The organism is Methylocapsa aurea, assembly GCF_000746085.1.
GTDB classification, from domain to species: Bacteria; Pseudomonadota; Alphaproteobacteria; order Rhizobiales; family Beijerinckiaceae; genus Methylocapsa; species Methylocapsa aurea.
On record NZ_JQKO01000018.1, the window covers coordinates 1 to 57,671 of the forward strand.

A 57,671-nucleotide genomic window follows, 5' to 3' on the forward strand; every position below is an offset into this window, starting at 1 on the left:
CGCCGTCCGCTTCTGCTTGCGCGATTTGACTGCTTCCTGCCGCAGCCAACCCGCCAGCTTCTCGGCGAATGGGTCCAATTTGCTTGGCCGATCGGGAACCTTGAACTTTGGCTCAACCGCGTCCGCCCGCAGGTATTTGCGGATCGTGTTCCGGGACAATCCCGTCCGCCGCTCGATCTCCCGGATCGGGACGTCCTGCCGGAAATGCCAGCGCCGGATTACGCTCAATAACGCCATGTCGATCACTCCTGGATCCCCCGACAAATCAGCCAGGGGGAGGTCAAAACATGGGTCAGTTCTCAGTGAAAAACTCTGGCCTTCCAGGGTCACATCTCAGTGGAAATCAACACCTTGAGCATTCGCGTCCCGAGCGTCATGCGGGGCATTTCCGAACAAAGCCGCTTTTGGCCCGCGGCCAACGATGACCGGCCGGTAAATGTCTGCGGGCCGGCCTGATTTGGGCCTGCCCGCGAGTTACCAAGGTGTTGGAAGCTGCAGACCGAACCGGCCAAACCGAATATTGCGCGGAGCTATTCTGGCAGCGGCACATAGCCCCCAGCCGTGAGCGCCATAGGCGCATTGGCCGACTCTTCCGGCAGCGGCGGGCGGCCGAGCGCGGCGCGGGCCTCGTTAATGGTCAAGATGCCTTTCGACGTATAGTTCGAAAGGATGGTCTCCTGTGTCAACGGATCGGATTCACGGCCCGGCGTCCAGATGAATTCAAGGTCGGCCGCATCGAATTCGCTCGCCAGAATGTCGTCGATGAGCCCTTTGGCCCAGGATAGGATGGGCGCCAGTCCCTCTTCCTCCGCAAGCTCTTTTTGGGTCTCGACCGTGGACCGATTCATCGTCTGCGTAAGCGCCTGCGGCGAGATTGAGAAGGCGAAACAGACGATCCGCGCAAGCCACTCATCAAAGGGGCTCTTGAGTTCCGGCTCCTTGGTCTGAATGAAGGTCTTCGCCACACCGCCAGGAACGAATTTCGCCCGGCGCCGGCGTGCAAGGTCGCCATCGAAATAGGCGTCCCAATATTTCTGGTAAGAGGCGATCTGATCGGGCGTCCAGTTTTCCGGCACGCCAATTAAGCTATCGGGAATATTGCCCTCAGAAAAATAGTCGAGCAGGAACATCTGCCGGCGCAGCGCGATATTCACCGTCGTGACGATCTGTTCGACGGGACCATATCCGTAGACACGGTTCACTCGCAGATTGCGCGGCCGGTAGATCAAGTCCCGCATCGAATAATCGATGGCCGGACACCCTTTCAGAATCTGCTGATAGGCCACCGGATAGACAAGTTGGCCGGCCTCCATATAGGGCTGCGGCGTGCGGCCCCAGGCATCGATGATAGGCTTGATCGTCGCTCCATCGATCGGCAGAAGCGCCTTGAGGCGTCCGGCGCGATCCCGACTCATATAGAGCGCGGCGGCGTCGGTGACAAAAACCTCTTCGAGCAACAGCCGAAGCCAGTCAGCGAAGCAATGGTTGCCGTCGGGCCGCGCGAAGAAGGCTTTCACCGCGGCGACGCGCTCTGCATCAACAGCGGAGCCCGCCTTGTCGCGCGCTGCGATGGTCCAGGTTTGGCCGGCGGCCTGATCCTTGCGCGTCTCGATGACGATGCGCAGAAGATCGTAACCATCCGCGAGCCCACGCAAAGTCGTGAAGGTGACGGGCTCATAGGGTCGGGCGAGCGTCGAGAGATTATAGCCCGAAGGATAGTCCCATTGCCGACCCATGCTTTCGGGCGGCGCAATCGGCGTCATGGGCGTCAAGGGGCCGAACCAGTTCGCCGCTTCGCCCGCTCTTGTTGCGCTCTCGAAGCTTATATTGACCTGATAGGGACTTAGCGACCAGCTTCTCTGCCCTGTGCTACGATCGGCCATGCTGCATCCTTCGCGTATCCAGATTGATTAGCTGCGTACAGCGCCCCCATAGGGTCGAGGCTTGCATCACGCACCGTTGCGGCCTTCGGCTTCGCGGCGGTAGAATTCAATAATGCCCGTGCCATCGTCATTACCGAAAAGATGCGTCAACGCCCAGATCGCGGCGTCCGCGTGATCAGGGCTGCCTCCGCCGCCATAGCCAGCGGCGGAAAACCCGCAGAGCTGATCCTCGAGTTTGCCGAAGCGGCCGGCGTGGTGGATCTGCCCTTGCGCATAGCGCACCGAAATCGGCTCAGCTCGGACCGCCTTGCCGCGACTCGCGGTGACGAGGCGCACCGGCACGTTTTGGTCCGCGGCCTTGATGGTCGCCCGAACCATTTCGCCGCCGAAATTGCTTTCCGCCACAATGCAGTCCGCCCGATATTCATGAAAGGCGATAACCGCGCGCCGGCCCCAAACCACCGGCGCCTCGCGGCAGGAGCGATCGGCGAGGATGTAGCCATCGCCGTCAAATCCTTTCGCAGCGACGATGATCCCGATCTCATCCGCGCCAAGATCGTCGCGACCCGCCGCCCCCGACGGATCGACCGCGACAACCACCGCGGCGCGACTGCGTTCCGGAATATCCTCCAACGCGCAACGGTTGGCCTCAATCGCCTGATAGTTCCAAAGCGCGCCATCGACCTCGTCGACATAGACGCCTTCATAAAAGCGCTTGCGCTGCTTTTCTGGAAGATTGGCGAGACTGTTCAAGAACTCCGCCGAAAGATTTGCGATATTGTCCGGCGGATTCAAGAACGCCCGCCGATAGCTTTGCGGATCCTTGAGCGGCTGCAATGAAATCGGATCGCGTTTGTCGCCGAAGAGGACATTTGTCCAATGAGTCTTGCCAACCGGATTAAGGTCGACGAAAGCCTGTTGGCGGAGGTTGGGCGCGACTTGCGCCAGTCGCGTAAAGGCGATCAGCGCCGACGAATACGGGATTTGCGATGCTTCATTCAGGAACACGGTCGAATATTCTAGCCCAAGAATTTTTTCCACCCTATCCTTGTCGTCAAGACCGCCAATCCAAATTCGGGAGCCGTTCGAAAGCTCAAAAAAGCCGTCCTGACGCCGCTCCTTCAACAGCGCATCAGGAAAGCAGTGACGCATGACTTGAGGAAGGGTATCGAGGGCGATCGAGGCGCGCGCCGCATTGGCGTGGAAGCGCAAGATAGCATGGCGAGATCCCCCGGCTTGAAGCGCGCGCATGACTATGGCGCGGACAATGAGAAAGGTCTTTCCCGAGCGCGTGCCGCCGGCAAGACAGGTGTAACGCTGCGTCCCCTCCAGAAGGCGGCGCGCCGCATCCTGGCCTGCGCTGAATGTCGCCATGCACGGTCCTGTTTATGATGATGACTAACGGCGAGTCGAAGCCTCTGTTCCTATAGAGATTCTTACTTCAATGGTCGGTCGGAATGGCGAAAGCTCTTTCGGCGAATTTGCGGGGAGGCTGCGGCCGTTCAGAGTCCAAAGGACGCGAGCGCCATAAGCCCGGCGAGTTTAGCGCGCGCGGCCTCAGGCTTGGAGCGTATCAGAAAATATGAAAGAACGGCGCAATTCGCGCACTGCATACGCGCATATAGCGTTCACAATTCGTTGCAAGTCAACGCATCCAAACCGCGCCAATTTGCGCATTCTTACAAGATCGACAGCAGCATTCTTACAAAATCGGCGAAGGCGATCCACAAGCGCGCCGCTCGATCGTATCGTGGACATGAAGGACTGGTGAAGCCAGCGCGCAGGCTGCTTTGCTTGGGCCCCTGATCCTATTCTCCGATCATCCGGCGCCGACGTCTTTGATCGCGCCATGCGACCACAGGGTTCGTCAGTGAGCGCTGCCGTTGACGATGCAAGGGGTGAGAAGCAAGTGCGCAATTCGCGCACTGCATACGCGCATATAGCGCTCGCAATCTATTGCAAGTCAACGCGTCAAAGCGACATCGATTTACGCATTCGTACAAGATTGCAAGTAGCGATTTCGATATTAGCAAAAAGGACCCAGAAGCCCGCCGTCCGAAACCATCATGGACAGGAAGGGGCCGGTAGAACCCATGCGCAGATTGGCTGGCTACGCGTCGGCGACGCTATGCTCCTATCAGCTTGAGCCGACGCTTCAGAGGCGCGCCGCAAAGCAAATTGGCCGCTCAGCGAGCGTAGGCATTGATGATGATGCACAGGGCGAAGCAAGCGCGCAGTTCGCGCACTGCATACGCGCATATAGCGCTCACAATTCGTTGCTAGTCAACATGGACGGCCCATACATATTCGCGCATTTACACCGCTCGCGAGAGCAAAACTCTGTTCGCTTTCGCCAGCGCATTCTTATGCCGCTTGCAGCGCATTTTTGAGCATAGGGCGGCGGGTCCCGCACGGTTTACAGCCTCGCGTAAGTTTCTTGTCATCTGATACCGACGATGCAAACAATCGCCAATTCAATCATGCTCGCAAGACGGCAGGCCGACGTGACTCAGAACATCAACACTGCCATCGATCAGGCTATCGCCTGCCTCAATGCCGGTGCGGTCGGCGACGCGCTCGCCCGCCTACGCATGTTCAATGCCAAGCGCGAGACAAGCCCGGTCAGATCGAACCTCATCGGGCTGATTTATTTGAGCGCCAAGAACAGTCTGGATGCGCTCGATTGGTTTGAGCAGGCCGTGCGACTCGATCCCGCCTATCCAGAGACCTTGTCGAATCGCGGCGTCACCCTGCAAGAGCTCGGCCGCGGCGCGGAGGCCCTTGCTTCCTATGAGGCGGCATTGCGCCTTGGTCTGGCCGATCCGGCGCTCTTCTACAATCGCGGCAATTTGCTGCGCGAAGCCGGGCGCCTTGAGGAGGCGATTGCATCCTTCGACATGGCCCTGAAGCTCAATCCCACCTATGTGGAGGCTTTCCGGGTTGGCGGAATGATTCTGCGCGATCTGGGCCGGCCGCAGGCGGCGCTAGAATTCTTCGATGAGGCCATCAGGCTCCAGCCAGCCTTTATCGACGCCCTGCTCGATCGAGGCAATCTTCTGCAAGAACTCGATCGATCCGAGGAGGCAGTCGCCTGCTACGACGCTGCGCTGGCGAAAGAGCCGCGCCATGCCGGCCTCTTGAACAATCGCGGTTCGGCCCTGCATGCCATAGGGCGCTTGCAGGAAGCCCTTGCGGACTTCGACGCGGCTTTGCAGTTAAGTCCCTATGTTCCTCAAGCCTGGTTCAATCGCGGCAGTCTTCTCCTGACGCTCGAACGCCCCGAGGCAGCGCTTGTCTCCTATGATAGAGCCTTATCGCTTCGACCTCGTCATGTCGAAACTCTCTGCGGTCGCGCCATAGCGCTCAAGCAGCTGGGTCGCTTTGACGACGCCCTGGCCAGTTTCGAAGCGGCCTTGAAGGAAGATCCGACATCCGCGCATGTCAAGAACAACAAGGCGGTCTTGCTACTCCTCGGCGGTAAACTGGAGGAGGGCTGGGATCTCTATGAATATCGCTGGATCCTTGGTCAAACGCCCAAGCATGCGTTGAAACTTCCGATACCGGAATGGAATGGAGAACCGCTCGCCGGCCGAAGCATCATCGTGCTCGACGAACAAGGCCTCGGCGATGCGATTCAATTTGCGCGCTACTTGTTGATCTTGGGCGAGCAGGGAGCCGAGATCACCTTTTGTTGTCGCGGCGGACTGCATCGGCTGTTCAAGGGACTGGAGCAGCCGGTCCGGCTGGTCGATCGTTTCGACCCACTGGAGCATTATGATTACCAGATCGCTCTCTCCAGCCTGCCGCGCGCGTTCAAAACGCGGCTCGATTCCATCCCTACGCGCGCTTCATATCTTCGCGCTGAAGAGCCCCTCGCGCAAAAATGGGCGGCGCGGATCGGATCGCCTGGCTTCAAGATCGGCATTTGCTGGCGCGGCAACGCCAATATCAAGGGCGACCCCGCCCGCTCGATCCCGCTGGCTTGCTTCGCGCCGCTCGCCGAAATAGACGGCGTGCGGCTGATCAGCATCCAAAAAGGGGGCGACGAAAGCCTGGGCGATGATCCCGCGTTCTTCCCCAGGTGCGAAAACTTGGGTGGGAATTTTGACGCTGGCGCGGACCATTTCATCGATGCCGCAGCGGCTATGCAGAGCCTCGACTTGGTCGTCACCTGCGACACATCGATCGCTCATCTCGCGGGCGCGCTAGGCCGTCCAGTCTGGGTTGTCCTGAAGCGCGCGGCTGACTGGCGCTGGCTCCTCGATCGCGAGGATTCCCCTTGGTATCCATCAATGCGTCTGTTTCGGCAAAACCGGCGCGGCGATTGGCCCGAGGTTTTCGGCCGCATCGCTCAGGCCTTGCAGGCCCAAACCGAAGGCGCGAGGCTCCCTGAAGGCCGGCCTTCAAGCAACCTCACGACGATGCCTTGAAGTTCGCGATCCGCCGAATATCGCCAACCATGCTGAATATGCGGCTCGAGTCTTGGCGCGATTTACCCAACAACGAAGGCCTCTTCCGGATAGGCTCCAGCGTCATTCTGGCCGATCGGCGGCCATGATGTAATTGATGTCCATGTCGCGCCAGAGCCGCCATTGATCGCTCAAGGGGTCAAACACGACCCCCGTTTCGTCAATGATATGTAGCCCGGCGGCGCGCGACGCCTTGGCCAATTCCTGCGGCGTGACAAACTGGCTCCAGCGGTGGGTGCCCACGGGGGCCCAACGCAAGACATATTCGGCGCCGACGATCGCGAAGGCGAAACTTTTCAAGGTCCGGTTGAGCGTCGCCGCGACGAGGAGTCCGCCAGGCCGGACCATCGCGCCCGCATGTTGGAGGAAGGCTGGAACATCGCGCACATGTTCGATGACCTCCATCGCCAGGACGACATCGAAGAGAGCGCCCTCGGCGCTAAGGTCCTCGGCGCTCGTACAAAGATACTCGATTGTAAGGTGGGCGCGCGCGGCATGGTCCCGCGCCACCGCGATATTGCCGCGCGCGGGATCGATCGAAGTCATCTGCGCCCCAAGTCGCGCCAGCGGCTCGGAGAGAATGCCGCCGCCGCACCCGATATCGAGGACCTTTAGTCCGCGCAGCGGCTCGGGCGCCCGGCGATCGCGCGGCTTGCCTTCGACCGGAAAATGACGGCAGAGCAAATCGCACAAATAGCTCAAACGGACCGGGTTGAACTTATGCAGGGCGCGCATGGGTCCGTCCGGATTCCACCATTCGGCGCCGATCCGGTCGAACCTTTCCACTTCCTCTGGATCGATCGTCGTCCCGCGCCGGAGACTTTCCTGGCCGGCCATGACTTGTATCCTTCCCGATGAGCAGGCTAAGGTGGCGCTGCTCCAAACCTCTTGACTTGCATTGCCGAGATTCGCATGTATACGCGCCGCAAGGGCGCGGCGCGAGCGATCTGGTCCCGGCCTCCACCATTTTCACAGAAGTTTCTCAAAATTTGCCCAGAGGGGGCCTTTTTCGACCCGATGTCCCGTCTTGTGATGAAATTTGGCGGCACCTCGGTCGCAGACATAGAGCGAATCCGCAACGTGGCAAGGCACGTCGAGCGCGAGCGCAAGGCGGGCAACGACATCGCTGTCGTGGTTTCCGCCATGTCGGGCAAGACCAATGAACTGGTCCGTTGGTGCGAGGAAGCCTCTGGGCTTTGCGACCAGCGCGAATATGACGCGGTCGTCGCCTCCGGCGAACAGGTGACCGCTGGCCTGCTGGCCATCGTCTTGCAGGAAATTGGGATCCCGGCGCGCTCGTGGCAAGGTTGGCAGGTCCCGATCCTGACGTCAAACTCGCATGGCTCCGCGCGGATCGCGCATGTCGAGGGCCGAGCGATCCTCGAAGGTTTTTCCGCCCGCGGCGAAGTTGCCGTCGTCGCTGGCTTTCAGGGCTTGAATAAGGAAACCGGCCGAATTGCAACGCTTGGGCGCGGCGGCTCGGACACCAGCGCGGTGGCGATCGCGGCAGCGATCGGAGCCAGCCGCTGCGACATCTATACCGATGTCGACGGGGTCTATACCACCGATCCGCGCATCGTCCCAAAAGCGAAGCGCCTCGATCGCGTCGCCTTCGAGGAAATGCTGGAAATGGCCTCGCTTGGAGCCAAGGTTCTCCAGGTGCGCTCGGTCGAGCTCGCGATGGCGCACAAAGTCAAGACTTTCGTGCGCTCCTCATTCGACGATCCGCGGGACCCGAAACCAGGCACCTTGATTTGCGACGAGGAGGATATCGTGGAGCAGCAGGTCGTCACCGGCATCGCATTTTCCAGGGACGAGGCGCAAATCACCTTGCGTCAGGTCGCCGACCATCCAGGCGTCGCCGCCGCCATTTTCATGCCTCTCGCCGAGGCGAATATCAATGTGGACATGATCGTCCAGGTTGCATCCGAGGATTCGGGGGCGACAGACATGACATTCACCGTCTCGACGGCGGATTTCGAGCGAACTAAGGCCATCCTGCAAAAGGCCCAGCCGCAAATCGGGTTCCAGAGCCTCAACGGGGCGAGCGATGTGGTGAAGATTTCGGCCATTGGCGTTGGCATGCGCAGCCACGCTGGAGTCGCGGCGCGCGCATTCAAGGCGCTTGCAGAAAAAGGCATCAATATCAGGGCGATAACGACATCTGAGATCAAATTCTCGGTTTTGATCGAGGCGGCCTACACAGAGCTGGCGGTCCGCACGCTGCACTCGCTTTACGGCTTGGATAAAGCCTGACGCCAGTTGCGCCGCGAATTTTACGACGGAAGCTTCCGGGAAGCGGACCGTTCGGCGATGCTAAAATATGACACCATAAGACCTTGGAGCGATTTCAACTTATGTTGAATTACCCTAGCCTTTATCTTTGCTTAATGCTTAGGCGCTGCCCCACCCAAAAAGCATAGTTCAACTGAAGTTGAAAATGCTCTAATTTTCCTCATCACTCTTGCGGTCCGGAGTTTGCACTGGTTAAACGGGCGGAAGGCGAAAAAAGATCGAAGCCATCGGCCCGCGCTGCGCTCCCTTGGACTTTCCGGCCTGCCAATGCAAGATTATGAGGCCTTCAGGCCTGAACAGGAAACGCCCATGTATGGCGCTCATGGCGGACCCCGTCTGCTGCTGAGGCGGCTTCGCGAAGTCATGGCGGAGCCGGTCAGCCCTCAGGCTCGGCTCGACAAAATTGTCGTCCATATCGCCGTGAACATGGTCGCGGAAGTCTGTTCCGTTTATGTCTTGCGGGCCGACGGCTGGCTTGAGCTTTACGCTACGGAGGGATTGAATCGCGAGGCGGTTCACTTGACGATGATGCGCTCCGGCGAAGGTCTGGTCGGTCGGATTGCCGAGACGGCCGAACCGCTCGCGCTACCCAACGCGCAACAGCATCCCTCATTTTCCTATCGGCCCGAAACCGGCGAGGAAATCTACTCCTCCTTCCTGGGGGTGCCGATTCTGCGCGGCGGCAATACGCTCGGCGTTCTCGTCGTCCAGAATAAGGCCCGCCGCAACTATTCAGAGGAAGAAGTCGAGGTCCTTCAGACGACGGCTATGCTGCTCGCCGAGATGATCGCCTCCGGCGAATTGCAGTCCCTCGTCCTGCCCGGCATCGACATCGCCTTGCGCCGGCCGCTCGCCTTGAAGGGGACCCCGATCGCCGACGGCGTTGGACTTGGCCACGTCGTCCTGCACGAACCGCGCATCATCATCAAGCAGCTTATCGCCGAAGATACGATGCTGGAGATGGAGCGGCTTGACAGAGCGATCGGCGCGATGCGCGAATCGATCGACGCCCTGATCGAAAGCCGGAACATGGGACCGGGCGAGCATCGCGACGTGCTCGAAACCTTCCGGATGTTCGCGCATGATCGCGGCTGGCTTCGCCGGTTGCGCGAGGCGGTGTCGACCGGCCTCACTGCGGAAGCCGCGGTCGAACGTGTGCAAAACGACGCCCGCGCCAAATTGCAGCGCCGCACCGAACCCTTCATGCGCGAGCGATTGCATGATCTCGACGATCTCGCCAACCGGCTCCTGCATCAGTTGACCGGCCAGAGTTTCGTGACGGCGCATGAAGATCTGCCTGATAATGCGATCATCGTCGCGCGAACGATGGGGCCGGCGGCGCTTCTCGAATATGACCGCTCGAAAGTGCGCGGCCTCGTAATCGAGGATGGAGGCGCGGGAAGCCATGTCGCCATCGTCGCCCGAGCGCTCGGCATTGCGGCGGCCGGCGATGTCGCCAATATCATCGACTTTGTCGAACCGGGCGACGCCTTGATCGTCGACGGCGGATCCGGCGACGTTCACGTGCGCCCGCCGCCGGACGTTCAACACGCCTATGCCGAAAAGGCGCGGATGCGCGCCCGCCGTCAGGAGCAATATCTCAAATTACGCGACGTGCCTGCCGTCACCAGGGACGGCGTCCCGATCGATTTGCATATGAACGCGGGCCTTCTTGTCGATCTCGAGCATGTGGAGGAAACCGGAGCGGCGTCGATCGGACTGTTCCGCACCGAACTTCAGTTCATGCTCGCCCCGCGATTTCCGAGGATGAGCGAGCAGGAGGCGCTTTACCGGTCCGCCCTCGATTCTGTCCAAGGAAAGCCGATTACCTTCCGAACGCTCGATATTGGCTCCGACAAAATTCTCCCCTACATGACCCAGGTCGACGAGGAAAACCCGGCCCTTGGCTGGCGGGCGATCCGCATCGGCCTCGACCGGCCAGGGCTGTTGCGCTCGCAATTGCGCGGCCTGCTGCGCGCCGGCGCCGGGCGCGAATTGCGAATCATGTTTCCGATGATCGCGATGCTCGAGGAGTTTGAAACCGCAAAGGCATTGGTCAAGCGTGAGCTTGATCTTTTGGTGCGCAATAATCGCCAACCCCCGTCCGACCTTAAACTGGGCATCATGGTCGAGGTGCCGTCCTTGCTGTGGCAACTCGATGAAATTTGCCAGCAGGTTGATTTTCTTTCGGTCGGCTCCAATGATCTCGTGCAATATCTCTATGCCGCCGATCGCGACAATAAGCGCGTGTCGGAGCGTTTCGACCCCTTATCGGCGCCAATTCTTCGCGTATTGAAATTCATCGCTGAGAAAGCGGACGCGGCGGGAACGCCGGTGACGCTGTGCGGTGAAATCGGCGGCAGGCCGCTCGAGGCGATGGCCTTGCTGGCGCTCGGATTTCGCGGGCTTTCGATGTCCGCCGCCGCGATCGGTCCGGTTAAGGCGATGGTGCTGGCGACCCACCTTGGCGAGGTCGAGGCTTTCGTCGCGGACTTGATCGCCAGAGAAACGGGTGGTCATTCCTTGCGCGACACGTTACGCAAGTTTGGCAAGGCGCGCGGCATTCCGGTTTAGAAGCGCGGTCGCCGGCCCTGCTCGCCCAGCCCACTCTGCTCGAAAGCCTCCTAGAACCCAAACCCATGTTGCCGCAAGACAAGCTCGACCTCATCCTGCGCCGCCACGAGGAAATCTCGGCCCGCCTCACGCAAGCGCCCGAAGCGAGCGTTTTCGTCGCCTTGTCGCGGGAACTCGCCAGCCTAGAGGAAGTCGCCGAGGCGATTCGTGACTTTCGCGCGCAAACGCAAGAGGTCGCGGGACTCGAGGCTATGCTGGCCGATCCCTCAATCGACGCGGACATGCGAGATCTAGCCGAGGAGGAACTGCGCGCGGCGCAAGCAAGGCTCGCCGAAGTTGAACAAGGTTTGAAGATCGCCCTCTTGCCCAAGGATGCCGCGGACGAGAAAAGCGCCATCCTCGAAGTGCGGGCCGGCACTGGCGGCGACGAGGCGGCGTTGTTCGCCGGCGATCTGTTCCGAATGTATCAACGCTACGCTGAGGCCAAGGGCTGGAGCGTCGAGATCATGTCGGCGAGCGAGGGAACCGCTGGCGGCTACAAGGAAATCATCGCCGAAATCGCCGGTCGGGGCGTTTTCGCGCGGCTGAAATTCGAATCCGGCGCACACCGGGTCCAACGCGTGCCAGACACTGAAACGCAAGGCCGCATCCATACGTCGGCGGCGACCGTCGCGGTGCTTCCGCAAGCGGAGGACGTCGATGTCGACATCAACGAAGCGGATCTGAAGATCGACACGATGCGGGCCCAAGGCGCCGGCGGCCAGCACGTCAACAAGACCGAATCCGCGATCCGCATAACCCATGTTCCGACCGGCACCATTATCTTCGTGCAAGACGAACGCTCGCAGCACAAGAACAGGGCCCGCGCAATGTCCCTGTTGCGCTCCCGCATCTATGATATGGAGCGCCAGAAGCTTGACGCCGAACGCGCCGCCGACCGGCGCTCGCAGGTCGGCTCGGGCGATCGCTCGGAACGGATTCGCACCTATAATTTCCCGCAAGGCCGCCTGACCGATCATCGGATCAATCTGACGCTCTACAAGCTCGACAAAATAATGACCGGAGAGGCTTTGGACGAAGTCATCGACGCCCTCGTGACGCATCATCAGGCGGCCCAACTCGCCGCCAGCGAAGAGGGCGTTCACTGACGTCTTAGGACTGTGGCGCGCGCAAGCTTGGCCGCATCTTCTTTTCCAAAGATCTATCGGTTGCGACGCACTGTCCGTCGCCGACAAAACCTGCCGTTCATCGCCCCCGCCGTCTGCAAGCCTCGCTCCCATAGCGCCCTTGCGAGGGAACCAACCCCAGCCCCAACTGTTTCAGCGGACCGCGTCCTGCAACAGGGCCATCACAAGCTAAAACCGAACAACTTGGCATTTCACCAGGCGAAGCTGCGGCTTGCGGCGCCAAAAGCCGCAGCCAATGCACGCCGCCAAAGTGTCGATGGCGGCGATAAGCTACGAAGTTGGATCTGATAATGCTTATACGATATGGCTATGAAATTACCTTTTCTTGCGCCCAACCGACCTTGATGGTCTGCCTCCTCGACGCCCATCGCGAGCGCTCGCAGGAATTGCGCTTTGAAACCCCGCCGTTAACAATCCCTTCGATTCCGACAACCACTTATCTCGATCTCTACGGCAATACAGTGCGAAGATTCATCGCGCCGGCCGGCGATCTCACGATTACATCCGACGCCATTATAGAGGACAGCGGCCTGCCAGATCCGATCGAACTCGACGCCAACGAGGCGCCAGTCGAGCTATTGCCGAACGAAACCCTGATTTTCCTTCTCGGCAGCCGGTATTGCGAAACCGACAAGCTCGCGGACATCGCTTGGGGGCTTTTCGGATCGACGCCGCGAGGCTGGCGCCGGGTTCAGGCGATCTGCGATTTCGTCTGCGATCATTTGACCTTCGGCTACGAACATGCCCGCGCGAGCCGCACCGCTTTCGAGGCCTATCAAGAGCGCGTCGGCGTCTGCCGCGATTTCGCGCATCTCGCGGTGACGTTCTGCCGCTGCATGAATATTCCAGCGCGCTACGCAAATGGGTTCCTCGGCGACATCGGCGTCCCGCCTGACCCGGCGCCGATGGACTATAACGCCTGGTTCGAGGTCTTTCTCGATGGCCGCTGGATCACCTTTGACGCGCGCCACAATACGCCGCGCATTGGCCGGATTACCGTCGCCCGCGGCCGCGACGCCATGGATATTCCGCTGGCGACTTCTTTTGGCCCTCACGTGTTGAAGACCTTCCGGGTCTGGACCGAAGAAGTGGATGCAGGAGTGTTGCGCGACCTTGAGCGGCGCACCGCTTGAGGCGGCGGCGTCGCCAGGCTCGGCCTCAACTCCATGGAACGACCCTTACCTTGACGTTAAACGCCTACTAAGGTTTATGCTGGCAGATGCTTAATGCATCGCCGTCGCGTCCTTTCGCTTTGGCGAAGGGTGTTGCGCCTTACGGCCGCCAGCGAGTAGGTCTCGATGCGTCAATTGATCTCGAAAGCCCGCTCTCGCCGGCGCCCAGCTCTCTGTCGCGAAGGGGCCGCTCGCTCAGGCGCGCGCTTTTGCAGCGGGTCGCTGATAATTCTGTCGGCGCTAAGCCTTGCCGCCTGCTCCAGCAACATCAAGGGATTTCTCGCCCCCGTGGCCGATGGCGCTCCCGGCGCGACTCCTGTCGAGATGGTGGTCGCGACGACGCGCATGAAAGCCGGTTCGCCAGGGGAAATGTTTTCCGGCGCGCGGGGTCCAACGCCAAGCTTCGCTGATATCGTCGTGTCGATTCCGCCCGATGGCGTTCATAAGGTCGGCGACGTCGAATGGCCAAAGCAAGTTCCCGGCAATCCAGCCTCCGATTTCGTCACGCTTAAAGCCGACGTCATCGACAGGGACCAGGCCATCGCGACATTTTCGAGGATACTCCAGAAATCGCCGAAACGGCAGGCTCTCATTTTCGTCCATGGCTTCAACAACCGCTTCGACGACGCGGTTTTCCGCTTCGCGCAGATCGTCCACGACTCGGGCTCGGGAACCGACTTCGCGCCGGTTCTGTTTACTTGGCCCTCGCAGGGCAGCGCTTTCGCCTATGGGTATGACCGCGAAAGCGCAAATTACTCCCGCGACGCGCTGGAAAATCTGTTGCGTTGGCTTGCGAAAAATCCTCAAGTCACCGAAATTTCCATTCTCGCCCATTCGATGGGCAATTGGGTGACGCTGGAAGCCCTTCGCCAGATGGCGATCCGCGACGGGAAGGTCGCCCCGAAAATCCGCACCGTTCTGCTCGCGGCGCCCGATGTCGACGTCGATATTGCGCGCGAACAGATCGCCACAATGGGCGCGGTGCGGCCGAATTTCACGCTGTTCCTCTCCGAGGACGATCGCGCCCTCGCCCTTTCGCGCCAGGTTTGGGGCGGCCCGCGGCTGGGCGCCATCGATCCCGATATCGAGCCTTACAGGACCGACCTCGCGCGGGAAAAAATCGAAGTCGTCAACCTGACGAAATTGAAATCTTCGGATGAATTCAACCACGGTAAATTCGCGGAAAATCCCAAGGCCGTCGAGATTATCGGGCGAAGCCTGGCGAGCGGCCAGACCCTGACGGATTCACGCGTTGGCCTTGGCGAAAGAATCATGGCGACGACGGCGGGCGCCGCGACTTCCATTGGTCACGCGGCTGGCCTCGTGGTGACGGCGCCGCTCGCCGTCGTCGATCCGCTGACCCGAGAACATTATGGCGACCAAGTCGACGCCTTCAGCCGGTCGGTCCATGATGCGGCGGCGCCCAAATAGGCTTCTGTCCAACGTCGGCGTTTGCATCCGTTGTTCGGGCGCGAGCCCATCCAAAAGCGCTACAACTTTTTGAGATTATACAGAGTCGCTTAGGCTGCGCAGGACAGCCTGACCGCGACGCCAGTGGCGAGAATCCGGTTGAGGCTCACGCCCGTTTCTTCGACTGGAACGAAGCCATCGGTTTCATAATCGAGGCCGATAATCGCGTCGGCGTCGATGTCTTCGGCCCTACGGATCAATTCGCGCAGGGCAAGTTCGCGCCAGTCGCCTTGAAGCGGGGCGCCGTTTGCCGCATGCCAAGCCGAGGCAGCCTTGATCTTGCCGATCGCATAAAGGATGCGGCCGCCCTCGATGCCGTTGGTGGAACTGATGCGCATGACGCGTCCTCCGATGCCTTCTCAAAACCCTGGACCAGGAAGGTTTCCCATCGCTTAATGACGGCGGGAAATGTCCCTTTCGAAGCTAAGGGTCGCAGTTTTAAGATGAACGGGAGGTGACGCGCCGCACGCGGTGGTCATTGGCTCAGTGTCGAAAGTGCCGCACGCCAGTGAGCACCATGGCGAGGCCCGCCGCATCGGCGGCCTTGACGATTTCATCGTCCCGCACGGATCCGCCGGGCTGGATAATGGCGCTGGCGCCGGCTTGCGCCGCGGCGAGCAAACCGTCGGCGAATGGAAAAAACGCGTCCGAAGCGACGACCGATCCTTTTGCAAGGCTTTCGCTCAATCCCAAGGCCTTGGCCGCGTCGGCCGCCTTCATGGCCGCGATCCTTGCGGAATCGACGCGGCTCATCTGACCGGCGCCAATGCCGACGGTTGCGCTGTCCTTGGCGTAGACGATCGCGTTCGACTTCACATGTTTGGCGACGCGGAAAGCGAATTTAAGGTCCCGATATTCCGCCTCGGTCGGCGCGCGTTTGGTGACGACGCGCAAATCCATGTCGTCAACAACGGCGTTGTCGCGGCTCTGCACGAGCAGGCCGCCGGCGACGGGGCGGAACGTCAGGCTGGCGGCGCGCGGATCGGGCAGGCCGCCGGTCAGGAGCAGCCGCAAGTTCTTCTTGGCGGCAACGATTTCGATCGCCTCCGGATCGGCCTCCGGCGCGATGATGACTTCGGTAAAAATCTTGACAATCTCGAGCGCGGTCTCGGCGTCGAGCCTGCGGTTCAGGGCGATGATGCCGCCGAAAGCCGAAACCGGATCACAGCGCAGCGCCAGTTCATAGGCCTCCTTAAGGCTGGACGCCTCGGCGACGCCGCAAGGGTTGGCGTGTTTGATGATGGCGACGGCGGCGGTTCGATGGGCGTCGAACTCGGCGACGAGTTCGAACGCCGCATCGGTGTCGCCGACATTATTGTAGGAGAGTTGCTTGCCTTGCGCCTGCCGCGCCGTCGCGACGCCATAGCGGTGCTCCGGCAGAGCGTAGAATCCAGCGACCTGATGCGGATTTTCTCCATAGCGCAGGCTAACGGCGAGCTTGCCGCCGAAGGCGCGATAGGCCGGCGTCGCCTCGCCGATCTCAGCCGCGAACCAATTTGAAATCGTGGAATCATAGGCGGCGGTGCGCGCGAACGCCTTTTGCGCAAGGCTTTGACGCAGTTCCTTGGTGGTGGAGCCGGCATGCGTCTTCAATTCATCGAGGATAAGGGCGTAATCCTCGACATCTACAACGACTGCGACATCGCTGAAATTTTTCGCCGCGCCGCGGATCATCGCTGGACCGCCGACATCGATATTTTCGATGCAATCGGCGAAATCCGCGGCTCCGCCGATCGTCGCCTCGAAAGGATAGAGATTCACGACAAGGAGATCAATCGGCGCGATGCCATGCGCGAGCATCGCCGCTTCGTGCGCCGGATTCTTGCGGATCGCCAGAAGTCCGCCATGCACCTTCGGATGCAAGGTCTTGACGCGGCCGTCCATGAGTTCTGGAAATCCGGTCACGTCGGCGACGTCGCGGACCGCGAGACCCGCATCCTCCAGCGCCTTGCGCGTGCCTCCGGTCGAAATCAGTTCTATGCCCAGGGCCAGGAGGCCGCGCGCGAAATCGACGAGGCCGGTCTTGTCGGAAACGGAAATCAGCGCCCGCACGGCGCGGCGAAGCTCGGTTGGCATGGCTTTATCCGGCTCTCATCAAAGAGTTTAAGCATGATGTCGTCCGAAAACCGGTTTCCGCTTTTCGGCATCATGCTCTAGGGCTCGATTGACCCGCGCTTAGCACGAAGCCGCCGCCGCTCCTACCCTCTATGGATGCGCGCCCGCTCGGGGCCGGCGGGCGCGGCTCCCTATTCCGCCGACGCCTGCCGCAATCCGTCCTCCGCGCCAAGCCCGGCGCTCCTGCGCAAGGGGGAGGCAAACCGGCGCAGCCGGAGCGCGTTGGAGACGACGAAGACGGAGGAAAACGCCATCGCGCCAGCGGCCAGCACCGGCGACAGGAGGATGCCGAAGGCCGGGTAAAGCGCTCCCGCGGCGACCGGGATCAGGACGATGTTATAGGCGAAGGCCCAAAACAGATTCTGCTTGATGTTGCGCATCGTGACCCGGCTCAGCGCTACCGCCGTCGCGGCGGCGCCAAGGTCGCCCCCCATCAGCACGACATCGGCGGCCTCGATCGCAACATCCGTCCCGGCGCCGATCGCCAGACCGACATCGGCTTCGGCCAGGGCCGGAGCATCATTGATGCCGTCGCCGACAAAAGCGATGGCGCGATGGCGCGCGCGCAGCTCTCGCAGCGCCGCAAGCTTGCCCTCCGGCAGAACCTCGGCGACGACCCCGTCGATCCCCACCGCCTTGGCGACGGCTTCGGCCGTCCGGCGATTGTCGCCCGTCACCATGATTACTTCGAGCCCCTGCCCGCGCAAGGCTTCGACCGCGCGCCGCGCCGTCGGCGCAATCGGGTCGGCAATCACGATGAGGCCGGCGAGCTTTCGATCGATCGCCGCATAGAGCGGAGACTTTCCCTCCTCGCCAAACCGTTTCGCCGCATCGGCAAAGGCGCCAACATCGACGCCCAGCGCGGCCATGAAGCGATCCGCGCCAACCGCGACATGACGCCCCTCGACGTCGGCTTCGGCGCCAAGGCCCGGCTTTGCGGCGAAGTTGAGCGCCCGCCCGCCGGTCGCCCCCGTCTGCTCGGCAGTCCCGGCCGAGTCCTCGACGCCCCCCGAGCGCTTGGACCAGGATAACAACGTCCGCCAAGGCGAACCACCGCGCGGCGCGCCGGGGTCCAGCTCGGCGGAAAAGCTGACAGCCTGCTTGCTCAGCGCCCCGGCCTCCTTCGCGGCGGCGACGATGGCGGCGGCGATCGGATGCTCGGACCGCGCCTCCACAGCCGCGACAAAGCCAAGAACCTCAGCCCGGTCGAACCCCGGCGCGGCAAGAAAATCGGTCAGTTCGGGGCTTCCCTTTGTAATCGTTCCAGTCTTGTCCAAGGCGATCGCGGTCACTCTCGCGAGGCTCTGCAAGGCGTCTCCCTTGCGAAAGAGGACTCCCAATTCGGCGCCTCGCCCGGTGCCGACCATGATCGAGGTCGGCGTGGCGAGACCCATCGCGCAGGGGCAAGCAATGATCAGCACGGCGACCATCTGGATCAGCGCATAGCTCAAGGCCGGCGCCGGCCCGAGCCATAGCCAGAGCGCGAAGGTCACAGCCGCAACTCCGATCACGGCCGGCACGAACCATGCCGTCACCTTGTCGGCCAGCGCCTGAATCGGCAATTTGGCGCCCTGCGCCCGCTCGACCATGCGAATGATCTGGGCCAGCACCGTGTCGGCGCCGGTCTTAGTCACCCTGAAGGAGAAGCTTCCCGTCTTATTGATGGTTCCCCCCACCACATTGGCGCCAACGCCCTTGGTCACAGGCCCCGGCTCCCCGGTCAGCATCGATTCGTCGACGAAGGAAGAGCCTTCGACCACCGCTCCATCGACCGGCACTTTGTCGCCCGGCTTGACGAGGACGATGTCGCCCACGGCGACCTCCTCCAGGGCGACGTCAACCGGCGCTCCATCGCGCAGGACGCGCGCGGTCTTGGGCTTCAAGCCGATCAGATGTTCGATGGCCGCGCCGGTGCGTCCCTTGGCCCGCGCCTCCAAGCTCCGCCCAAGCAGGATCAATGTCACGATCACAGCGGCGGATTCGAAATAGACATGGGAGGTTCCGGCCGGGAACAGGCCAGGCGCGAAAGTGACCAAGGCGGAATAGGTAAAGGCGGCGCCGGCGCCGAGCGCAACGAGGGCGTTCATGTCCGGCGCGCCGCGCCACAGCGCCGGAAACCCGGTCTTGAAAAAGCGCAGGCCCGGCCCGAACAGAACCAGCGCGGTCAGAACGAACTGGATAACCCGACTCGCCGGCATGCCGATCGCATCCATCACGAACATGTGGACGGCCGGCACCATATGGGAGCCCATCTCGAGCGCGAAGACAGGCGCCGTCAGGACCGCAGCAACCAGAAGCGCGCGAGAGAGCTCTTGCGTTTCCTTGTCGCGCCGGTCGGCCAGCGACGTCGCGGGCGCGTCCGGCTTGATCTCGCGCGTCGGATAGCCGGCGGCGGTCGCGGCGGTCGCGAGAGCGGCGGCGTTTGTCGCGCCGGGGGCAAAGCGCACCGTCCCGGTCCGGGCCGCGAGATTGACATTGGCCTCGATCACGCCTGGAACGGTCTTGAACGCCTTCTCGACGTGGTTCACGCAAGAGGCGCAGCTCATTTTATCGATTTCGAACCGCGCCGTTTCAATCGTCGCGCCATAACCAGCCTTGCTGATTGCGGCGACGACGCCGGCAATGTCCGGCGCTCCCGAAAACACCACCTCGGCGCGCCGCGTCGCGAGATTGACCGAGGCCGAAGCAACGCCTGGGGCCGTCGAAATGGCCTTTTCGACTCGCGCAACGCAGGAGGCGCAGGCCAAACCTTCAACTCCGAGGCTGAAGGCCGCCGCTTGTTTGGGATGCTCGGGGCGTGAAGGCATCGGCGTTTTCCTTTATAGAGATAGAGAACTGACGGCTTCCCCGCTCGTAAATCATCGGCGTCGAGCCGGAAAACAAGGGAGGCCGACGGGAAACAAGACCGGCGGGCATTCGCCGATGCGCCTCAGCGCCCTTTCAGCAGCAGCCGAAAATGTTTACATGCGGAATATCTAGAGCATATTCCGAACAGATTGGTTCGATCTGTTCGACGAGAATATGCTCAGACTTTTTTGACACTGGAGCGATTTCTGATCGATCGAATGGAGTCATTCGATCGGAAAGCGCTTATTTTCAAAGGGTTGGAGCATGTTCTGATCGAAAAAGTCGATCAACTTTTTTCGGAACATGCTCTAGAGCCGGATGATTTTGGACGGAATCGCAAGGCGATCTCGTCCAAAATCTTAAATCCGCCTCTCATCAAAGAGTTAGAGCATGATGTCGTCCGAAAACCGGTTTCCACTTTTCGGCATCATGCTCTAGGGTGGAGCTTGGAGCAGCGCTATGTCGAAATCAATCGTCATTACATTGCCGCATGATCTCGGGGCCGAGGCGGCGAAAAAGCGGGTCACGGAGCGGATCGACCTGCTGCGGCGAGACTACGTCGATAAGTTGGCCTATTCCGAAGTCACATGGAGCGGCGACAGGGCCGATTTGCGGGTTGTGGCCTTCGGCCAGACGACCACTGCTCAACTCGACGTTATGCCGGACGCCCTGCGAATTGAGGTGCAGCTGCCTTGGATCCTCGCCGCTCTCTCCGGCAAGATTCAAGGAGTCTTGACCAGCAACGCACAGGATTCCTTGCGTATCGGGCGCACGCAGCCAAAACCGTGATATGTTTCTTGGCGCGGCGAGGCGCCAAGAAGGGGGATTCATCCAATAGCCGCCCGGCTTCAGGGCGGCGCGGCGCTAAACCTAATCGACGGCGACCATGACATCCGACGACTTGATGATGGCGTGAGCCTTCTTGCCCTTGGCGAGTCCAAGCTCGTCAACGGATTCATTGGTGATCGAAGCTGTGACGATCGCGCCGCCGGCCAGCTCGATTTCGACATGCGCCGTGGTTGCGCCCTTATGGATCTCTTTAATCGTGCCTTCGAGCGCGTTGCGAGCGGAGATTTTCATGGCGTTTCCTTTCCAAAAAAGAAAGCCCGACGCAGAGAAGCCGAGCCTAGGGTCTATAGCCGCGAGTTGCGACTTTTTGTATATAGGTGCATTGAAGCTGTAACGCTAGGGGCAGCGCGTTTTCGAAGCGCCGTTGAGCGCGATTGCGCTCCCAATCGGATAGCATCCAATCAAAAAATCTCTCAGATGCTCCCGGCGATCGCAAAAATTCAATAAGTCTGTCGTTTGCCATTCAAACACGAGCAGGAGCCCATCCTTGAACTTGCCGACATTGCCGGATTCCTTGCTCGATCAATTTTTGGCTGACGACGCGCCTTTTCTCGATCTCACCACGCATTTTCTCGGCCTTGGCGGCAAAACTGGCCGCATGAGCTTCGCGGCGCGCGAGGCCATGGTCCTCGCCTGCGCCGAAGAGGCCGCCCGGATCGTTGAGCGCGCTGGAGCGACTGTGATCCTGCATGCCGCTTCCGGAGCGGCGCTGGAGCCCGGTTCGCCGATCCTCACCGCCACCGGATCCGCCGCAACGCTTCTGCGCGCCTGGAAAATAGCGCAAAATCTCATTGAGGTCGCCTCGGGCATCGCGACCGCGACCCGAAGCATCGTTTCCGCCGCGCGCGCCGTCTCGCCGCAAATTGCAATCACATGCACGCGCAAGAACGCGCCCGGAACGAAGCTCTTGTCGCTGAAGGCGATCCTCGCCGGCGGGGCCATGCCGCATCGTCTGGGCCTTAGCGAAACCATTTTAATTTTCGCCGAGCATCGGGCCTTTCTCTCTGGCATGAGCGAGAAGGAGATGATCGCCCTGGCGCGTCGCGACGCCGCTGAAAAAAAAATCGTCGTCGAGGTTGGATCGCTGGCCGAAGCCCTCGCCTGGGGAGATGCGGGCGCCGATGTAATTCAGGCGGAAAAATTTCCGCCGCAGGAAATCGCCGCCCTCGTCGCGGCGCTGGAGCCGCGCATCCCACGCCCGCTGATCGCGGCGGCGGGCGGCGTCAATGCAGGCAATGCGGCCCAATACGCGGCAGCCGGCGCCGATATTCTCGTGACATCGGCGCCCTATTGGGGCAAACCCCTCGACGTCGCGGTTCGCGTCGAGGCGGCATAAAACATGCTCCGGAATACAGTTGACAGATTCCTTTTCGACAAGGATCTGGTTCTGCTTTTCGATTTTTGAGCTCAATCCCCGCCGATCCGATCGGGCGAGGCCACAGGCTCCGGCGAAGAAAATGTTGGAAGTTCCCAAACTGCGACCGGCCCGGCCCCTTCTCAAAACGGCGCTCTCGGCGCGCGTGCTGCACCATGATCGCGAAATGGCATTGACGACGCTGTTTTTCGAGGATGGAGAGCTGCGGGTGCCGCTGATCGATTATCCTGCCAGCTCCGGCGTCACGATCCGGATCGACGCGCGGGATGTTTCAATCGCGCTCTCGCGGCCGATGGATGTGTCGATCACCAATCGCCTGCCCGGCGAGATCGCCGAACTTTCCTATCTCACGCCGCCCTATGTCAAGGTGACTTTCAATCTTGGAAAGACCCGTCTCCATGCGCTCGTGACCAGCGAGTCAGTGGAGCGCCTGGCCCTCGCGCCGGGACTTCGCGCCTGGGTGATGATCAAGGCGGTGGCGATTTCAGGCCATGAACTCAAGCCGGATCGCGCGCCGCGGCCGAGACCCTGGCCTTTGGATCGAAAGACCAGTCCAACGAAGCCGTGAGTTCGTCGAGGGACTTCTTCGCTGAATTCGACGCATGGCGTTCGATCGAGCGATAGAGCGCGACGAGCCGCTCGCCGAATTGGGTGATCTCGGCGCCGCCGCCGCGCCGCCCCGGAAAGGTTGCGACAACCGGGCTTTCGAACGTGCGGTTCAAGGCGTCTACGCTGAGCCAGCATTTCCGGTAGGAAAGCTGTAGGGCGCGGCTTGCGCCGATAATCGAACGCTCGATGCGAATCATATCGATCAGCGCCAAATCTTCGGGTCCAAACGCGCCGCCATTCGGCAGATTGAGGTAAATGGAGATAGAAGCGGTTTGCGGCTTGCTCTTTGCCATGGACTTTCCTTGTGCCCGAAATGCATTTCTCGGGCGAAACGGACGCCTATCAGCATCCGCGCACGAAACAAAATGTGAGAATATAGCATTCTGAGATAAAGTGAGCGCGGCGAAGTAAGCGCGGGGTCAGCGCGGTTCCTTTGAGCATGAAGACAAAAATCAGATGGTTCGATCGGCGGCCGGATAAGCTTCCCGCGGCTTTTGGAAAATCATTCGTTAAAAAAATTTGATGCAGGACAGGGCCGTTTCCGAGCCGGGAGATCGCCCTCTAAGACCCGTTCGGCCTCGCAAAGCATGATCGCCCGCACGACCGCCTCGGCGATTCCCCGCGCGCGCTCGTCGATGCCGGTCCATTTGGAGGCGCGGCCGCGCGGATCGATCTCGATCAGCTTGACGCCGGCCGGAATTTCGATCCCATCGCGCGCGAGGCCGCGCAAGATCCCGTCGATCGGGGCTTTGACCGCCGCGCCGCCGTGATGACCGACGATGACGCCTCTGAAGATGCGCGCGCCTATATCCAGCGCGGTGCGCCAACGACCCGGCGCCTTGGAGTAGACGAAGCGCTCGGCGCCGATTCCGCCGAGGAGGCTTGGGAGGGCGGCTACGGGTTCGGTTGTTCCCTCGCGCAAGACAAGGCCGGCGCGATCCGGCCGCGTCTCAATCGCCACGTCGCAATTGCCGCGCGCTGTAAACCCCGGACCAAGACCGATCGTGAGCCCCGCCAATCCGCGCAGGCGCGGCATGATCGAGCGCTTATGCATCCTTGCGTCGACGATGATGTCTGGCTGGCCGAGAACGAGCAAATCGGTCAGGCCGAGACTCGTCACCGCGACGCGATCCCTCAGGGCGGCGACGTCGAAAAGCTCGCTTACGCTATCGATTCGCATCGCCGCGATCGTCTCGACCAGACGTTCGTCATCGTAGAGCGCATCGTAGAACGCCATCCCGCGCCGGATCACCGGCGCCAAGGGGTCATGCGACAGGACAACGGCGCGCCCGAATCGGCGCAGAAAAACCGCGATCGCAGACGCGATTTCGTTGGTGCCGAGCACGACGGCAAACCGCGGACTTGCGGGTGGCGCCGCCGAGATAGCATCGCGCCGCGCGTTAGGATCGTCTATCTGATGCATGATCTGTTTCGCATAAACGGACCGACTTCGGAGCTATCCTATATACGTTAGTATATCGATACTGGCAAGTCAAGGCGCGGGCTCTTTCGCGTCGCATCCAGCGACGGGGCGGCCGCGGCGAGGATCGCCCTCACGCCTTGGCAATTGAGCGAGGTCAATGCGAAAGCGCGAGAAACTGGTAGGCCAGCCTCCGGCGTCTCGTGGGCGCTGAAACAAGGGAGATCCGCCGAGATCGCACGGATCATCAAGCGGGATGACCTTGACGGGCCAAGCGGGTCTGAGTCTAACGCCCAAGACAAGTCGGCAGTCATTTCTGCGTGATATTTTTCTGCTAGCAATTAATAAAGTGGTTAATTTCAACTAAATAACTCATGACGAATACTTGTTCATATGTTCTATGAACTAAATCATTAATGTATTCCGGCAAGAAACTGACAATATATGAAGCCCTACGCTTGAGTTTTGATCATGAGTTTATTAGTATCGCCGTGATGCTTTGCGGCTTGTCTGAAACTCTACACGATGTTCGGCGTTCAAGCAGTAGTGTCTTAAAACCTTGTAGGAGGAAACCATGCAGCGTCGTGAATTCATAGCCGCCGTCGGAACAGTCGCCGCGGTGGCCGCAGCCTCCGCCCAGCCGGCATTTGCCGAAATGGGCGCCGACACCATGATGCACGCGCCGAAGTTCAAGGCCCTGCAGGAAGCAGCCGGCAAATGCGTGTCGACCGGCAATGATTGCATGAGGCATTGCCTCGGCATGTTCGCGATGAAAGACACGAGCATGACCGAATGCGCCGATTCGACCTTCCAATTGATCGCGGCTTGTGGCGCGCTCCAGACCTTGGCCGCGGTCAACTCGGAGCATACCGGACATTTCGCCAAGGTGGTGGAGATGATCTGCGCCGATTGCCAGAAAGAATGCGAGAAATTCCCCAAGATAGCTGAATGCAAAGCCTGCGGCGACGCTTGCAAGGCTTGCGCTGAAGAGTGCCGCAAATACTCCTGAGCCGCCCCTTCAGGCAGTTGCGGGGGAGTTCTGGAAGCAATCCCGCCGCTGGTTGTCTCGGCTTCTCTTCGACAATGAAAGCGTTGGCGAAGCTTGCGCCAACGCCCCTGCCCGGCCCATAATAGACTATGCAGCCGCGCCGCCCTTTTTTCTCATATTCTTTCCTGGATTTTGATCGCCGCGTCGCCGACCGGCGCAACTTGGCGTCGGGCGAAAGATGAGCCAGGCATGCGCCTCTTATGGCGCCTGGGTTTCCCCGGTGAGCGTCGAACTCATGACCGGCGCCGCGGTTGGGCTCAGTTCCCTCGCAGTCGATGGACCGACGCTTTATTGGCTGGAAGCCAGGCCGGCCGAAAGCGGACGCACAGTTTTGTGCCGGCGCCGGGCCAATGGCCAGATCGAGGAACTAACTCTCGCCCCGTCCAATGTCGGCAGCCGCGTCCATGAATATGGCGGCGGCGCCTATGCGGTCGCAGATGGCGTCGCAGTCTATAGCGAGCGCAAGGATGGGTCCGTTTGGCTCATCGAAGCCGACGCCTCGCCGCGCCAAATCGCTACGCCGGAAGGCTGCCGCTACGCAGATTTCGAGTTGGATTTGCGGCGCCGTCGCGTGTTGGCTATTCGCGAGGATCATCGCGAGCGGCCGCCGACCGATCCAAAGGCCGCGATCGTCGCCCTGCCGCTCGATTCGGATGGGTCCGAAGAGGTGCTGGTCGAGGGGCCCGATTTCCTGAGTTCGCCGCGCCTCTCGCCGAGCGGCGACTGGATCGCCTGGATTGCCTGGGATCATCCCGACATGCCTTGGGATCGGACCAGGCTTTTCATCGCCGGACTTATGCCGGACGGTATGCTCGGCCCGTCAAATCTGGTCGCTGGGCAAGCGCCGGAATCGATCGTGCAACCGGAATGGTCAGCCGGCGATATCCTGCATTTTTGCTCGGACCGGACAGGCTGGTGGAACCTTTACGCACTGCGCGGCGGCGCCGCGACGCCGGTGGCCCCGGTGGAGGCTGAAATCGGCGGTCCTCATTGGGTCTTTCGCCAGCGCTATTATGCTTTCCTTCCCGATGGGCGAATTGTCGTCGCGATCGTGCGGGATGGAATCAGATCCGCCGGCATGATCGCGGAGGGAGCCATTGCGCCGCTCGATATTGGGCAGGTTCTCGACACTCCGCAACCTCTCGGGGATGGCCTCGCCTATATTGCGACGCCCCCCACAGCGCCGCCGGCCGTCACTTTGACGCCCGGGAGCGTTGGCGGCGCGCCGCAGATTGTGCGCGCCGCTGCGCCGTCCGTGCTGGCCCCCGAGACGATCTCGCTTGGCGAGGCGATCGATTTCCCCGCGCGCGGCGGGAGCGGACACGCCTTCTGGTTTCCGCCGAAAAATCAGGAGTTCAAAGGCCCCCCAGGGGAATTGCCGCCGCTCGTCGTCCTCTCCCATGGCGGACCGACCAGCATGACGACGAATAGTTTCAACTTGAATATCCAATGGTGGACCAGTCGCGGCATCGGCGTCGTCGATGTCAATTATGGCGGATCGACCGGATTTGGCCGCGACTATCGCCGCCGCCTCAATGGGCAATGGGGCGTGGTCGACGTCGAGGACTGCGCGGCGGCGGCAAACTATCTTGTCGAACGCGGCCTCGTCGACGGCGCAAGGCTCGCGATCCGAGGCGGCAGCGCCGGCGGCTTCACCACGCTCAAGGCGCTGACCTCCTCCACGCTTTTCAAGGCGGGGGCCAGTCTCTATGGCGTCGCCGATTTGATGCTGCTGGCCAGGGACACGCATAAATTCGAGTCCCGCTATCTCGACGCTCTGATCGGCCCGCTTCCGGAGCGCCAAGACCTCTATCTCGAACGCTCGCCGATTCACCACCTTGATCGGCTTGCCTGCCCGGTGATTTTTTTCCAGGGCGAGGACGATAAAACCGTCCCGCCCAATCAAGCGCGGACCATGGTCGAGGCAATGTCGGCGCGCCGCCTTCCGGTCGCCTTTTATGTCTTCGAAGGCGAAGGCCACGGGTTTCGCAAGGCCGAGACCCTGCGCCGCGTCCTTGAGCTCGAACTGGATTTTTACGGCCGCATCTTCGGCTTCGCGGCGCCGGGCTTGAGCGAACACGTGACGATCGCGAATATGGACGAGAGATAGTCAAAACGGGCGCGAGCAATGTTCCCGGCATGCGCCGCCCCGCGATTGGCTTGACGCTTGCTATAAAACAATGAGCTTGAGCGCTTTCCGATCGAATGGAGTCATTCGATCGATCAGAAATCGCTCCAGTGTTAAAGAGCCTGAGCATATTCCGCGAATTTGAGAGCGCATTCGAAGCGCAGGTTCAGCGAACCCGATCGAGGAGCAAAAATGGCAAGCGATTACGCGTTCATTCGCGCCTATGGCAAGTTTACCGAGGCCAAAGAATCCTATGTCGACGACCAAGTCCGGCGCGCGCGCCGGGAAAATGCCCCAAATGACGCTTTTGCCTATGATGACGAAAACAAACGCTGGAAATTATTCGCGGAGCTTGAAGAGATAGCGGCGAACGGCGATGCCGCCACAGCCGAAACGGTCAAGACAATCCGCGCCATTATGCGCTGACGCCCCTTCAAGCGTCGGCCGGACTGGGCGATGTCTTGAGCCGGGGCTCGGGGCGCGCTTAAAGCGTCTTGCCCTCGCTCCCCGGATAGCTGCAACGCCATTTCACGACCTGGCTGTTCGGGTGGCCGTCCGCCCATTGCGCGATCTTCGGCGGGGCCTGGAGCATGCATTGCATCAGCGAGCCCTGATCGATCAAGGACAGCTGCCGCTCTTCGCATGCGCTCGGTTGGGCGAGGCTGCAAACCGTGAGGATCAATTCAATAAGGCCCATTGCCCTCTCCACGCCCGAACCATCTTGTCGTCGGCGCGGCCGGCGCTTCCAGCATTCGCGAAACGCCCGCCTCACGCCTCATGCTTGACGTAGGCGAACCGCTGGTCCCCCACCGGAGTTCCCTCCAAGGCGCCGCCCTCTTTGCCAGGTTGCCAGAGTATGACATCTTCGATTTTTTTCGCCAGTTCGAAATCCTTGTCCGTTATGCCCTTTGCCGTGTGGGTTTGCAGGCGAACCTCGACCCAGGCATAAGAGGCGGTGAGATCGGGATGGTGCCAGGCAGCCTCCGCGAGGTGGCCGACCGCATTGATCACCATCAACGTGCCTTTCCAGCTTGCGGTCTTGTAGGTGCGGCGAATCCAGCCGCCCTCCAACCGCCAGTGGGGCAGCTCACGTTCGAGCCGCGCCTTGATTTCACTCTCGCTATAGGTCTTTTCCTTGGCAGCTTCGCTCATGATCAAAATCCTTGCCTTGGCGGCGCGACCTTCTGAAAACTCGTCAGCGCAATGCGCCCAATCGTATCTAGAGCTTTTTAGAGCGAAGTGGATACCGGTGTGCGTTAAGAAAATGCGACAAAACAAAGACCTAGAGCTGCCTTCTGATTCCGCCGAAATTGAAGGCGCTTTAGAGCGCTTCGCCGTGAAAGGGAATTTTTTGCGCGCGACGCCCATCAAAGAAAATGCGACGGGGCGCAGGGTCATCAGAAGATGCCGCGATCGACGGTTTGCGGCGGCCGGCGCCTTTGTCGGTCTCATGGCGGCGCTTCACGCCCCGGGCGCTTTCGCGCAGCAAGCAGGGCCGGTGAAATCCGATGGCGACTGGCCTTGCCGGCAAATTTTGGTTGGCCGGATTTCCTTGGCCGCGGTGTGGTCAGGCCCGTCCATCGAGGGCGCGATCTGGCGCGGCGACGCGGCGCTTGAGGATCTCGTCGCGCGATTGGCGGCGAGGCGCATGCCGATCGAGGCGGCGGAACGCGCAATCGAGGAATTCGCCAACGCCAGCAAGCCGGATAAAGAGAAGCGGCTGATCGCCCTGCTCGCGGGCCTTTTCGAAACGCTCAATCGCGAGCGCGCGCAGGTGATCGAAGGCCTCACCCGCTTTGGGCATAAGCAAAAGGAGCTCGCCGCGAAAATCCGCGAGGAGAACGCAGCGATCCAGGCCGACGCCGCTGCGACGCCGCAGGGGCGCGCGCAAGGAACGGACCCCAGCGCTCAAAACCTCGAATGGGATCTGCGGGTGTTCAATGAACGGCGCCAATCCCTCGCCTATGTTTGCGAGACGCCGACCTTAATCGAGCAAAGATTGTTCGCGCTCGCCAGAATCATCGAGCGCTATCTCGACTGACTCCGATTCAACGAGATCAGAAAGCCGCTCTCCTGCGAACAGGCGGCCGCTTCGCTCGAAAATGCCCAGGGGCCCGCTTCCGTCAATGAGACTTCGGAGCATTGTCTTCATCGAGCAGCGGAACGCCGTAGCCAGTCAGTATGCGCTCGATCTCATCCTGATTCTCGGCGATGAGCTTGTTCAGGCTGCGCTTCCAGTCTTGATCGGAATGGCGAACCCCCATGCCAATCCGATAGATCAAGCGCGGCCCCACGCTTTCCTTGACGAGTGGCGTGACCTGCATCGGAGTCGACGAGCGCTTCGCGAAATAACCGGCAATGGGGCCCCAGAGGATCGCGACATCGATCCGGTCTTGTTCAAGATCAGTGATCATCGCTTGGGTCGGCGCATCGTAGCGCGTGTCAATGACCAGCGGATAGGATTTGATATTCGGCAATAATGCATTGATGGCAAGGTTGGTCGCCGGCGGCGTGCCGGCGACGATGCCTAGCCGCTTGTCCTTGAGGCGCGGATCGCTCAGTTCCGCCACGGTCTCGAGGCCGGAGCCGCGCTTCGCGACCAATGCATAGGCCGTGCGGTAATAGGGATTGGTGCCTTGGACGACGTCGTCGCCCTGAGGCATGCCCATCACGACATCACAACGATGCGCGTTCAATGTATTGCGCACGAAACCTGTGGAGCCAGGATAGTAGCTATAGGCAAGCGTCTTCCCGAGCTTTTGCGCGAAAAGCTCGGCTAGCTTGTTCTCGAAGCCTTCGCCAGCCTCGTTGGAGAACGGAAGGTTGCGTGGATCAGCGCAAACCCGCAAGACCTTCGGATCAACAAGTTCAATCGAATTGTCATCCGCAAGTTGCGCCAATGCAAGTTGCGGCGAAAAAGCCTCCCCGGAGGCGACGAGGAGGCCAGCCAGCGCGAGCGATGCAACAGTCCTCCGCGAACGCATGGGAGTTTCACTCAGCCCTGGTCGCCGAGGCAAGTATGTTCGGCTTCGGTCGCCTTCGGAAGCTTTTCTTCGTGACTTCCCGGTCGTCCGCGCTGAATCGAATCATCGGACCTTGCGCGAAGATAGACGTAAATATCGTCAATATAGCACATCACGTTCTTGTTGTCGCCGAGGGCAGGCATGACGTTGCTTGATCCGCTGCTCATATTCTGCCTCCCGCCGACAACGATCCCAACAAACTCAGCGTAGTTGATCGTCTTGACGGAGTTCTTGAGGGCGGGAGCATAGGTAGAGCCTTCGCCGTCCGGACCGTGGCACACATGGCATTCGGAATGATAACGGCGAAAGCCTGAATAGGTGTACCAGTCCGTGGCGCCATCAGGCTTCACGCTGAATGTCGGATCGCCCTTGGCGTCGAGATATTTGCCGGCGTCGTCCTTCTTCACCGCCTTGGGGTCCGCAGGCGGCTCGGCCATGGCCGTGTTAGCGCAGGCGACGGTAACGGTGAGGAACAAGGCCCGCACCATAGAGCTGATTTGCACGAGACTATCCTTATTCGAAATGATGCATCGATGAAAACGCTCGGCGCTTGAGGCGCCGAGCGTTTCTCTATGCTGTTAGCGACGTTCTTATTGCTCGGGAAGGGCAAAGACAGTCAACTGACCGCCAAGCGCCGTATAGTTCGCGAGAGAAGAATAACCGCCCACCGCGCCAAGGCCAGCGGTGGGGTTCGTCAATCCGGCCGCAAGTCCGATGCCGGCCCAGCCGCCGACGCCTGAAAGAACCGCAACAAACTGCTTCCCAGCATGCTCGTAGGTGATGACATTGCCAATAATGCCGGACGGGGTCTTGAACTTATAGAGTTCTTCGCCGGTCGTGGCGTTGACGGCTTTCAGGTAACCTTCGAGCGTGCCGTAGAAGACGACATTGCCGGCGGTCGCGACCGCGCCGGCCCACACCGAGAACTGCTCTTTGTTCTGCCAGACGATCTTGCCTGTCTTGGCGTCCCAGGCGGTGAAATTGCCCATATGGCTATCGCCCTTCGGCGGATACATGGACAAGGTCGCTCCGATGTAAGGCTGGCCCGCGGTATAGCTCACCCGGAACGGCTCATAATCCATCGCGACATGATTGGCCGGGATGTAGAAAAGCCCGGTCAGCGGCGAGTAGGCGGCAGGCTGTTGGTCCTTGACGCCGAGAGCGGCGGGCATGATGCCCTGGGAGTTCACATCCTCGCCATTATGTTCGGTGGAGAAGGCGGGGACCACCAGGGGACGGCCATAGGTCTTCGAGTTCTTGTCCATATCGACTTTGGTGGCCCAATTGACCGCCGGATCGAATTTCTCCGCGACCAGCAACTCGCCGCTGACGCGATCGAGCGTGTAGCCAAAGCCATTGCGGTCGAAGTGAACCAGGACCTTGCGCGCTTCCTGGCCGACGAGGATCATTTCGTTGATGCCGTCGTAATCCCATTCATCATGGGGCGTCATCTGATAGATCCATTTGGCGACGCCGGTATCAGCGTCGCGCGCCCAGATCGCCATCGACCAGCGATTGTCGCCCGGCCTCTGTTTCGGGTTCCAGGTCGAAGGATTGCCCGAGCCATAATAGACGAGGTTCAAATCCGGGTCGTAGGAATACCAGCCCCATGTCGTGCCGCCGCCGATCTTCCACTGATCGCCCTGCCACGTGTTGATGCCGGAATCCTTGCCGACCGGCTTGCCGAGATGAGTGGTCTTTTCCGGATCGATCAGCGTGTCGGAGTCAGGCCCCATCGAATAGCCGCGCCAAACTTTTTTGCCGGTCTTGATGTCATAGGCTGTGAGCGAACCGCGAACGCCGAATTCGCCGCCCGAAATGCCGACAAGCACCTTGTCCTTGACAACCTGCGGCGCGGACGTGCCCGTTTCGCCTTTGGCCGGATCGCCATTCTTCGTCGACCAGATATGCGCCCCGGTCGCCGCATTGAGCGCGACCAGCGTCGTATCGGCCTGATAAAGGAAGATCTTGCCATCGGCATAGGCGACGCCGCGCGTGACGGTGTCGCAGCACATCACCGGGATAACGTTCGGATCCTGCTTGGGCTCGTATTTCCAGAGAATCTTGCCGTCATTGTTCAGGTCGAGAGCATAGACAATGTTCGGAAATGGCGTGCTAAGATACATTACATTGCCGATGACCAGCGGCGCGCCTTCATGGCCGCGCAGCACGCCCGTCGAGAAGCTCCACACCGGGACAAGCGTCTTGACGTTTTCGGACGTGATCTGGCTGAGCTCGGAATAGCGCCGGTTGGCATAGTCGCCGGTCGGCAACGCCCATTGTTTCGGGTCTTTTGAGAGAGCGATCAATCCGTCGTTGGCAAAGGCGGCGCCATTCGCCAACAGCGCCGTGGCGGCAACACAGGACATAAGCAGGAACTTGCGCATTAATTTCCTCCGGACACTATAGGTCGTGGCGGCTGCGATGCTTATCATGCCTCGGCAGCGCGTGGTCGTAGACTGTCTTTCCACCCGTGCGTCAACACGTCGGCAAGACAATGCAGTTTCCGCAATGAGGACACGCCTCCTCTTCGAAAAGCGTCAGCGGTCCCGTCCGCTGCCCCCTGAAGCCGGAAAACTCCACGAAACGTATATATTGGGCTTTGCTGCGACACAATAGCCATTTCCATCGGCCGCTTTGGCCTTTTGAAGCGCCGCATCGGAGGATTCAAACAGCAGGAATTGGGCGCCGAGAAGGCGGGATTTCCCGAATAGCAGCCGGCGCAAGAGGCCGCCCCGCATTTCCGCCGGCGCGCCTCCGGCAGGAAAAGTCGGGTCGTCACGCGAGCCTCGGCGCAGTCGCAAACCCGTCGGCAATCGCCGCGCGATCGCTTTGCATTGATGGGACTATCCGACCCAAAAAGGCCGCGCGCCCTTTTGGACGCCCTAAAAGCAACGAATTTCCGCTTCGGCCTGGGCCCGCCGCAGATCTGCGGCGGTCGCCTTGGCCTGTTCGCTTGCGCGAAACATAGAGCCGATCTGACCTTGCGCCTGGCTCACGCTAGCGACCGTTTCCGCCGCGACATATCGGTCGTAGGGAAGCAAGGAGGCGATGACGTCTATCGAGCAGGAACAGCGCCGTATTGCGTCGCGCGTTTCGCCATTGGCCTTCATGCAGACGAAGACATAATCGGCGCGGGCCTCGGTGGGATAATCATTAACCTCCGCCGCAGCCAAGGGCGCACAGAAGAAGGCGAGAACGACGAGGCTAGCGGCGAGGATTTTCATTGTTTGATTTTCGCTTGCTCTGTTGTTTGCAGCGCCCAAGCGATCGATCCCTCAGCCCAACGCCTGAGCGCTCTTCGCTTTGCCTCAACCCGAAAGACTGCCGGAGCCGGAGCTGCGCAGATTCTTGGCGCGGAGCGCGGCCAGCAGCAGAGCCCCGCATGCGCCGAGCGCCATCAAGGGCAGAAGCGCCCGGCAGCTGCCGCCGAGAAACACGCAAAGGATCGTCGCCGGAACCCGGCCGCCCGCACCATAGCTACAGGCCACCAGCAGCGCCAGCGCGAAAAATAGGGCGAGGCTCATGCCGCTAAACAACCGCAACGCGCCAATCGCCGTAGGATTTGAAAACATGGGCCTCGTCCGCTTTCAAGCCGCGCTCGCCGGCTTGTCGAGGTCGACCATGCGCCAATTTCCCGTCCGACGATGTGCGCTAGCGCGCTTGCTGGATAGGCGCTGGCGGCGCTCGCAGAAAATCATTTTCGGCATGGACATGCGGCGGCGGCGCCCGCTTGATGCCCCGCCGACCGGCCAACGGAGTCGTTTCCGCCTCAAGGCGAGGGGCCGCGAACTGCGCAAGGGGGGCGCGGCCTCGCTTTGAAAGCGCCGCATCGTTGCGGCCTGCTTGCCTTCGAGCGTTCCGAGTTCCGGCATTTCGATGAGCAAGGCGAAGGCGGTGATTTTCGAGACGCCGGGGATGGAGAGAAGAATCTCAAAGCGCCGAGCGAGCTGAACGTCGTCGTTGACAAGTTTTCCGATGGCGGCGTCGATCTCGTCGATTTTCACATCGATCTCGGCGAGGCGCTTTTTGTTCTGCTTTTCGAGCAGGGGCAGCGTGATCGCTTTGGCGCGATTTTTGTCGGCCGTGTGGTCTTTGACGAGCGCGGCGCGGGCAAGATGAAGTTCTTTCAGCTCGGCGATGGTCTGACTGACGCAGGGACGCGGCCGCAAATCGAGAACCTCGCCCATGCGCGCGAGCATGGCGGCGTCGGCGCGATCTGTTTTCACGAGCTTGCCGGCGGCTTCAGCGAAACGGCGGGCCTGACGCGGATTGACCCTGGCGATGGGAACGCCGGCCGCATCCAGCGCGCGCTCGAGCACGCGATGATAAGGGCCGGTGGGTTCGAAGACGACGCGCGCCGCTGCCGTTGCGGCGAGCCATTTGATCAGGGCCTTGCAGCCGGCTTTATCATTCGCGAAACGGCGGGACGCGCCGTCGGCGAGCCGATGCGCGTCGAGCCATCTTTCGAGACGTCGACGCCAATGGTAGAAGGGTTCATCTAGCCCGAGTATCCGTCCAGGCCAAAGGAAAAGACGAGGGCGATCAAACTCTAGCTCGGCCCGTCAAATGGTCAGCGGTTTCCCGATCCGTCCCTCGCCGCTGAGAAAGGGCCGCAACCCTCTCTCAGCGGTTCCTTTTTTGCCTTAGCGGCGCGAAAAGTCATAAGACAAGCGCTTTCAGTTTCGGCGGAATCAGAAAGCAGCTCTAGCGCTACTTTGGCAGAATTATTTCCAACGTTCCCTGAAGCGCATTCGGCAATGGGGACATCGTTCGAAGATTTGCTTTGGCGATAGCGCCTTGATGACGGCGCGTCGAACCGCCGGCAGGGTCGGTTGCGGCGGCCCGTGATAGACTCTTTTTTTCCCGCGTCGCCTGCTTGAGGCGCTGATGCTGAAGGAAGGCGTAGGCGATCATTGTCATGAGCGCGTGCCTGTGCAGGCCCTGCCATGATCGCCCTTCGAAGTGATCGAGGCCTGCTCTTCCTTCATCTGTTGATGGGCCTGCTCGCAGACCCAGCGCGCCTTGATGGCGGCAGGGAGCCTTTTGAGACTGGCCTTGGCCGGCAAATTGGACAGATAGTATTTCCGCTCGCCGGATGAACGCCATTCGCCGATCAGCCACGCCTCCTCGCCCGGCATATGCTGCTGACTTTTGTCGAGGATGCGCTGAGGCGGCCCGTCTGCGACGCGAATGCGCAGGGCGGCGAAACGGGCGCTCAAAGGGCCTTTGACGCCGTGGCGCCAGCTGACTTTCCTCCACTTGGCCTCGGTCAGCATCGTCTCGGCCGCGACCGAGAGCAGATCAGGGATCTGGCTTTTTGCGCGGCCGGCCTCGTCCCGCCGGAGGAAAAGATTAGGGAAACATTGGCGGGATAGACCTTCTGATGTTTGGGAACGCCTACGGCCCAAGCAAGCCCACGTGCGCTCAGCCCCTGACGGAAGGGAGCTGACAGGCCGTAGCCGGCGTCGGCGAGAACGGCGCCGAATCGCACGCCTTGAACCATCAGTCGGTCGATCTCATCAAGCGCGATTTCCGGCTTGCTGCGCGGCTGGCGAAACGATTCGGGAACACCGGCTCTCGCCATGCGCGGCGGATCGCTCGTCCAGCTTTCCGGCAAGAACAGCCGCAAGCCGACGGCAATTGGAACTTCATTGCGCGCCAGCGTCAGCGAAACCAATGTCTGGCAGTTGGCTCTCTTGCCCAGCATGGACGCATATTGGGGGGCGACGCCGACCGAGCATTCGCCCTTCTTGGGCAGGCTCGTGTCGTCGATGACCAGAAAGGCGTCGGACGCGCCGATAAGCCTATCCGCTTGCTTCGCCAATTCCGCCTCGAGCGGCCGTGCCCCCAAATCCCATCCGAGATGAAATGATGCAGCCGGTCATAGCGCTCGGGCGCCACGCGCGCCGCCATTGGCTCGATGCTTTTGCGTTCCCCCGGCTCAATCAGCCCCGCAACATACAAGGGGCACATCTGCCGCCGCTTCTTATGGCCAAGTTTCTCAACGAACGGCTTCAACCACCCCGTCAGCGCCGCATTCCAATCCGCCATCACTCGTGCTCCCATCGGAGCGCAAAGCCTCGCCAATCAAATTAACCAATCCGTTAATCCGCCAAAGTAGTGCTAGGCTTAGGATCCATTGACCGAGCCAAAAGATAACGGTTGCCGCGATGCAGATTGCTGAGAAGAAGGTGTGCGCGCATCGCTCATAGCGGGTGTGGATGTGGCGCCAGTCCTTGAGCTTACCGAACATATTTTCGATTTTATGCCGCTGGCGATAGAGCGTGCGGTCGTGGGCGATTGGTATCTTGCGGGTGGCTTTTGAGGGGATGCTCGAGACGATGCCGCGAGCGGTCAGGGCGTCAAGCATCATCGCGCGGTCGGGCGGGCCGCTCTCGGCCACTAGGTTGGCGAAGATTCGGTCGAAGATACCCATGCGGAACCAGCGAACGAACCGGTTGTAGAGCGTCTTATGGAAGCCAAAGACCGCGGGCGCATCCCTCCATCGAAGACCATTCCGGATCACATGGACTATCCCGCTGACCACACGCCGGTCATCCACGCGCGGAATGCCACGCGTCCGGGAAAAAAAAAGGGTTCAATGCGCTTAAGCTGAGCCGTAGTCAGCCAGAATTGATCAGACATCGTCAGGTTCTCCTGCCGCGCTTGAATCACGATGTCACATCAGATGGAATTAGAGTTTGCAAAGGTCTGCTATGCGGACAAACCGGACATGGAACGGGGTCGTCTTCAATCTCGGTGAGTTTGCCTTGACAGCTTGTCAGAGCCGATGATTTCACCAAGGAGGAGTTTCACGATGACCATCACGATTACCGCATTTGAACGGTCACCCGATGGCGGCAAGGGACTGGCGCGTGATACGCGCGTTCGCTGGGCGTTGGAAGAAGTGGGCCAACCTTACGAGGTTCGTCTTGTTTCGTTCAGGGCGATGAAGGAACCCGCACATCTGGCGCTTCATCCTTTCGGGCAGATTCCGACGTACGAAGAAGGCGATCTTGGCTTGTTCGAGACGGGGGCGATCGTGTTCCATATCGCGGAGCGCCATGCGGGCCTGTTGCCAGACGATGCGAATGCCCGGGCGCGCGCGATCACATGGATGTTCGCCGCGCTCAGCACGGTGGAGCCGCCGATCCTTGAACTCGGAACCGCCAGGCTCCTTGAGGGCGACAAGTCCTGGTCCGCGCAACGCATGCCTCTCGTCGAGGATCGCGTCCGTAACCGGCTGGGCCAACTTTCCCGTCGCCTTGGCGATGCCGACTGGCTCGATGGCGCGTTCAGCGCGGGCGACCTGATGATGGCGTCGGTGCTGCTCAGGTCGAGAGCGTCGGGTATGCTGGACGAATATCCAAACCTCCCCGCCTATGTAGCCCGCGGCGAAGCGCGGCCCGCCTACAAGCGCGCCTTTGAGGCGCAATTGGCGGTGAACAAGCCACCGGCCGGCTGATTGAGGTCCGGCTCGAAGTCGTCATCCGAGTTTTTCGTTCAGTTTATGGCTCCTAAGCCTAGGTGTTTGATCCCGGGTTTTGATGGTGCATTCTTGTCGCGAGAGTGGAGGGATGCGCTATGGGACAAGTTCTGCACGGCTGCGCCACGACGACAGAGGCGGTCCGTCGAGCGATACAAAATAGTCAAGAGAGCCTGAGAGCGCTCGCCAAGCGCTACGGGGTCAATCAGAAGACCGTCGCCAAGTGGAAGAAGCGCGGCTCTGTCGCCGACCGGCCGACCGGCCCGAAAGAGCCGAAGTCAACTTCGCTTTCCCTTGAAGACGAGGCGATCGTCGTCGCTTTCCGCAAGCATACGCTGCTGCCGCTCGATGGTTGCCTCTGTGCCTTGCAAGCCACGATCCCGCATCTCACGCGATCCGCGGCCTCGAAAGGTTCGATGAGCACGGTATGCACCTTCCAATCCACGCCCCCGCGTGGGGGGCGACTGACCGATTTCGCGGCATCCGTTGTCGCGACCGCCTCGTTCCAATCCACGCCCCCGCGTGGGGGGCGACGCTACCACGTGTCACAACACACGGGCCGGTTAGCAGTTCCAATCCACGCCCCCGCGTGGGGGGCGACGCCCCTCGGTCGCCGATCGGTTCCAGGTATTGATGTTCCAATCCACGCCCCCGCGTGGGGGGCGACCGTCGCCGGCCCGCGTGCGCGCCTATGGCCGGGTGTTCCAATCCACGCCCCCGCGTGGGGGGCGACGACCTTGGTCATCGCTGCGCCGGCGGCAGTTGCGATGTTCCAATCCACGCCCCCGCGTGGGGGGCGACACAAGGCCCGCCGCGTCATGTTGGAGCCTTTGGGGTTCCAATCCACGCCCCCGCGTGGGGGGCGACACCCAAAAGATAGCGGCGCAAGTCGTGCCGTTGAATGTTCCAATCCACGCCCCCGCGTGGGGGGCGACCCAGCGCTCCGCTTGCGAAGGCTCCAGCCTGCGTGTTCCAATCCACGCCCCCGCGTGGGGGGCGACTTCATTCGAACGAAGCCCTGCATGAGCCCCTGTCGTTCCAATCCACGCCCCCGCGTGGGGGGCGACCGCCGGCGGCCGGTCCAGGCGGAATGTCATTTTTGTTCCAATCCACGCCCCCGCGTGGGGGGCGACCATGTCTCTCAGGGCGCGCGGAACGCTTGTTCGGGGTTCCAATCCACGCCCCCGCGTGGGGGGCGACGCGGGATTGTCCATAAGGGACGCCTGTTCGCATCCGGTTCCAATCCACGCCCCCGCGTGGGGGGCGACGACCCAATCTAGGCGACTCCTCGTCGGATGGCATGGTTCCAATCCACGCCCCCGCGTGGGGGGCGACATTCTCGGTAGTCCGCCATGAAGGGGGCGTTTCTGTTCCAATCCACGCCCCCGCGTGGGGGGCGACCAGCTACGAGCTTCTCGACTTCCCCTATGATCTTGTTCCAATCCACGCCCCCGCGTGGGGGGCGACGCGACCCCGATGCAATGGCCTCGGTGTTCGTTCAGTTCCAATCCACGCCCCCGCGTGGGGGGCGACTGGGGCTGGTAAAGGAACCGCGTCAACGATTCAGTTCCAATCCACGCCCCCGCGTGGGGGGCGACTCGATCGAGACGCTGACAGCGAATTTCTGCTTCGTTCCAATCCACGCCCCCGCGTGGGGGGCGACGAAACACGCCGAGTATTTTATTCTGAAGGATCTGTTCCAATCCACGCCCCCGCGTGGGGGGCGACTGCGGCAGGATAGAGTACTGATCGAACAAGCGAAACCCTCAGCAGCGCGCGAACAGTTGCAAGCGAGCGCCGCAAAACGGACATCCTTCGGACTGGAAACTTCGGCTCCTTGATCACAAAGGGCTTTTGGCTCCGCGGACCGGTCGGCGTCCAGCCGGTCGCTTGGGGTTCGCGCGAGCAAACCCCGCATCGAAACTCCGGCAGCCCACGAAAGAACCAAGATGCAGATTGTTCCACAGCACTTGGTTCCTGCAAACGTGGATCCGGACCGGAATCGAAATTTCTGGAAAAGTCTCGGCGACGCGCGATTTTCAAAAATGCGCGGCACACGAAACTCCGAATGGACCTTCAGACTAGAGCGCTTTCGGTTTCGACGGAATCAGACAGCAGCTCTAGATCTTCGTTTTGTCGCATTTTCTTAACGCGAACCGATGTCCACTTCGCCCGAAAATGCTCTATCAAATCATACGATCATCGGCGCATCGAAATCCACCGCCGGCTTGGCCCCCACATGCTCCACGCGACGGCGCCAACTGGAGCCAAGAAAATAGAACCTGAGACTATCCTTGTGTGGATCGATCTCAGCCGTCAGCCGCGCTCGCAGCGCCGCCCATTGGGCCGGATCGACTTCGCATTCGAAGACGGAGAACTGCACCCGCTGACCGACGTCGCGGCAGGCTTTGGCGATGCGCCTCAGCCGCCTGCGGCCCGCCGCCGTCAGGGTCTCCACGTCGTAGCTGACGAGCACCATCATCGACATCCGTCTCCTATTTCCAGAGCATCGGCGGATAGCCGTCGAGATCGCCACGCACCGCCTTGGCGAGCAGTTGCGCCTGAATATGAGGCAACAGGCCGATCGACGCTTTTTCCTTCAGAAACGGGTGCTCGATTTCCTCGCGCTTGCGCTCTTGAAACGCCACCAGCACCTGCTTGCGCGCATCGTCGCCCAGGAAAACCGCGCCATTTTCGAATATGCGGAAATCGCGAATGCCTAATTCGCCGCGATTGACAAGAGTCAGGGCCAGCCGGTCCGCCAGATGGGGCCGGAGCTCCTCCATCAGATCGAGCGCCAGGCTCGGACGTCCAGGACGCAGGCGATGCAAGAACCCCACCGCCGGATCAAGCCCGACGCCTTCGAGCGCCGACCGGCAATCATGCACCAGCAGCGTGTAAAGGAAGGACAAGAGCGCATTGACCGCATCGAGAGGCGGACGGCGCGAGCGGGTTGTGAAGCGCAGGCCCGGCGCCTTCATGCGGATCAGATGATCGAACACGCCGAAATAGGCGCGCGCCGCCTCGCCTTCGATGCCACGCACCTCATCGAGAGGGCGTGGCTTCAGACAGCGGCGGGCCGCGTCGGCCAGAAGCACGACGGCAGATTGCATGGCGCCCTCCGCCGCTTCGTCCATCCCATCGCCATGATCGCGCAAGGCCCGTTGCAGCACCGCGCGCTGATTGGAGGCCTTGGCGATGACGATCGCCGCGGCGAAGCGGGCGCTCGCCGCCTCGCTCTCATGGGCGCGGAACTGGTCGCGGCGCAAGAGCACATTGCCGGAGACCGGCCCCTCGACCCGCGCAAGGAAACGGCCATTGTCAGAGAAATGGGTGATGGCGATGCCGGCCTCCAGCGCAGCCGCCATCAGGCCGGCGGAAATGCTCACGCGCCCGAGCGGCGCGATGGAGCCGAGCTTGTGCAGCGGCACGCGCAGCCGCTCGACGCCCTCCACCTCGACCACAGCGTTCTCGCCATCCTTGTGCACATAGGCGCCCTCGGTGGAGACATAGAGCGTATTCAGGTGGCGGCGATCGACCATTTTCACTGCCCCGCATCACTCGTCGATCATGCGCTCCAGCCAGCGCGCCACCTGGCCGCCGTCCGCGGTGGTTCTCGGCGCGCAAATCTCCAGCAGCGAGCAGGCCCGACAGCGTTTGGCCTGGTAGGCGGCATGAGGAACCTCCGCCGCGAGGATCATGGCGCGGGCGGCGGCGGCGGTTTCCTTGGTCAGCCGACGCAAATCGGCGTCGAAGGCCACCACGACGCGGCGGCGCGTCTCGCCGTAGAAGAGGGCGCCCTCTGGCACGTCGACGCCGAACATTTCCTCCAGCGCGATGCCTTGCGCGCAAAGCTGCGCCTCGTCGGCCCGATGCGCTTTGGGCGAGCCGCGCTTGTATTCGACCGGAAAGGGATGAATGCGCCCGTCCCGCTCGCGCAGTTCCACGACATCGGCGACGCCGGAAACGCCAAGGGCGGCCGAGCGGATCGGCATGGCCGTGGCGGCGCGCACGCCGCGCCGGCTCGAAGCCCCCGGTTGATCCGCCCGATCGTGCATAATGCGGCCTTCGGCGGTGAAACGGTTCTCGCTCCACATTTGCTCGACGTGAATGAGCGCGCATTGGCGCGGGCAATAGAGCATATGCTGGAGCGCGGAAAGAGGGATCAGGTCGGCCTCGTCCATGATCCCGCCTCGGTCAGATCAGATCCAGAACTTTGACGCCGGCGGGCAAGGCCGCCTCGTCCAGCGTCACGACATAATCGGAATAGGCGCGCGGCGGGCCATCTGAACTGGGCGCGCGGGAAACCGTTACGCGCTCGAACAGCTTATGGGCCGGGGCGTTGCCGAGATCGCTCTCATGCTCGAAGACAATCAGCCGCCTGGCGGTCATCTCGCCGCGCGCGGCCGAGCGGTCGTGGTCGAACATTTCGCCGAGCGCGCGCCAAAAGAGAGCGAGATCGTCTTCGGAAAAGCCGGTGCCTTTCTTGGCGTCATTGGCCAGCCGCGCCGAGACGAAGCCATGGGCTCGGTAGAGGCCATAAGGGACGATGTGTTTGCGGCCCATGGTGCGGTCATTTTTCTTAGCATCCTCTTCATTTGTCACGGAGGATCTAGTAATAGAAACCTCGATCGGGACAATCGGATCGATTGAGTGACCAAAGGTGAATTGGATAGGCCCACGCACTTGCCCAACATTGACTTCCGTTGACATAACCGCCCCGAAAGCGCGGATATCAAAGAAATTGTCGCACATCCATTTGGTGAGCGAGCGAGCCTCCTCTTCCTTCTTCGGCAGCTTCCTGGGCTCCGAGGCCAATCCGGTTGCCGCATAAGCCTCACGATTTGTTAAATTGAGCACAGCGCGCTCAGCCATGTAGATCCTGTAGCCGACACCGTCGCCGCGCACGAGCGAGACGAAGTTGCGGACCTTCCGCTTCAAGCAGACATCGGTCACGAGACCGAGGCCTGTTTCCGCATCAAGGCGCGGCATGTTGCCTGCATCCGGGTCGCCGTTAGGGTTGCCGTTGGCGACATCGAACAAGTAGACGAAATCATAGCGATGATTGATGGCGGACATGGGCTCATTCCTCGGTGTTATCGACATTTTCAGCTGCCTCTAACTCCTTGGGAGCGGCCGTGGTCTTGGTAAGGAAAGCTTCGCGTTGGTGGTAGTAGCCGATGGCGAATCGCCCTTGATCTTCAAGTCGCAACGTCTTTGGAAACGCTGTCGAGGAACCGCTTAGAGCTTCAGCGATGCGATCCTCAAACCATTCGGCAAGGCCAGCGCCAACCTTTGAGCGAACCGATTTGGAATGGTTCTTGGCATTACGAAGCAGGGACGGGAAAATTCGCGCAGGAGTCGCCGAGGCCGACGCGTAGAACTTGTCGCGAACCGTTGCATTTCGGCGGCCGAGGCCAGCGGCCTGGAGCCGCTCCAAAATTCCGAAGAGCCGACCGAGACGATAACCGGCGTTGCGCTCCTCAAAGTCGATCGACACTGGAACCTCCTCATTGGCGCGGCTGAGCACCGCTTTGATAAGTGCGACACGCAGGGGCGCAATCTCGCGATCGACACGGAACCGCATCAGGATCATTGATAAAAATGACACCGGATAACGGGCTCCCGTGAGCACGGCGCGGGTAAGCTCGCCTGCAATGTGAGCATGGGATTTCTCGAAGCGGTCCTTCTCATCCCTACTCATGTCCTTGATCCGCCCATCGTCAGAACGTCTGACCGGCGCCAGGCAATAGACTAACCGCCAGAATTGCGGCGCCCTGCCGTCACGCCACGCGGGCGGCTCCAGCCGCAGATCCTCGAAATGCCGCGTCAATCTTTCCGCAAGCTGCTGGATGGTGGTTTCGAGCCAGAAGCGGACCGAGATGCGCGCAGCGTTGGGGGAGAGGCCAAGGACGTAGAATTTCGTCGCCGGATTGATGGAAAGGCCCGGCACGGGCTGTCCTTTTGCGACCAGCGCCAGCGCGTTGAGAAGGTCGCGCTCTTGCGCCGCGGAGTCCGGGCCGGGCTCGGCCTCCGGTTCGGCGCTCTTTTCGCCGCCGCCAAAGAGCGCGGCGAAGATGGCCTCGCCGTCATAGGGCTCCTCATCCCCTTCCGGCTCGGCCCAGAACACCACGGAAGCGTCGCCGATCTGCACGCGGTTGCGAAGCCCGGCCAGGAGCGCGTTGAGCGCGGTCGTGTAGGCGAAGGCAGCGTATTCGGAGACGGGAGCGTTTTCGCCCTGCTCCTTGCCGTAGGAGGTGAAGGCCGATTGGTTGAAAGAAACGATCGCGGCGCCCGACGACTGCGCTCCGCGCACGCCTTTGATGGAAGGGTGCAGCCGGGCAATCGGCGCTTCCTCGCCGGTGACGAGACACAGTCCGACGCCCCCGCCGCCACTGACGGAGCGCGCGACGACCGCGCGAGCCGCCGGGCGCTCGTGCAGCCAATTGCGTTCGCCATCAAGGCGAAACACCACATTGGCGTCCAGCATCTGCGCGGCCAACGGCAAACTTTCGTAGGCTTCAGGATCCCAGCCGTCCAAAAACGCCAGAAAAGCCTTGAGGCCAGCATCCTCCGTTTCGCCGATGGACTCATGCTGGCGCCGGCGGAACGCGGCAAATTCTTCCGCGCCTGGCCGCAGCCCTTTCTTGGCTGCGCGCTTCGACTCCTTGGCCGGGTCGGCGGCGCCGAACACATAGGCCGTCTTGTCCCACAACAGGTTGGCTGCGACGCCGACCGTGCGTTTGGCTGGCTGCGGAACGGTCATCGCCTCGGGCACATGTTTGCCCTTGACCGTCTTGCCCAAGGACGTGACATCGACCACCGAACCATCCGCCGCCAACGTGACGCCGTAGGCGATCTTCTCCGAGGAATATCCCGGCACGGGCGCGTCGCCCTTCGCGGCCATGCGGTCGTAGCGCCTCACCAGCGCAGCCAGCATGCTCATCGCCTGGCGCCCGCATCTTCCATGCGCGGCACATTTATGACGCCGTCGACCATTTCGGCGCGGAAAAACACCGGGCGGGCGCCAGCGGCGAAATCGAGGTCGAGCAGCATGAAGCCGAGGTCGCGGCGCCCCATCATACTGGCGTCCATGGGCGGCAACTCGCCTTCCACCAGATCGAAGTTGGCGGCGAACTCCCGCACGCCAAGGCAAGGCCGTTGGAAACACTGGCCGGATCTTGCGCGGCGGCGCGCCATGTCGATATGCTTGGCGTCGCTGTCCTCGGCGCCCCATTTGCCGGCGCGCTCGAAATGCGCCTCGATCACATAGGCGACGTCGCGCAGCACGGTGGCGGCGCGCTGCTGGCGGTCCTCGTCCACCACGATGGCGAGATCGCTGACTTGCCCGGAGCGCATGGCGGAGCGCACGCTCGATTCTGAAATTTTGGAGCCGACCTCGTTGCGGCGGATGCTCTCGAAGCGGATCGGCCTCAACACGTAGATGCGGTCGACGATCCAGCGGATCGCCGGCTTCCAGTGGATCGCCTCGAGGATGCCGCGCGCCGCCGAGGGCGTCATCACATCATAGGAGACGCGCTCCACCGCCATCTCCGGCCGGGTGAACAAGGCACGCTCGCCCCAGACATGCAGCTTCAGGCCAAAATCCTTGGGCGAATCGATCATGAGGCTCTCCCTGTATAGAACTCACGCTCCGCCCGAGGAAGAAACTGCGCAATACGCTCTATTTTCAATCAACAACTTTATTCGGAGGTTTTCAGAAACTCAGGAGAGGACCGACCAAGCATCGTGGGCTGCTTGGTCGGCCCGTCGCGCTCTACCAATTCGTCCATAGCATGTTCCAACCCACGAGGCTGAGGGGCGGGAGGAAATCTCGAACTCTCACCAAATGAAGCGTCGAATTCCGCATTCAGGCGAAATCGAACGCGAGGCCTCAATTTTGAAAGGAGAGTGCACAGCCATTCCATCGCGAATCCTCAAACTCGACGGAGGCATCATCCCAGGCGACGAGTAAAGTATTCATGCTGTGGACTAATTAAAATACCAATCGCCCCGCCTCTTCAAATGTCAGATCAGAAAGATCCAGCCCGACATCGTCGCGATAGAGGCTCGTATCCGTCAGCGCCACGAATTGCTCGCCAAAACGGTCCGGCTGGATCACCTGCGCCGCGCCGCGCTGGATCAGTTTGGCGCGGTCGCGCGGCGGGACATTGACGAGATAGCGCTGCAGCTTGCGTGCGATGCCGCCGACTTTGTCGGCGTGGCGCAAATCCTCGATCAAATCCCTCGCTGGCTCATTCCAACCGATAAGAATCGGCGCCATGGCGTCGTCGATCATCTGGAAGCGTCGCGCGATGGATTCCATCGGCAGCTTGGGCGGTTCTCGTGGCCGCTTTTGGTCCGGCGCATAGGCCCGCAGCAGCTCCAGGATGCCGTTTTCGTCGAGCGCTTCCTCGCCCTTCAGCCAGAACAGCTCGCGGAAATAGTCTTCGATCGCCGGCGGATCGAGCAGCCCGCCTTCGAGTTCGCCACGGTCCAGCGCGCGCCAGACCTTTTTCGTCGCCGACCAGCGCTTTGTCATCTCGGGATGGCTGTTGGCCTCCTCCGTTTCAAATACCAGCACGCGACTCTCGGAGGCCGTCCGCTTGCCCTCTCGATTGCAACGGCCCGCCGCCTGGGCGATCTGGTCGAGCCCGGCCTCGGCGCGCAGCACGGCGGGAAAATCAATATCGACGCCCGCCTCGATCAGCGAGGTGGACACCACCCGCGCCGGCCGCTCGTCTTTTAGATCCTGCCGCACCCCGTTCAACACCCTGGCGCGGTGGGCGGCGCACATCATGGTGGACAGGTGGCGCGCCCCCGCCTCAGCCCGCATTCGGGAGAACAGTTCGCGGGCGTGCCTGCGCGTGTTGACAATGACCAGCACCTGGCTGCGCGCCGAGATCCGCTCGGCCAGCGCCGCGTCGTCCAGCTTGCCGGCCCGCTCGATCTCCACCCGCTTCAAAATCTGGAACAGCGGCCTCTCGTCGACAATGATGGGCCGGACATCGCGCAGGCCGCCGACGAAGGAATTCTCTGCGCCGGGATTTTCCAGCAAGGCCGGTTGCGTGGCGGTCGACAGCACGACGGTTGCTTTGTAGTTGCGCGCGAGTTCGTCGATCGCCAGCACGATGGGTCGCAGCACCGGCAGCGGCAGGGTCTGCGCTTCGTCGATGATGACCACCGAGCGGGCGATGTTGTGCAGCTTGCGGCAGCGCGACGTCTTGTTGTGGAAGAGGCTTTCGAAAAACTGCACCGCCGTCGTCACGACGATCGGCGCATCCCAATTCTCCTGCGAAAGCCGCAGCTTATCGCCCATTTCGGGCGCGTCCTCCTCGCGCCGGATCTTCGTGTCGTCGAAGGCGCCGTGATGTTCCAGCACGGCGCTCTCATGCTCGCCCAACGCCTTGCGAAAAACATCCGCCGTCTGCTCCACCACCGAGGTGAACGGAATCACCACGATCACCCGGTCGAGACCATGTTTCACGGCATGGTCGAGCGCGAAGGCGAGCGAGGCCAGCGTCTTGCCGCCGCCGGTCGGCGCCGCCAGAGTGAAGACGCCTTGCGACTCCGCGGCGCTGGCGCGGGCCGCGGCCAGGATCCCGGCGCGGGCGTCGTTCAGTTGGCCCGGATGTTCGCGCCGCGCCTCCTCGGCTTTCATCGCGAGGAAGCCGTCGAGCCGGCTCTTCAGATCACTCAATGCGACGTCGGGAAAGCCACGATTCTTTGCGCCGTAGAACGACTCGGTCGCGATGAAATCCGCATCGACGAGCGCCGAAAACACCATGCGCGTGAAGAACGCAAGGCAAAAAGCGAAGGCCGCTTTTGCATCGTCGGACTTTGCTTCCTTGCGCGGTTTGAGCGGCGGCCCGCCGGGCGAAGGCGGATGCGCCAGCCCTTCCGCGGACCAGAGGCGCTTCTGCCGTTCCAGGTCGCCAACACAATGCTCCAGCCGCGCGTCGAGCGGCGTGATGATCGGCGCCGAACCCGCGCCGTCCTGCGTGGCGTCCATCAGCCCGGTGTGATGCCCGGCGATGATGGGCGCAAGAACGCCGCTGAAAAAGCCGTAGAGCTCCATCGCCAGGGCGGCGCCCGGCCCGGCATGGTCGAATGGCGTCTTGGAGCCCGCGAGGCGCGCCTGGAATCTTGGATCGATTTTGCCGAAGTCGTGCAGCCAGCCCACCAGTTGGCCGAAGTCCGCCGCGCCGAATTTGCCCGCTCGGGCTTCCGCCAGCACGGCGACCCTCTCCAGATGATCGCCAAGCGGCTCCGGCGCCTTGTCCGGGCTTTTGGCGGAATGGGCGTAGACAGGCATTTTGAGGCCCTCCCTCTCTCGAAATCATCACCGGCGCGCCGATATGATGTCAGCCCTGCGCTTGGCGTGCTTGCGGCATGATCTTGATCGTAGGCCGTGGATGGACGTCGCGACCCATGCCAATCGACTGACGGACGGGAGCCTTTGACGCGGTCAGGAGAGCCGACCGACTGCTAAGCGGCCCCGGAGTCTCCCCTTGCGCAGATCAAGCCGGCCGGCGCAAAAGGTCGTCACAAGATAGGCCCAGCCTTGAGCTTTTCCATGCATGCAATTCGCCCCGCGTTAACGGCGGCAATTCTTTTCGCCTCCGCGGCCCCCTGCGCGGCCGATCCCGCGCCAAGAATCCACTACGCTCCGGCCGAGAACCTCGAAAAAATTGATGTCGCGCTGATCGACGGCGCGCGGCGGGAGATTGATCTCGCCGCCTATGTTCTGACCGATTGGCCGGTGATCCTGGCTCTCACGCGAGCCGCCAATCGCGGCGTCAAGCTGCGCCTTTATCTCGACGGAGCGCAACTGGCCAATCGCCCGCCGCGGGACGTTTTTCAGGATCTCGCGGCAACCCCGACCGTCCAGATCCGCATCAAGCCCTTAAACAAGCGGCCGATGCATCTGAAATCCTACCAGATCGACAGACGATTGCTTCGGACTGGCGCGGCAAATCTTTCCGCGTCCGGCCTTAAGCAGCAAGACAACGACCTCATTGTAATCAAGGGCCTAGAGGCTTCGATGAACTTCAAACGCCACTTCGAAGCGATCTGGGCGAAGGGAGAGGCGTGGAAATAATCGACCCGACGAGAACGCGGGCTCTCCCCAATGCGCTCAGGCTCCCCAGCCTCTCCGAACCAAAAGCAATCGAGGCTTGGGCTGAACCTTCGCCCCACAGCTGGCGGCATGCGCATAGGCGCGAGTCTATGCCAGGGAGATGATTGATGAAGGCGCCGGGAAAAATGCGCCGGCGGGAGCGGAGAAAAGTGATCAGCGCGCCACGCCGGCGATATTGGGTGGCTGCCGATCAGTTCAGGCCGCCAAGCGCCCAAAGCGCAGCTAGAATAACAAGACCTAGGGCGAGCGCGCCGCCGAGGCCCTCGTTTCCAAACCAATTATAGCCAAAATAGGCAGCTGCGGCGATGATTAGGATAATGACGACTAGAATGACCATGATTACCTCCCTTGACATCCCAATTATGGCATTCTCGTCCGTTCGCGCCAGGATTTGACTCTCTTTTCTTGGGCCGAACCGACAAGGCTGGGCTCCACCTCCATGATTGCTGGCCCATGACCCGCGCCACATGACCAGTCCCAGGAGTGAAGCAGCGGTAGCGTAGCTACTCGCGATGTCATCACTATGACGCGAATTGGTCCCTCGCCGAACGATGAGCGCCGGACCTCGCAAGGCGTGAAGCGGGAGCGCAAGCGACCTTCCGGATGAAAGATCTGCGACCGATGCGCGCGTCCAAAATCTCCGAATCTGCTCCCTCAAATCCAGCAAACCCTCCGCTTTATCTTCACGCCATGGCCAACAACAACCCGAAGTCAAACCCGCCGCCCCACCCGCTTGGCGCAGTCATTGTCAACCATTTACAATGATTAACGCCGGAACAAACGATCAAATAACCGTGCTTGACCACTCCCTAGATTTCCATGGTCGATCGAAGTAAACTGGTAAAATGCCAGTGGATTGGCGTTACTGCGGATCGCATCCTGACGGCCTCCGTTCCCCGCCCGTCGTCGAAAAAGGATTGCGCCCCCGACTCGACACGATAATATCGCCCATGCTCGACATGCAGCGCGTTTTCCGGCGGGACCTTAGGATCCGCGATAGCGCGGCGCCGACTCCCCATGTCACCTGATGGAAATAAATGACGAAGACACGGATGAAAATTCAAGCCCGCGCAATCCGCTTTGCGGCCGCCTTAGGATGCGCGATGCTTGTGCTTTCCGCATGCAAAGAATCTGCAGCGGTTGAGAAGTCGGTGGCGGCGGCGCCCCCTCAAGTGGGCGTTATTACAATTCATCCCGTCCCACGGCCCTACATCCGGGAGCTCCCTGGTCGAATTGCGCCAACTCAGGTCGCCGAGGTTCGCGCCCGCGTGGCCGGAATCGTGATCGAACGCACGTTCAAGCAGGGCGCGGAAGTGAAGGCCGGCGATGTTCTCTATCGCATCGACCCAGCGCGATTCGAAGTTGAGCTCAGCGCTACTCAGGCCGCTCTCGCCAAGGCGAAGGCCGCGCTCGAACAAGCGGAGCTGCAGGCGGCCCGCGTCGAAAAACTGATCAAGGGACAGGCCGCGTCGCAGGCCCAGTACGAGAACGCCATCGCCACGTGGCGCCAGGCGCAGGCCGATGTCGCGGCCCGCCAGGCGGACGTCGCGCGGGCGAAGCTCGATCTCGACTATACTTTTGTCCGCTCGCCGATCAGCGGCCGGATCGGCCGCGCCTTGATGACGGAAGGCGCGCTCGTCGGACATGGCGAAGCGACCCATCTCGCGACTGTCCAGCAACTCGATCCCATCTATGCGGATTTTACTCAAGCGGCGAGCGAACTTCAGCAGCTGCGGCGCGATTTCGAAAGCGGCGCGCTCGAGCAGATCGCCCCCGACGCCACCAAGGTGCGGCTGGTGCGCGACGATGGCACCGTTTATCCGCATCCGGGCCGCTTATTGTTCTCGGACGTGAGCGTGGATCCGAGCACCGGTCAGGTCACCTTGCGGGGTGAGTTCCCGAACCCAAAGAGCGAACTCTTGCCCGGCGCCTATGTCCGCGTTCAGATCGAGCAAGGCATCGACGCCGACTCGCTTGCGGTGCCGCAGCAAGCGGTGCGGCGAAACGACACGGGCGGCAGCGAAGTCTATGTGGTGCGCGCAGACAATCGCGCTTTCATACAGCCGATCCGCACAGGGCGGATTGTCGATGGGCAGTGGCTTGTGCTCGACGGTCTCCAGCCGGGAGATCGCGTCGTCGTCGAAGGATTCCAAAAATTCTCCGCTGGCGAACTCGTGGACCCTGTGCCCTGGCCGCTCGCGTCGGCGGCCACGGCATCGGCCGGCGAAGACAATCGCCTGCGCAACTAAAGCGGCTTCCGCGGAAGCGGAAGGTTGCTTTCATTCTTTACTGCATCGCATTTTTTGACGCGAACCGTTTGCTGCTTCGCTCGTAGATGCTCTAGACTGAAAAGACGCAATCATGGCCGGCTTCTTCATCGACCGACCGATTTTCGCGATTGTGATCGCGCTCTTCATCTGCCTCGGCGGCGGGCTCGCCATTCCATTTCTGGCGATCGCCCAATATCCCATTATCGCGCCCCCTTCGATCTCGATCAGCACCAGCTATCCCGGCGCTTCGCCGCAAAATCTTTATAACAGCGTCACGCGCCTCATCGAGGAAGAGCTTAACGGCGCCAACGGAATCATGAGCTTCGAGTCGAGCAGCGACTCGTTGGGACAGGTCGAGATCATCGCCAATTTCGTTCCGGGAACGGACTCGAGCCTGGCTTCTGTCGAGGTCCAGAATAGAATCAAGCGCGTTGAAGCGCGCCTGCCGCGCGCCGTGATCCAGCAGGGCATTCTGATCGAGGAAGCCTCGAGCGCCGTCCTGCAGATCATCACGCTGCAATCCACCGACGGCAAGTTGGACGAGGTCGCGCTCGGCGACTACATGGTCCGCAATATCCTCGGCGAGATCCGGCGCATTCCAGGCGTTGGCCGCGCGACCCTTTTTTCCACCGAGCGGTCGCTGCGGGTTTGGATCGATCCGGAGAAGCTCGTCGGCTACAAGCTCACCTCCGACGATGTGACGAAGGCGCTCGAGGCTCAAAATGCTCAGGTCGCGTCGGGCGCCGTCGGAGCCGAGCCCAGCCACAAGTCCCAGACCATTTCGGCGATGGTCCTGGTCAAGGGGCAACTCACCCTCCCCGAGGAATTTGAGGCCATCGTCCTGCGCAGCAATCCCGACGGCTCGACGGTTCGTCTGCGCGACGTCGCGCGCGTCGAAGTCGGCGGCATGGGCTACCAGTTCACCACGAGGTTGAACGGCGAGCCGACCGCCGGCCTGTCCGTCTTGCTGGCCCCAACCGGCAATGCGCTCGCCACAGCCAATGCGGTCGAAGCGAAAATGGAGGAACTGGCGAAGTTCTTTCCATCCAATATCAAATATAGCATCCCCTACAACATCACTCCGGTCGTCGAGGCTTCGATCAAGAAGGTCCTCACCACGCTGGTCGAGGCCATGGTCCTCGTCTTCCTGGTGATGTTCCTGTTCCTTCAGAATATCCGCTACACGATCATCCCGGCCGTCGTCGTTCCGGTTGCGCTCATCGGCACCTGCGGCGCGCTTCTGGCGTTCGGGTTCTCCATCAACCTGCTGACGCTGTTCGCGATGGTGCTCGCCATCGGCATTCTGGTCGACGACGCGATCGTGGTGGTCGAGAATGTCGAGCGCATCATGTCCGAGGAAGGACTGCCCCCGCGCGAGGCCACCCGCAAGGCCATGACGCAGATCACCGGCGCGATCATCGGCATTACGCTCGTGCTCATCGCGGTGTTCATCCCGATGGCCTTTTTCCCGGGCTCGGTCGGCATCATCTACCGTCAGTTCTCAGTGACTATGGCGTCGGCGATCGGCTTCTCCGCGTTTCTGGCTCTGTCTCTGACGCCGGCCCTATGCGCCAGCTTGCTAAAGCCGGTCGCCGCCGGACATCACCACGCGCGAAGGGGCCTTTTCGGCCTGTTCAACCGCGGCATGGAAAGCGCGAAGTCCGGATACAGCGGAGTCGTGCGCTGGACGCTTTTGCGCACAGGACGGCTGATGCTGGTTTATGTCGCGCTTGTCATTGGGCTTGGGTGGGGTTTCTCGCGCCTTCCCACCGGCTTTCTGCCAATCGACGACCAAGGGTTCATCACTGTCGACGTGCAAACGCCGCCTGAGGCCTCGTTCAACAGGACCTTGGACGCCGTGAAGCGCGTCGAGGAATTCCTGCTCCATCGGCAAGGCGTCGACCAAGTCACCTTTCTGACCGGATACAGTTTTCTTGGCCAAGGCCAGAACACCGCGCAGGCTTTCGTCACGCTGAAGGATTGGAGCTTGCGCGGCCCCGACGATTCCGCCGAAGCCATTGTCGCGGACGCCAACAAGACCCTTGCGTCAGTCAAGGACGCCAAGATCTCCGCGTTGCAGCCGCCGCCGATCGACAACCTTGGAAATTCGAGCGGATTCAGCTTTCGCCTGCAGGACCGGGCTCAAAAGGGCTACGAAGACCTCATGCGGGCGAAGGATCAACTCCTCGCCGCCGCGAACGCCAGCCCCATTCTCCAGGATGTTTATGTCGAAGGGCTATCGCCCGCTCCTCAGGTCGAACTCCTCGTCGATCGCGAAAAGGCGGGCGCGCTGGGCCTGACCTTCCAGGACATCAACAGCACAATCTCCACCAATCTCGGGTCGACTTATGTCAATGATTTCCCAAATCGGGGCCGCATGCAGCGGGTCATCGTGCAGGCGGATCTTTCGGGACGCATGCAAGCCGACGACATTCTTGGCTTCAATGTCCAGAATAACCAGGGACATCTGGTTCCCTTTTCTTCCTTCGCCTCCGTCAAATGGACGGTAGGACCGACGCTGTTGGTGGGATTCAACTACTATCCTTCGGTGAGAATCAGCGGCTCCGCGAGACCGGGCTTCACGAGCGGCGACGCGATCGCCGAGATGGAGCGCCTCGCCGCCGCCCTGCCGCAAGGGTTCGGCTTTCAATGGACCGGTCAATCGCTGCAGGAAAAGCTTGCCGGCTCGCAGGCCTCGATGTTGCTTGGCCTTTCGGCGCTGGTGGTGTTTCTTCTGCTCGCGGCTCTCTATGAAAGCTGGACCATTCCGATCTCCGTCCTCCTGGTGGTTCCGCTCGGCATGTGCGGCGCGGTGCTCGCCGTAGCGCTGCGCGGCATGCCCAACGACGTCTATTTCACCATCGGGCTCATCACGATCATCGGCCTCGCCGCCAAGGATGCGATTCTGATCATCGAATTCGCGAAAACCCTTCACGCGGAAGGCAAGCCGCTGGCCCAAGCCGCCATCGAGGCCTCCTACCTTCGCTTTCGCCCGATCTTGATGACCGGTTTCGCCTTCGTATTCGGCGTTGCGCCGATGGTCATCGCGACGGGCGCGAGCTCCAAGAGCCAGCAAGCGCTCGGCACCGGCGTCATGGGCGGCATGATCGCCGTGGTGATTCTCGCCCTGCTCATGGTGCCGATGTTCTATGTCGTGGTTCAAAAGCTCTTTTCGCGCCGCGAGAAGGGCGGCAGCCAGGTTGCGCCCGGCGCGCCGAAGAAGTTGGCCGATGCGCAGCCTTCGCATTGATGCGCTGCGGCTCCTGCGCAGCAATCGGTTCGAAAATGCCCAGACTCCGGGAGTTGACTTTCCCGGCGCGCTGATAGCATCTTAGCCGCGACGGTTCCCCTTTGGGGGATCAAAAGGGAACACGGTGCGGCCTTACCGCCAAAACCGTGGTTGCCCCCGCAACTGTAAGCGGCGAGCCGCGCGCCAATCACGCCACTGGGCAACCGGGAAGGCGGCGCAAGGCAGAGACCCGCGAGCCAGGAGACCTGCCGTCAGCCGTGGTCATGCGCGAACACATTGGGCGGGGTGCCTCAATGGGGACTAGGAGCCTCGCCTGAATTTCAGGAGGCGTCTGGACTTTGGTTCGCAGTGACGTGTCACGTTGCTGCGAGATCATCATGCTGTCCCGCTCCTGTCCGTTGGATGCGCGCTTGCGCGCGCTCGCTCCATCTATTTGTCTCCTCGCCTCCTTCATTCATGCGCCCTGCGCTTATGCCGACGATCCGACGCCGCCCGTCGAGCTTCCAGAAGTTGTGGTTGGCGCGACTCGCCTGCCGACGCCCGAGTCCGAACTCGGCGGCAGCGTCACCGTCGTCACCAGCGCCGAAATCGCCGCCAAACAGCAGCGCACATTGCCTGACGCGCTGCTCGAAGTCCCCGGCCTGAACGTGGTGCAAGCCGGCGGCCCCGGCGGCCTCGCCTCGGTCTTCATTCGCGGGACCAATGCCAACCAAACCAAAGTTTTCATCGATGGGATCGACGTCAGCGACCCAAGTTCGCCGAATGGCGCCTTCGACTACGCCCATGTCTTGACCTTCGACCTCGACCGCATCGAGGTCTTGCGCGGCCCGCAAAGCGGACTCTATGGCTCCGATGCGATCGGCGGCGTCATCAATATCCTGACCCAGAAAGGCGAAGGCCCTGGGCGCGCCACGGCGAACCTCGAAGGCGGTTCGTTCGGAACATTCAACCAGACCGCAAGACTCGCCGGCTCGACCGATTGGTTAAGCTATGCCTTCGGCTTCGGGCATTACCATGTCGGCGCGACGCCGGTGACCCCGCCGGACCTCGTCCCGCCTGGCCGCGGCCTCAATCCCGACGCTTATGACAACCGCACCGCGTCCATGCGCCTCGGCGCGGCCTTCGGCGATCAATTCGACGTCGGACTCGCCAGCCGCTACATCGAGACAACCCTCTTTTCGACGAGCGACGATTTTATCGGGCCGGAGTCTCTCCAAAGCCGCAGCGACAACCGTCAGCTGTTTACCCGAGGCTTCGCCCATCTGACGCTCTTCGAGGGGCGTTTCGATCAAACGCTCGGTCTCGCCTATACGAATTACGACCGGACCTATCTCGATCCGAACTATGCACCGCTCGCATCAAGTCTCTATGGCGGCGGCCGCATCAAGCTCGATTGGCAGGGCAATCTGCGGCTTCTTGACGGCGAGGTGCTGACGCTCGGCGCCGAGCGCGAGGAAGATCGCGTCAATAACGGCGGCGGCTTCACAGCGAGAAACGGCAATGCCGCCGGCTTCGCCCAGCTTCAATCCGATATTGGGGGACGGCTGTTCAACGCCTTGAGCCTGCGCTACGACGCCAACGACCAGTTCGGCGGCGCCGCGACCTTTCGGATCGCGCCCGCGCTCCTCATTTCAGAAACCGGAACCAAGCTCAAAGGCAGCCTTGGCACAGGATTCAAGGCGCCGACGCTCGACGAACTCTACAATAATTATCCAGCATTTCGTTTCTACGGCAATCCAGATCTACAGCCCGAAAGCAGCATTGGCTTCGACTACGGGATCGAGCAGCAATTGCTGCCGGGCCGCATTTCGATCGGCGCCACCTATTTCGCCAACAACATCAAAAATCTCATCGATTTCAACGATACCTTCACGTCCTATGCCAACATCGGCCGGGCGAGAACTTTCGGGCTCGAAAGCTACATGAGCCTTGTCCCTTGGGACGGCTTCACGCTGCGCGCCGACTATACCTACACGATCGCCAAGAACGAGACCACTCAGATGGACCTATTGCGGCGGCCGCGCGACAAGGTGAGCCTTAGCGCCACGCTCCAGGCGACGCCGTCCCTGTTGCTGTCGGCGACGCTGATCTATGTTGGCCCATGGCTGGACGTCAGTCGCGCGGGGACGCTCTCGAATCTTCCGGCGAATGGCTATGCGCTCGTCAATCTCGCCGGCGCTTACGACTTTGGCCACGGCATGTCGGGCTTTGCGCGCATCGACAATCTTTTTGACTGCCGCTACCAAAATCCGCTGGGCTTTCAACGGCCGGGGCTCGGCCTGTTTGGCGGCGTGAAGGTCGCTTTCGGACCGGACGGTTTGCTGTGACGCGCAAAGTGGGATCCGAACCAGAACATCGGCCGCGCCGGGCGGTCGAGACCGACGGAGCGTCGGTCGATGTTTTTCCCTTGCCCGCGGACGAAGAGACGCTCGCCGCCCTGCTCCGCGATCTGTTCGAGAATTACTGGCGCGAAATCACGTTCGGACCGATCATTGAGGGGGCGGCCTACGAATTCAAGGCGCCATCGCCGCCAACCCATATTGGTCTCTTCGACGGCTATCTGACGATCGCTTTCGGCGCCTCACATTTTCATATTTGCATCGGGGCGCATAAAGGCGCGCCGAGCCACCCCGCTCCGCCAGCGCTGGCGCGCCACCGCCGAACCTCGCGCGCTGAGCTTTACCGCCGCCTCGGCCGGTCTGGCGCCCCGGTCTCATGGGGCCTGCGCCTTTTCAATGGCGCAGGCGAGCAGCAGATCACAGTCCTTCTTCCCAATCCGTTCCTCGATCAGGACAGCGACAAAATCCTGAAGGCGCCGGACTGGCGGCGTCTCGCCCTGTGGGACAGGCTCCGGGCGCGCTGGCTGGGGCTCGATGAACCTGATCCGCTCGACCGATCCGGCGATGGCTTCCGCCATGATTAGCTTTCCAACACGCCTCAACGTCACAAAGGAGAACCCCATGCTTCCCTCCCCTGCGCTGCCCATCGGCTGGCGTCGCCCTCTCTGGATCGCCCTGCTGGTCGCCGCCAGCGTCGCATTTACGCTCGGCTTTGCCTG

The 57,671-nt window shown here is 61.3% G+C and carries 47 protein-coding genes, 3 pseudogenes, 1 CRISPR repeat array and 1 riboswitch (1 of these 52 running past the window's edge); of the genes and pseudogenes, 21 read left to right on the forward strand and 29 right to left on the reverse strand.

Translation table 11 applies throughout. The features are described 5' to 3' along the window. The 3 genes and pseudogenes from DL86_RS12795 to DL86_RS12805 all read right to left on the reverse strand — a co-directional run. Positions 1-237: pseudogene (locus tag DL86_RS12795) on the reverse strand (IS21 family transposase); the annotation flags it as partial. Between the two features lie 293 nt (positions 238-530). Beyond that, positions 531-1,883, reverse strand: coding sequence for a phage portal protein (locus tag DL86_RS12800; RefSeq protein ID WP_036262088.1), 1,353 nt, complete (start codon positions 1,881-1,883; stop codon positions 531-533). A 66-nt stretch (positions 1,884-1,949) separates the two neighbouring features. Then, the gene (locus DL86_RS12805; RefSeq protein WP_036262091.1) at positions 1,950-3,257 is read right to left on the reverse strand and encodes a phage terminase large subunit; all 1,308 of its coding nucleotides are present in this window, start codon (positions 3,255-3,257) and stop codon (positions 1,950-1,952) included. A gap of 1,082 nt (positions 3,258-4,339) precedes the next feature. Between DL86_RS12805 and DL86_RS12810 the strand changes: the two genes are divergently transcribed. Continuing rightward, positions 4,340-6,313, forward strand: coding sequence for a tetratricopeptide repeat protein (locus DL86_RS12810; RefSeq protein ID WP_051953363.1), 1,974 nt, complete (start codon positions 4,340-4,342; stop codon positions 6,311-6,313). A gap of 102 nt (positions 6,314-6,415) precedes the next feature. On the opposite strand, the gene ubiG is transcribed toward DL86_RS12810, so the two are convergent. Continuing rightward, positions 6,416-7,189 (reverse strand): bifunctional 2-polyprenyl-6-hydroxyphenol methylase/3-demethylubiquinol 3-O-methyltransferase UbiG, encoded by a 774-nt coding sequence (gene ubiG, locus DL86_RS12815; protein ID WP_036262094.1) that lies wholly within the window; start codon positions 7,187-7,189, stop codon positions 6,416-6,418. Positions 7,190-7,369: 180 nt separating this feature from the next. On the opposite strand from ubiG, the gene DL86_RS12820 reads away from it, so the two are divergent. The 5 genes from DL86_RS12820 (at position 7,370) to DL86_RS12840 (ending at position 15,011) form a co-directional block, all read left to right on the forward strand. After that, positions 7,370-8,608 carry an aspartate kinase gene (locus DL86_RS12820; RefSeq protein ID WP_036262203.1) on the forward strand — a complete coding sequence of 413 codons (1,239 nt, stop codon included), beginning with the start codon at positions 7,370-7,372 and terminating at the stop codon, positions 8,606-8,608. Positions 8,609-8,956: 348 nt separating this feature from the next. Beyond that, positions 8,957-11,221 carry a phosphoenolpyruvate--protein phosphotransferase gene (gene ptsP, locus DL86_RS12825; RefSeq protein ID WP_036262211.1) on the forward strand — a complete coding sequence of 755 codons (2,265 nt, stop codon included), beginning with the start codon at positions 8,957-8,959 and terminating at the stop codon, positions 11,219-11,221. A 65-nt stretch (positions 11,222-11,286) separates the two neighbouring features. Continuing rightward, the gene (gene prfA / locus DL86_RS12830) at positions 11,287-12,369 is read left to right on the forward strand and encodes a peptide chain release factor 1 (RefSeq protein ID WP_036262097.1); all 1,083 of its coding nucleotides are present in this window, start codon (positions 11,287-11,289) and stop codon (positions 12,367-12,369) included. Between the two features lie 329 nt (positions 12,370-12,698). After that, positions 12,699-13,541: a transglutaminase-like domain-containing protein gene (locus DL86_RS12835; protein ID WP_036262100.1), complete on the forward strand. Its 843-nt coding sequence runs from the start codon at positions 12,699-12,701 to the stop codon at positions 13,539-13,541. A gap of 327 nt (positions 13,542-13,868) precedes the next feature. After that, on the forward strand, positions 13,869-15,011 hold the full coding sequence (locus DL86_RS12840) for an alpha/beta hydrolase (RefSeq protein WP_245276366.1): 1,143 nt from the start codon (positions 13,869-13,871) through the stop codon (positions 15,009-15,011). An 89-nt stretch (positions 15,012-15,100) separates the two neighbouring features. Here DL86_RS12840 and DL86_RS12845 read toward each other — a convergent pair whose 3' ends face one another. The 3 genes from DL86_RS12845 to DL86_RS12855 all read right to left on the reverse strand — a co-directional run bounded on the left by DL86_RS12845 (position 15,101) and on the right by DL86_RS12855 (position 19,972). Then, positions 15,101-15,388, reverse strand: a complete 288-nt coding sequence (locus DL86_RS12845; protein WP_036262105.1) for a heavy metal-binding domain-containing protein — start codon at positions 15,386-15,388, stop codon at positions 15,101-15,103. A 145-nt stretch (positions 15,389-15,533) separates the two neighbouring features. Continuing rightward, positions 15,534-17,126, reverse strand: a complete 1,593-nt coding sequence (gene purH, locus DL86_RS12850) for a bifunctional phosphoribosylaminoimidazolecarboxamide formyltransferase/IMP cyclohydrolase (RefSeq protein ID WP_036262108.1) — start codon at positions 17,124-17,126, stop codon at positions 15,534-15,536. Between the two features lie 170 nt (positions 17,127-17,296). Then, a complete protein-coding gene (locus tag DL86_RS12855) occupies positions 17,297-19,972 on the reverse strand; it encodes a heavy metal translocating P-type ATPase (protein WP_051953365.1) in 2,676 nt (891 codons plus the stop codon). Between the two features lie 258 nt (positions 19,973-20,230). On the opposite strand from DL86_RS12855, the gene DL86_RS12860 reads away from it, so the two are divergent. Both DL86_RS12860 and DL86_RS12865 read left to right on the forward strand, forming a co-directional pair. Further along, positions 20,231-20,506, forward strand: a complete 276-nt coding sequence (locus DL86_RS12860; RefSeq protein WP_036262111.1) for a hypothetical protein — start codon at positions 20,231-20,233, stop codon at positions 20,504-20,506. Next, positions 20,472-20,801 (forward strand): polyhydroxyalkanoic acid system family protein, encoded by a 330-nt coding sequence (locus DL86_RS12865; RefSeq protein WP_036262112.1) that lies wholly within the window; start codon positions 20,472-20,474, stop codon positions 20,799-20,801. Before DL86_RS12860 ends, DL86_RS12865 begins: the two co-directional genes overlap by 35 nt. A gap of 81 nt (positions 20,802-20,882) precedes the next feature. Here DL86_RS12865 and DL86_RS12870 read toward each other — a convergent pair whose 3' ends face one another. Further along, complete coding sequence (locus DL86_RS12870) at positions 20,883-21,092, reverse strand: TOBE domain-containing protein (protein ID WP_036262113.1); 210 nt, start codon at positions 21,090-21,092, stop codon at positions 20,883-20,885. A 256-nt stretch (positions 21,093-21,348) separates the two neighbouring features. On the opposite strand from DL86_RS12870, the gene modD reads away from it, so the two are divergent. After that, positions 21,349-22,197 (forward strand): ModD protein, encoded by an 849-nt coding sequence (modD, locus tag DL86_RS12875; RefSeq protein ID WP_036262115.1) that lies wholly within the window; start codon positions 21,349-21,351, stop codon positions 22,195-22,197. 121 nt (positions 22,198-22,318) lie between these two features. Next, the gene (locus tag DL86_RS12880) at positions 22,319-22,804 is read left to right on the forward strand and encodes a TOBE domain-containing protein (RefSeq protein ID WP_051953379.1); all 486 of its coding nucleotides are present in this window, start codon (positions 22,319-22,321) and stop codon (positions 22,802-22,804) included. On the opposite strand, the gene DL86_RS12885 is transcribed toward DL86_RS12880, so the two are convergent. Both DL86_RS12885 and DL86_RS12890 read right to left on the reverse strand, forming a co-directional pair. Further along, the gene (locus DL86_RS12885) at positions 22,734-23,138 is read right to left on the reverse strand and encodes a winged helix-turn-helix domain-containing protein (protein ID WP_036262117.1); all 405 of its coding nucleotides are present in this window, start codon (positions 23,136-23,138) and stop codon (positions 22,734-22,736) included. The two genes, DL86_RS12880 and DL86_RS12885, sit on opposite strands and share 71 nt — an antisense overlap. Before the next feature lie 209 nt (positions 23,139-23,347). Continuing rightward, the gene (locus tag DL86_RS12890; protein ID WP_245276367.1) at positions 23,348-24,268 is read right to left on the reverse strand and encodes a xanthine dehydrogenase; all 921 of its coding nucleotides are present in this window, start codon (positions 24,266-24,268) and stop codon (positions 23,348-23,350) included. A 571-nt stretch (positions 24,269-24,839) separates the two neighbouring features. Here DL86_RS12890 and DL86_RS12900 point away from each other — a divergent pair. The 3 genes from DL86_RS12900 to DL86_RS12910 all read left to right on the forward strand — a co-directional run bounded on the left by DL86_RS12900 (position 24,840) and on the right by DL86_RS12910 (position 27,867). Next, positions 24,840-25,274: a four-helix bundle copper-binding protein gene (locus DL86_RS12900; protein WP_036262121.1), complete on the forward strand. Its 435-nt coding sequence runs from the start codon at positions 24,840-24,842 to the stop codon at positions 25,272-25,274. 217 nt (positions 25,275-25,491) lie between these two features. Continuing rightward, positions 25,492-27,423, forward strand: a complete 1,932-nt coding sequence (locus DL86_RS12905) for a S9 family peptidase (protein WP_036262123.1) — start codon at positions 25,492-25,494, stop codon at positions 27,421-27,423. A 210-nt stretch (positions 27,424-27,633) separates the two neighbouring features. Next, positions 27,634-27,867: a hypothetical protein gene (locus DL86_RS12910; protein WP_036262125.1), complete on the forward strand. Its 234-nt coding sequence runs from the start codon at positions 27,634-27,636 to the stop codon at positions 27,865-27,867. Between the two features lie 58 nt (positions 27,868-27,925). On the opposite strand, the gene DL86_RS12915 is transcribed toward DL86_RS12910, so the two are convergent. Then, positions 27,926-28,138 (reverse strand): hypothetical protein, encoded by a 213-nt coding sequence (locus DL86_RS12915; RefSeq protein ID WP_036262127.1) that lies wholly within the window; start codon positions 28,136-28,138, stop codon positions 27,926-27,928. 71 nt (positions 28,139-28,209) lie between these two features. Continuing rightward, complete coding sequence (locus tag DL86_RS12920; protein WP_036262130.1) at positions 28,210-28,593, reverse strand: 4a-hydroxytetrahydrobiopterin dehydratase; 384 nt, start codon at positions 28,591-28,593, stop codon at positions 28,210-28,212. Between the two features lie 298 nt (positions 28,594-28,891). Here DL86_RS12920 and DL86_RS12925 point away from each other — a divergent pair, with 298 nt between their 5' ends. Then, on the forward strand, positions 28,892-29,482 hold the full coding sequence (locus DL86_RS12925) for a hypothetical protein (protein ID WP_036262225.1): 591 nt from the start codon (positions 28,892-28,894) through the stop codon (positions 29,480-29,482). A gap of 82 nt (positions 29,483-29,564) precedes the next feature. Here DL86_RS12925 and DL86_RS12930 read toward each other — a convergent pair whose 3' ends face one another. From DL86_RS12930 to DL86_RS19340, 9 genes and pseudogenes are all read right to left on the reverse strand, one after another. Continuing rightward, a complete protein-coding gene (locus DL86_RS12930; protein ID WP_156964636.1) occupies positions 29,565-30,425 on the reverse strand; it encodes a quinoprotein dehydrogenase-associated putative ABC transporter substrate-binding protein in 861 nt (286 codons plus the stop codon). A gap of 11 nt (positions 30,426-30,436) precedes the next feature. Further along, on the reverse strand, positions 30,437-30,952 hold the full coding sequence (locus DL86_RS12935; protein WP_051953368.1) for a c-type cytochrome, methanol metabolism-related: 516 nt from the start codon (positions 30,950-30,952) through the stop codon (positions 30,437-30,439). A 102-nt stretch (positions 30,953-31,054) separates the two neighbouring features. After that, positions 31,055-32,851: a lanthanide-dependent methanol dehydrogenase XoxF5 gene (gene xoxF5, locus DL86_RS12940; RefSeq protein ID WP_036262132.1), complete on the reverse strand. Its 1,797-nt coding sequence runs from the start codon at positions 32,849-32,851 to the stop codon at positions 31,055-31,057. A 498-nt stretch (positions 32,852-33,349) separates the two neighbouring features. Next, complete coding sequence (locus DL86_RS12950) at positions 33,350-33,691, reverse strand: hypothetical protein (protein WP_036262234.1); 342 nt, start codon at positions 33,689-33,691, stop codon at positions 33,350-33,352. Between the two features lie 84 nt (positions 33,692-33,775). Further along, a complete protein-coding gene (locus DL86_RS12955) occupies positions 33,776-34,039 on the reverse strand; it encodes a hypothetical protein (protein WP_036262134.1) in 264 nt (87 codons plus the stop codon). Positions 34,040-34,054: 15 nt separating this feature from the next. After that, positions 34,055-34,978 carry an IS110 family transposase gene (locus tag DL86_RS20835; protein ID WP_084572904.1) on the reverse strand — a complete coding sequence of 308 codons (924 nt, stop codon included), beginning with the start codon at positions 34,976-34,978 and terminating at the stop codon, positions 34,055-34,057. A 405-nt stretch (positions 34,979-35,383) separates the two neighbouring features. Further along, positions 35,384-35,743, reverse strand: a complete 360-nt coding sequence (locus tag DL86_RS20840; protein ID WP_425348922.1) for a hypothetical protein — start codon at positions 35,741-35,743, stop codon at positions 35,384-35,386. Further along, a pseudogene (locus DL86_RS20845) lies at positions 35,737-36,533 on the reverse strand (IS701 family transposase). Before DL86_RS20845 ends, DL86_RS20840 begins: the two are co-directional and overlap by 7 nt. A gap of 79 nt (positions 36,534-36,612) precedes the next feature. Further along, positions 36,613-37,112 (reverse strand): annotated as a pseudogene (locus DL86_RS19340) (transposase); the annotation flags it as partial. Between the two features lie 172 nt (positions 37,113-37,284). Between DL86_RS19340 and DL86_RS12985 the strand changes: the two are divergent. Next, positions 37,285-37,932: a glutathione S-transferase family protein gene (locus DL86_RS12985; RefSeq protein ID WP_036262142.1), complete on the forward strand. Its 648-nt coding sequence runs from the start codon at positions 37,285-37,287 to the stop codon at positions 37,930-37,932. 454 nt (positions 37,933-38,386) lie between these two features. Then, a CRISPR array of direct repeats spans positions 38,387-39,681; the repeat unit is 32 nt; unit sequence GTTCCAATCCACGCCCCCGCGTGGGGGGCGAC. 463 nt (positions 39,682-40,144) lie between these two features. Here the strand turns inward: DL86_RS12985 and cas2 are convergent. From cas2 to DL86_RS13025, 7 genes are all read right to left on the reverse strand, one after another. Beyond that, on the reverse strand, positions 40,145-40,435 hold the full coding sequence (gene cas2, locus DL86_RS12995; RefSeq protein WP_036262241.1) for a CRISPR-associated endonuclease Cas2: 291 nt from the start codon (positions 40,433-40,435) through the stop codon (positions 40,145-40,147). 13 nt (positions 40,436-40,448) lie between these two features. After that, the gene (gene cas1c, locus DL86_RS13000; RefSeq protein WP_036262144.1) at positions 40,449-41,495 is read right to left on the reverse strand and encodes a type I-C CRISPR-associated endonuclease Cas1c; all 1,047 of its coding nucleotides are present in this window, start codon (positions 41,493-41,495) and stop codon (positions 40,449-40,451) included. Between the two features lie 15 nt (positions 41,496-41,510). Continuing rightward, positions 41,511-42,137: a CRISPR-associated protein Cas4 gene (cas4, locus tag DL86_RS13005; RefSeq protein ID WP_036262145.1), complete on the reverse strand. Its 627-nt coding sequence runs from the start codon at positions 42,135-42,137 to the stop codon at positions 41,511-41,513. 13 nt (positions 42,138-42,150) lie between these two features. Further along, a complete protein-coding gene (gene cas7c / locus DL86_RS13010; protein WP_036262153.1) occupies positions 42,151-43,032 on the reverse strand; it encodes a type I-C CRISPR-associated protein Cas7/Csd2 in 882 nt (293 codons plus the stop codon). Between the two features lie 4 nt (positions 43,033-43,036). Beyond that, on the reverse strand, positions 43,037-44,899 hold the full coding sequence (gene cas8c / locus DL86_RS13015) for a type I-C CRISPR-associated protein Cas8c/Csd1 (RefSeq protein WP_202899208.1): 1,863 nt from the start codon (positions 44,897-44,899) through the stop codon (positions 43,037-43,039). Then, a complete protein-coding gene (gene cas5c, locus DL86_RS13020) occupies positions 44,896-45,579 on the reverse strand; it encodes a type I-C CRISPR-associated protein Cas5c (RefSeq protein WP_036262159.1) in 684 nt (227 codons plus the stop codon). The genes cas8c and cas5c overlap by 4 nt, the downstream gene beginning before the upstream one ends. Positions 45,580-45,949: 370 nt before the next feature. After that, positions 45,950-48,268 (reverse strand): CRISPR-associated helicase/endonuclease Cas3, encoded by a 2,319-nt coding sequence (locus tag DL86_RS13025; protein WP_036262163.1) that lies wholly within the window; start codon positions 48,266-48,268, stop codon positions 45,950-45,952. Between the two features lie 261 nt (positions 48,269-48,529). On the opposite strand from DL86_RS13025, the gene DL86_RS13030 reads away from it, so the two are divergent. Further along, positions 48,530-49,054 carry a phospholipase D-like domain-containing protein gene (locus tag DL86_RS13030; protein ID WP_036262170.1) on the forward strand — a complete coding sequence of 175 codons (525 nt, stop codon included), beginning with the start codon at positions 48,530-48,532 and terminating at the stop codon, positions 49,052-49,054. 229 nt (positions 49,055-49,283) lie between these two features. Here DL86_RS13030 and DL86_RS19905 read toward each other — a convergent pair whose 3' ends face one another. Beyond that, entirely contained in the window at positions 49,284-49,430 is a 147-nt protein-coding gene (locus DL86_RS19905) for a DUF3309 domain-containing protein (RefSeq protein WP_156964637.1), read from the reverse strand. A 715-nt stretch (positions 49,431-50,145) separates the two neighbouring features. Between DL86_RS19905 and DL86_RS13035 the strand changes: the two genes are divergently transcribed. From DL86_RS13035 to DL86_RS13055, 5 genes are all read left to right on the forward strand, one after another. Continuing rightward, positions 50,146-51,342, forward strand: coding sequence for an efflux RND transporter periplasmic adaptor subunit (locus tag DL86_RS13035; protein WP_051953369.1), 1,197 nt, complete (start codon positions 50,146-50,148; stop codon positions 51,340-51,342). A 112-nt stretch (positions 51,343-51,454) separates the two neighbouring features. After that, positions 51,455-54,613, forward strand: a complete 3,159-nt coding sequence (locus DL86_RS13040) for a multidrug efflux RND transporter permease subunit (protein WP_036262174.1) — start codon at positions 51,455-51,457, stop codon at positions 54,611-54,613. Positions 54,614-54,687: 74 nt separating this feature from the next. Beyond that, positions 54,688-54,880: riboswitch (cobalamin riboswitch) on the forward strand. Between the two features lie 143 nt (positions 54,881-55,023). Continuing rightward, positions 55,024-56,940: a TonB-dependent receptor plug domain-containing protein gene (locus tag DL86_RS13045; protein ID WP_210165411.1), complete on the forward strand. Its 1,917-nt coding sequence runs from the start codon at positions 55,024-55,026 to the stop codon at positions 56,938-56,940. Then, the gene (locus tag DL86_RS13050) at positions 56,937-57,536 is read left to right on the forward strand and encodes a DUF7676 family protein (protein ID WP_245276368.1); all 600 of its coding nucleotides are present in this window, start codon (positions 56,937-56,939) and stop codon (positions 57,534-57,536) included. Before DL86_RS13045 ends, DL86_RS13050 begins: the two co-directional genes overlap by 4 nt. Positions 57,537-57,573: 37 nt before the next feature. Then, positions 57,574-57,671: the beginning of a hypothetical protein gene (locus DL86_RS13055; RefSeq protein WP_036262176.1), read on the forward strand. It continues 472 nt past the right edge of the window; 98 of the gene's 570 nt are visible here — the first part of the coding sequence; its start codon is at positions 57,574-57,576; its stop codon lies beyond the right edge, outside the window.

Bases quoted from the DNA above. Each gene is read 5' to 3' on its own strand.
- DL86_RS13030 (WP_036262170.1), top strand. From the start codon at position 48,530: ATGCATGCAATTCGCCCCGCGTTAACGGCGGCAATTCTTTTCGCCTCC.
- purH (WP_036262108.1), bottom strand. From the start codon at position 17,126: ATGCCAACCGAGCTTCGCCGCGCCGTGCGGGCGCTGATTTCCGTTTCC.
- DL86_RS12935 (WP_051953368.1), bottom strand. From the start codon at position 30,952: ATGGTGCGGGCCTTGTTCCTCACCGTTACCGTCGCCTGCGCTAACACG.
- DL86_RS12885 (WP_036262117.1), bottom strand. From the start codon at position 23,138: ATGGCAAAGAGCAAGCCGCAAACCGCTTCTATCTCCATTTACCTCAAT.
- DL86_RS12880 (WP_051953379.1), top strand. From the start codon at position 22,319: ATGTTGGAAGTTCCCAAACTGCGACCGGCCCGGCCCCTTCTCAAAACG.
- DL86_RS12930 (WP_156964636.1), bottom strand. From the start codon at position 30,425: ATGCGTTCGCGGAGGACTGTTGCATCGCTCGCGCTGGCTGGCCTCCTC.
- DL86_RS12870 (WP_036262113.1), bottom strand. From the start codon at position 21,092: ATGAAAATCTCCGCTCGCAACGCGCTCGAAGGCACGATTAAAGAGATC.
- DL86_RS19905 (WP_156964637.1), bottom strand. From the start codon at position 49,430: ATGGTCATTCTAGTCGTCATTATCCTAATCATCGCCGCAGCTGCCTAT.
- prfA (WP_036262097.1), top strand. From the start codon at position 11,287: ATGTTGCCGCAAGACAAGCTCGACCTCATCCTGCGCCGCCACGAGGAA.
- xoxF5 (WP_036262132.1), bottom strand. From the start codon at position 32,851: ATGCGCAAGTTCCTGCTTATGTCCTGTGTTGCCGCCACGGCGCTGTTG.
- cas8c (WP_202899208.1), bottom strand. From the start codon at position 44,899: ATGAGCATGCTGGCTGCGCTGGTGAGGCGCTACGACCGCATGGCCGCG.
- DL86_RS12860 (WP_036262111.1), top strand. From the start codon at position 20,231: ATGGAGTCATTCGATCGGAAAGCGCTTATTTTCAAAGGGTTGGAGCAT.
- DL86_RS12805 (WP_036262091.1), bottom strand. From the start codon at position 3,257: ATGGCGACATTCAGCGCAGGCCAGGATGCGGCGCGCCGCCTTCTGGAG.
- cas2 (WP_036262241.1), bottom strand. From the start codon at position 40,435: ATGATGGTGCTCGTCAGCTACGACGTGGAGACCCTGACGGCGGCGGGC.
- DL86_RS13040 (WP_036262174.1), top strand. From the start codon at position 51,455: ATGGCCGGCTTCTTCATCGACCGACCGATTTTCGCGATTGTGATCGCG.
- DL86_RS12800 (WP_036262088.1), bottom strand. From the start codon at position 1,883: ATGGCCGATCGTAGCACAGGGCAGAGAAGCTGGTCGCTAAGTCCCTAT.
- cas1c (WP_036262144.1), bottom strand. From the start codon at position 41,495: ATGGTCGATCGCCGCCACCTGAATACGCTCTATGTCTCCACCGAGGGC.
- DL86_RS12910 (WP_036262125.1), top strand. From the start codon at position 27,634: ATGGCAAGCGATTACGCGTTCATTCGCGCCTATGGCAAGTTTACCGAG.
- DL86_RS12845 (WP_036262105.1), bottom strand. From the start codon at position 15,388: ATGCGCATCAGTTCCACCAACGGCATCGAGGGCGGCCGCATCCTTTAT.
- cas7c (WP_036262153.1), bottom strand. From the start codon at position 43,032: ATGTCCGCCATCAATCATCGCTATGATTTCGTCTACTTGTTCGATGTC.
- DL86_RS13035 (WP_051953369.1), top strand. From the start codon at position 50,146: ATGAAAATTCAAGCCCGCGCAATCCGCTTTGCGGCCGCCTTAGGATGC.
- DL86_RS12905 (WP_036262123.1), top strand. From the start codon at position 25,492: ATGAGCCAGGCATGCGCCTCTTATGGCGCCTGGGTTTCCCCGGTGAGC.
- DL86_RS12925 (WP_036262225.1), top strand. From the start codon at position 28,892: ATGGCGGCGCTTCACGCCCCGGGCGCTTTCGCGCAGCAAGCAGGGCCG.
- DL86_RS12810 (WP_051953363.1), top strand. From the start codon at position 4,340: ATGCAAACAATCGCCAATTCAATCATGCTCGCAAGACGGCAGGCCGAC.
- ubiG (WP_036262094.1), bottom strand. From the start codon at position 7,189: ATGGCCGGCCAGGAAAGTCTCCGGCGCGGGACGACGATCGATCCAGAG.
- DL86_RS12835 (WP_036262100.1), top strand. From the start codon at position 12,699: ATGCTTATACGATATGGCTATGAAATTACCTTTTCTTGCGCCCAACCG.
- DL86_RS12915 (WP_036262127.1), bottom strand. From the start codon at position 28,138: ATGGGCCTTATTGAATTGATCCTCACGGTTTGCAGCCTCGCCCAACCG.
- DL86_RS12920 (WP_036262130.1), bottom strand. From the start codon at position 28,593: ATGAGCGAAGCTGCCAAGGAAAAGACCTATAGCGAGAGTGAAATCAAG.
- DL86_RS12865 (WP_036262112.1), top strand. From the start codon at position 20,472: ATGTCGAAATCAATCGTCATTACATTGCCGCATGATCTCGGGGCCGAG.
- cas5c (WP_036262159.1), bottom strand. From the start codon at position 45,579: ATGATCGATTCGCCCAAGGATTTTGGCCTGAAGCTGCATGTCTGGGGC.
- DL86_RS12900 (WP_036262121.1), top strand. From the start codon at position 24,840: ATGCAGCGTCGTGAATTCATAGCCGCCGTCGGAACAGTCGCCGCGGTG.
- DL86_RS20840 (WP_425348922.1), bottom strand. From the start codon at position 35,743: ATGCTGACCGAGGCCAAGTGGAGGAAAGTCAGCTGGCGCCACGGCGTC.
- DL86_RS13025 (WP_036262163.1), bottom strand. From the start codon at position 48,268: ATGCCTGTCTACGCCCATTCCGCCAAAAGCCCGGACAAGGCGCCGGAG.
- DL86_RS12890 (WP_245276367.1), bottom strand. From the start codon at position 24,268: ATGCATCAGATAGACGATCCTAACGCGCGGCGCGATGCTATCTCGGCG.
- DL86_RS12985 (WP_036262142.1), top strand. From the start codon at position 37,285: ATGACCATCACGATTACCGCATTTGAACGGTCACCCGATGGCGGCAAG.
- DL86_RS12950 (WP_036262234.1), bottom strand. From the start codon at position 33,691: ATGAAAATCCTCGCCGCTAGCCTCGTCGTTCTCGCCTTCTTCTGTGCG.
- ptsP (WP_036262211.1), top strand. From the start codon at position 8,957: ATGTATGGCGCTCATGGCGGACCCCGTCTGCTGCTGAGGCGGCTTCGC.
- DL86_RS12955 (WP_036262134.1), bottom strand. From the start codon at position 34,039: ATGTTTTCAAATCCTACGGCGATTGGCGCGTTGCGGTTGTTTAGCGGC.
- DL86_RS12820 (WP_036262203.1), top strand. From the start codon at position 7,370: ATGTCCCGTCTTGTGATGAAATTTGGCGGCACCTCGGTCGCAGACATA.
- cas4 (WP_036262145.1), bottom strand. From the start codon at position 42,137: ATGGACGAGGCCGACCTGATCCCTCTTTCCGCGCTCCAGCATATGCTC.
- DL86_RS12855 (WP_051953365.1), bottom strand. From the start codon at position 19,972: ATGCCTTCACGCCCCGAGCATCCCAAACAAGCGGCGGCCTTCAGCCTC.